At 73.9% G+C, this 57,311-nt stretch carries 54 protein-coding genes (2 of these 54 running past the window's edge); 29 read left to right on the forward strand and 25 right to left on the reverse strand.

All coding sequences use genetic code 11. The features are described from left to right. From DEI91_RS09350 to DEI91_RS09375, 6 genes are all read right to left on the reverse strand, one after another. Positions 1 to 66 carry the 5' portion of a hypothetical protein gene (locus DEI91_RS09350; protein WP_111052036.1) on the reverse strand. The gene continues 1,047 nt to the left of window position 1, outside the view, so the window shows 66 of its 1,113 coding nt (coding positions 1–66); it begins with the start codon at positions 64 to 66; its stop codon lies off the left edge, out of view. Positions 67 to 207: 141 nt separating this feature from the next. Next, positions 208 to 1,167, reverse strand: a complete 960-nt coding sequence (locus DEI91_RS09355) for a helix-turn-helix domain-containing protein (protein WP_181439545.1) — start codon at positions 1,165 to 1,167, stop codon at positions 208 to 210. 66 nt (positions 1,168 to 1,233) lie between these two features. Then, complete coding sequence (locus DEI91_RS09360; RefSeq protein ID WP_111052038.1) at positions 1,234 to 1,662, reverse strand: ATP-binding protein; 429 nt, start codon at positions 1,660 to 1,662, stop codon at positions 1,234 to 1,236. Further along, complete coding sequence (locus DEI91_RS09365; RefSeq protein ID WP_111052039.1) at positions 1,653 to 1,991, reverse strand: STAS domain-containing protein; 339 nt, start codon at positions 1,989 to 1,991, stop codon at positions 1,653 to 1,655. The genes DEI91_RS09360 and DEI91_RS09365 overlap by 10 nt, the downstream gene beginning before the upstream one ends. 110 nt (positions 1,992 to 2,101) lie before the next feature. Continuing rightward, complete coding sequence (locus DEI91_RS09370) at positions 2,102 to 4,759, reverse strand: phosphoenolpyruvate carboxylase (protein ID WP_111052040.1); 2,658 nt, start codon at positions 4,757 to 4,759, stop codon at positions 2,102 to 2,104. Between the two features lie 139 nt (positions 4,760 to 4,898). Next, positions 4,899 to 5,567 (reverse strand): heme oxygenase (biliverdin-producing), encoded by a 669-nt coding sequence (locus DEI91_RS09375; protein WP_111052041.1) that lies wholly within the window; start codon positions 5,565 to 5,567, stop codon positions 4,899 to 4,901. Between the two features lie 76 nt (positions 5,568 to 5,643). Here DEI91_RS09375 and DEI91_RS09380 point away from each other — a divergent pair, with 76 nt between their 5' ends. Continuing rightward, complete coding sequence (locus tag DEI91_RS09380; RefSeq protein WP_111052042.1) at positions 5,644 to 6,594, forward strand: siderophore-interacting protein; 951 nt, start codon at positions 5,644 to 5,646, stop codon at positions 6,592 to 6,594. Between the two features lie 84 nt (positions 6,595 to 6,678). Further along, entirely contained in the window at positions 6,679 to 7,254 is a 576-nt protein-coding gene (locus DEI91_RS09385; RefSeq protein ID WP_111052043.1) for a GIY-YIG nuclease family protein, read from the forward strand. Between the two features lie 71 nt (positions 7,255 to 7,325). Here the strand turns inward: DEI91_RS09385 and DEI91_RS09390 are convergent, their stop codons facing one another. From DEI91_RS09390 to DEI91_RS09405, 4 genes are all read right to left on the reverse strand, one after another. Further along, positions 7,326 to 8,327, reverse strand: coding sequence for a hypothetical protein (locus DEI91_RS09390; protein ID WP_111052134.1), 1,002 nt, complete (start codon positions 8,325 to 8,327; stop codon positions 7,326 to 7,328). A 120-nt stretch (positions 8,328 to 8,447) separates the two neighbouring features. After that, positions 8,448 to 9,125, reverse strand: coding sequence for an RES family NAD+ phosphorylase (locus DEI91_RS09395; protein WP_111052044.1), 678 nt, complete (start codon positions 9,123 to 9,125; stop codon positions 8,448 to 8,450). Positions 9,126 to 9,135: 10 nt separating this feature from the next. Further along, a complete protein-coding gene (locus DEI91_RS09400) occupies positions 9,136 to 9,735 on the reverse strand; it encodes a hypothetical protein (protein ID WP_111052045.1) in 600 nt (199 codons plus the stop codon). A gap of 159 nt (positions 9,736 to 9,894) precedes the next feature. Beyond that, positions 9,895 to 10,089 carry a zinc transporter permease gene (locus DEI91_RS09405; protein ID WP_110825412.1) on the reverse strand — a complete coding sequence of 65 codons (195 nt, stop codon included), beginning with the start codon at positions 10,087 to 10,089 and terminating at the stop codon, positions 9,895 to 9,897. Positions 10,090 to 10,215: 126 nt separating this feature from the next. Between DEI91_RS09405 and DEI91_RS09410 the strand changes: the two genes are divergently transcribed. From DEI91_RS09410 to DEI91_RS09425, 4 genes are all read left to right on the forward strand, one after another. After that, on the forward strand, positions 10,216 to 11,184 hold the full coding sequence (locus tag DEI91_RS09410; protein WP_258374369.1) for an acetylxylan esterase: 969 nt from the start codon (positions 10,216 to 10,218) through the stop codon (positions 11,182 to 11,184). A 210-nt stretch (positions 11,185 to 11,394) separates the two neighbouring features. Continuing rightward, positions 11,395 to 12,930: a GNAT family N-acetyltransferase gene (locus DEI91_RS09415; protein ID WP_111052047.1), complete on the forward strand. Its 1,536-nt coding sequence runs from the start codon at positions 11,395 to 11,397 to the stop codon at positions 12,928 to 12,930. Beyond that, positions 12,927 to 13,700, forward strand: a complete 774-nt coding sequence (locus DEI91_RS09420; protein WP_111052048.1) for an amino acid ABC transporter ATP-binding protein — start codon at positions 12,927 to 12,929, stop codon at positions 13,698 to 13,700. Before DEI91_RS09415 ends, DEI91_RS09420 begins: the two co-directional genes overlap by 4 nt. Before the next feature lie 53 nt (positions 13,701 to 13,753). Beyond that, positions 13,754 to 14,773, forward strand: coding sequence for a transporter substrate-binding domain-containing protein (locus tag DEI91_RS09425; RefSeq protein WP_111052049.1), 1,020 nt, complete (start codon positions 13,754 to 13,756; stop codon positions 14,771 to 14,773). Between the two features lie 263 nt (positions 14,774 to 15,036). Here the strand turns inward: DEI91_RS09425 and DEI91_RS09430 are convergent, their stop codons facing one another. The 4 genes from DEI91_RS09430 to DEI91_RS09445 all read right to left on the reverse strand — a co-directional run bounded on the left by DEI91_RS09430 (position 15,037) and on the right by DEI91_RS09445 (position 20,254). Next, positions 15,037 to 16,188 carry an LLM class flavin-dependent oxidoreductase gene (locus DEI91_RS09430; RefSeq protein WP_111052050.1) on the reverse strand — a complete coding sequence of 384 codons (1,152 nt, stop codon included), beginning with the start codon at positions 16,186 to 16,188 and terminating at the stop codon, positions 15,037 to 15,039. Continuing rightward, on the reverse strand, positions 16,185 to 17,546 hold the full coding sequence (locus tag DEI91_RS09435; RefSeq protein WP_111052051.1) for an NtaA/DmoA family FMN-dependent monooxygenase: 1,362 nt from the start codon (positions 17,544 to 17,546) through the stop codon (positions 16,185 to 16,187). Before DEI91_RS09435 ends, DEI91_RS09430 begins: the two co-directional genes overlap by 4 nt. Further along, the gene (locus DEI91_RS09440) at positions 17,543 to 18,796 is read right to left on the reverse strand and encodes an LLM class flavin-dependent oxidoreductase (RefSeq protein ID WP_258374370.1); all 1,254 of its coding nucleotides are present in this window, start codon (positions 18,794 to 18,796) and stop codon (positions 17,543 to 17,545) included. Before DEI91_RS09440 ends, DEI91_RS09435 begins: the two co-directional genes overlap by 4 nt. A 144-nt stretch (positions 18,797 to 18,940) precedes the next feature. Next, on the reverse strand, positions 18,941 to 20,254 hold the full coding sequence (locus DEI91_RS09445) for a reverse transcriptase family protein (RefSeq protein WP_220038064.1): 1,314 nt from the start codon (positions 20,252 to 20,254) through the stop codon (positions 18,941 to 18,943). 236 nt (positions 20,255 to 20,490) lie between these two features. On the opposite strand from DEI91_RS09445, the gene DEI91_RS09455 reads away from it, so the two are divergent. The 4 genes from DEI91_RS09455 (at position 20,491) to DEI91_RS09470 (ending at position 22,631) form a co-directional block, all read left to right on the forward strand. Continuing rightward, positions 20,491 to 21,024, forward strand: coding sequence for a heme-degrading domain-containing protein (locus tag DEI91_RS09455; RefSeq protein WP_111052136.1), 534 nt, complete (start codon positions 20,491 to 20,493; stop codon positions 21,022 to 21,024). A 5-nt stretch (positions 21,025 to 21,029) separates the two neighbouring features. Next, positions 21,030 to 21,455, forward strand: a complete 426-nt coding sequence (locus DEI91_RS09460) for an HIT family protein (protein ID WP_220038065.1) — start codon at positions 21,030 to 21,032, stop codon at positions 21,453 to 21,455. Then, the gene (locus tag DEI91_RS09465; RefSeq protein ID WP_111052054.1) at positions 21,452 to 21,877 is read left to right on the forward strand and encodes a RidA family protein; all 426 of its coding nucleotides are present in this window, start codon (positions 21,452 to 21,454) and stop codon (positions 21,875 to 21,877) included. The genes DEI91_RS09460 and DEI91_RS09465 overlap by 4 nt, the downstream gene beginning before the upstream one ends. A 97-nt stretch (positions 21,878 to 21,974) precedes the next feature. Then, entirely contained in the window at positions 21,975 to 22,631 is a 657-nt protein-coding gene (locus DEI91_RS09470; RefSeq protein WP_111052055.1) for a hypothetical protein, read from the forward strand. Positions 22,632 to 22,653: 22 nt separating this feature from the next. Here DEI91_RS09470 and DEI91_RS09475 read toward each other — a convergent pair whose 3' ends face one another. The 5 genes from DEI91_RS09475 to DEI91_RS09490 all read right to left on the reverse strand — a co-directional run bounded on the left by DEI91_RS09475 (position 22,654) and on the right by DEI91_RS09490 (position 27,838). Continuing rightward, the gene (locus tag DEI91_RS09475; protein ID WP_111052056.1) at positions 22,654 to 23,193 is read right to left on the reverse strand and encodes a phosphoribosyltransferase family protein; all 540 of its coding nucleotides are present in this window, start codon (positions 23,191 to 23,193) and stop codon (positions 22,654 to 22,656) included. A gap of 49 nt (positions 23,194 to 23,242) precedes the next feature. Then, entirely contained in the window at positions 23,243 to 23,893 is a 651-nt protein-coding gene (locus DEI91_RS09480; protein ID WP_111052057.1) for a copper resistance CopC family protein, read from the reverse strand. Positions 23,894 to 23,988: 95 nt separating this feature from the next. Next, entirely contained in the window at positions 23,989 to 24,951 is a 963-nt protein-coding gene (locus tag DEI91_RS09485; RefSeq protein ID WP_181439546.1) for an SDR family NAD(P)-dependent oxidoreductase, read from the reverse strand. Between the two features lie 10 nt (positions 24,952 to 24,961). Continuing rightward, the gene (locus DEI91_RS16260; protein ID WP_181439547.1) at positions 24,962 to 25,684 is read right to left on the reverse strand and encodes a hypothetical protein; all 723 of its coding nucleotides are present in this window, start codon (positions 25,682 to 25,684) and stop codon (positions 24,962 to 24,964) included. Between the two features lie 24 nt (positions 25,685 to 25,708). Continuing rightward, complete coding sequence (locus tag DEI91_RS09490) at positions 25,709 to 27,838, reverse strand: acyltransferase family protein (protein WP_111052059.1); 2,130 nt, start codon at positions 27,836 to 27,838, stop codon at positions 25,709 to 25,711. Positions 27,839 to 27,954: 116 nt separating this feature from the next. Between DEI91_RS09490 and DEI91_RS09495 the strand changes: the two genes are divergently transcribed. Next, positions 27,955 to 28,416: a BLUF domain-containing protein gene (locus DEI91_RS09495; protein WP_146244257.1), complete on the forward strand. Its 462-nt coding sequence runs from the start codon at positions 27,955 to 27,957 to the stop codon at positions 28,414 to 28,416. 133 nt (positions 28,417 to 28,549) lie between these two features. Next, positions 28,550 to 29,734: an APC family permease gene (locus DEI91_RS09500; protein WP_375537679.1), complete on the forward strand. Its 1,185-nt coding sequence runs from the start codon at positions 28,550 to 28,552 to the stop codon at positions 29,732 to 29,734. Positions 29,735 to 29,805: 71 nt separating this feature from the next. Here DEI91_RS09500 and DEI91_RS09505 read toward each other — a convergent pair whose 3' ends face one another. The 3 genes from DEI91_RS09505 to DEI91_RS09515 are packed head-to-tail and all read right to left on the reverse strand — an operon-like array spanning position 29,806 to position 33,025. Next, on the reverse strand, positions 29,806 to 30,987 hold the full coding sequence (locus tag DEI91_RS09505; RefSeq protein ID WP_258374371.1) for a low temperature requirement protein A: 1,182 nt from the start codon (positions 30,985 to 30,987) through the stop codon (positions 29,806 to 29,808). Positions 30,988 to 31,013: 26 nt separating this feature from the next. Next, positions 31,014 to 31,685: a response regulator transcription factor gene (locus DEI91_RS09510; protein WP_111052061.1), complete on the reverse strand. Its 672-nt coding sequence runs from the start codon at positions 31,683 to 31,685 to the stop codon at positions 31,014 to 31,016. After that, positions 31,673 to 33,025 (reverse strand): sensor histidine kinase, encoded by a 1,353-nt coding sequence (locus DEI91_RS09515; RefSeq protein ID WP_181439548.1) that lies wholly within the window; start codon positions 33,023 to 33,025, stop codon positions 31,673 to 31,675. The genes DEI91_RS09510 and DEI91_RS09515 overlap by 13 nt, the downstream gene beginning before the upstream one ends. Positions 33,026 to 33,285: 260 nt before the next feature. Here DEI91_RS09515 and DEI91_RS09520 point away from each other — a divergent pair, with 260 nt between their 5' ends. From DEI91_RS09520 to DEI91_RS09575, 12 genes are all read left to right on the forward strand, one after another. Further along, positions 33,286 to 38,778 carry a discoidin domain-containing protein gene (locus DEI91_RS09520; protein WP_146244258.1) on the forward strand — a complete coding sequence of 1,831 codons (5,493 nt, stop codon included), beginning with the start codon at positions 33,286 to 33,288 and terminating at the stop codon, positions 38,776 to 38,778. 157 nt (positions 38,779 to 38,935) lie between these two features. Further along, positions 38,936 to 39,595 carry an NADPH-dependent F420 reductase gene (locus DEI91_RS09525; RefSeq protein WP_111052064.1) on the forward strand — a complete coding sequence of 220 codons (660 nt, stop codon included), beginning with the start codon at positions 38,936 to 38,938 and terminating at the stop codon, positions 39,593 to 39,595. An 18-nt stretch (positions 39,596 to 39,613) separates the two neighbouring features. Further along, positions 39,614 to 40,573 (forward strand): SDR family NAD(P)-dependent oxidoreductase, encoded by a 960-nt coding sequence (locus DEI91_RS09530; RefSeq protein ID WP_181439549.1) that lies wholly within the window; start codon positions 39,614 to 39,616, stop codon positions 40,571 to 40,573. A 98-nt stretch (positions 40,574 to 40,671) separates the two neighbouring features. Beyond that, positions 40,672 to 41,631 carry an alpha/beta hydrolase gene (locus DEI91_RS09535; RefSeq protein WP_111052066.1) on the forward strand — a complete coding sequence of 320 codons (960 nt, stop codon included), beginning with the start codon at positions 40,672 to 40,674 and terminating at the stop codon, positions 41,629 to 41,631. 110 nt (positions 41,632 to 41,741) lie between these two features. After that, positions 41,742 to 42,203, forward strand: a complete 462-nt coding sequence (locus DEI91_RS16265) for a nuclear transport factor 2 family protein (RefSeq protein ID WP_181439550.1) — start codon at positions 41,742 to 41,744, stop codon at positions 42,201 to 42,203. Between the two features lie 39 nt (positions 42,204 to 42,242). Next, complete coding sequence (locus DEI91_RS09545) at positions 42,243 to 42,611, forward strand: nuclear transport factor 2 family protein (protein WP_258374372.1); 369 nt, start codon at positions 42,243 to 42,245, stop codon at positions 42,609 to 42,611. Positions 42,612 to 42,688: 77 nt separating this feature from the next. Then, positions 42,689 to 43,204: a MarR family winged helix-turn-helix transcriptional regulator gene (locus DEI91_RS09550; RefSeq protein ID WP_111052069.1), complete on the forward strand. Its 516-nt coding sequence runs from the start codon at positions 42,689 to 42,691 to the stop codon at positions 43,202 to 43,204. A 79-nt stretch (positions 43,205 to 43,283) separates the two neighbouring features. Next, a complete protein-coding gene (locus DEI91_RS09555) occupies positions 43,284 to 46,082 on the forward strand; it encodes a LuxR family transcriptional regulator (RefSeq protein WP_111052070.1) in 2,799 nt (932 codons plus the stop codon). A gap of 224 nt (positions 46,083 to 46,306) precedes the next feature. Further along, complete coding sequence (locus DEI91_RS09560; protein ID WP_111052071.1) at positions 46,307 to 46,828, forward strand: hypothetical protein; 522 nt, start codon at positions 46,307 to 46,309, stop codon at positions 46,826 to 46,828. Between the two features lie 31 nt (positions 46,829 to 46,859). Next, positions 46,860 to 47,594: an ABC transporter ATP-binding protein gene (locus DEI91_RS09565; protein WP_111052072.1), complete on the forward strand. Its 735-nt coding sequence runs from the start codon at positions 46,860 to 46,862 to the stop codon at positions 47,592 to 47,594. Beyond that, on the forward strand, positions 47,591 to 48,964 hold the full coding sequence (locus DEI91_RS09570) for an FtsX-like permease family protein (protein WP_111052073.1): 1,374 nt from the start codon (positions 47,591 to 47,593) through the stop codon (positions 48,962 to 48,964). The genes DEI91_RS09565 and DEI91_RS09570 overlap by 4 nt, the downstream gene beginning before the upstream one ends. Before the next feature lie 116 nt (positions 48,965 to 49,080). Beyond that, positions 49,081 to 50,226 (forward strand): glycosyltransferase, encoded by a 1,146-nt coding sequence (locus DEI91_RS09575; protein ID WP_111052074.1) that lies wholly within the window; start codon positions 49,081 to 49,083, stop codon positions 50,224 to 50,226. Positions 50,227 to 50,258: 32 nt separating this feature from the next. Here the strand turns inward: DEI91_RS09575 and DEI91_RS09580 are convergent, their stop codons facing one another. Next, a complete protein-coding gene (locus DEI91_RS09580) occupies positions 50,259 to 50,816 on the reverse strand; it encodes a TetR/AcrR family transcriptional regulator (protein WP_111052075.1) in 558 nt (185 codons plus the stop codon). 66 nt (positions 50,817 to 50,882) lie between these two features. On the opposite strand from DEI91_RS09580, the gene DEI91_RS09585 reads away from it, so the two are divergent. Then, positions 50,883 to 52,007 (forward strand): hypothetical protein, encoded by a 1,125-nt coding sequence (locus DEI91_RS09585; protein WP_146244259.1) that lies wholly within the window; start codon positions 50,883 to 50,885, stop codon positions 52,005 to 52,007. Here DEI91_RS09585 and DEI91_RS09590 read toward each other — a convergent pair. Then, a complete protein-coding gene (locus tag DEI91_RS09590; protein ID WP_111052077.1) occupies positions 51,989 to 52,450 on the reverse strand; it encodes a hypothetical protein in 462 nt (153 codons plus the stop codon). The two genes, DEI91_RS09585 and DEI91_RS09590, sit on opposite strands and share 19 nt — an antisense overlap. 130 nt (positions 52,451 to 52,580) lie before the next feature. On the opposite strand from DEI91_RS09590, the gene DEI91_RS09595 reads away from it, so the two are divergent. From DEI91_RS09595 to DEI91_RS09610, 4 genes are all read left to right on the forward strand, one after another. Then, positions 52,581 to 53,222: a hypothetical protein gene (locus tag DEI91_RS09595; RefSeq protein WP_111052078.1), complete on the forward strand. Its 642-nt coding sequence runs from the start codon at positions 52,581 to 52,583 to the stop codon at positions 53,220 to 53,222. Between the two features lie 132 nt (positions 53,223 to 53,354). Further along, complete coding sequence (locus DEI91_RS09600) at positions 53,355 to 54,464, forward strand: acyl-CoA desaturase (RefSeq protein ID WP_111052079.1); 1,110 nt, start codon at positions 53,355 to 53,357, stop codon at positions 54,462 to 54,464. A gap of 75 nt (positions 54,465 to 54,539) precedes the next feature. Then, positions 54,540 to 56,195, forward strand: coding sequence for a long-chain fatty acid--CoA ligase (locus DEI91_RS09605; protein ID WP_111052080.1), 1,656 nt, complete (start codon positions 54,540 to 54,542; stop codon positions 56,193 to 56,195). Positions 56,196 to 56,218: 23 nt separating this feature from the next. Further along, entirely contained in the window at positions 56,219 to 57,079 is an 861-nt protein-coding gene (locus DEI91_RS09610) for a hypothetical protein (protein WP_111052081.1), read from the forward strand. Here DEI91_RS09610 and DEI91_RS09615 read toward each other — a convergent pair. Then, a protein-coding gene (locus DEI91_RS09615) for an ABC transporter ATP-binding protein (RefSeq protein ID WP_111052082.1) crosses the window boundary here: on the reverse strand, positions 57,024 to 57,311 show its 3' portion. The gene runs 570 nt beyond the window's last position; the window shows 288 of its 858 coding nt (coding positions 571–858); its start codon lies beyond the right edge, outside the window; it ends in the stop codon at positions 57,024 to 57,026. The two genes, DEI91_RS09610 and DEI91_RS09615, sit on opposite strands and share 56 nt — an antisense overlap.

A 57,311-nucleotide genomic window follows, 5' to 3' on the forward strand; every position in this document is an offset into this window, starting at 1 on the left:
CCACTCCTCGAGTTCCCGACCGAAGGGGTCGACGAGGGGGGTGCGTGCACCGGACTGCGTCTCCATGTGAGGAGTATGAATATCGCGCGGCGGGGAACCGCGGACATCCGCGGAGTGTCGCGGGATCGGCTGGCATGTCGCGCGCGACGTGAGCGGCGTGTCGAGCATGTCGGGCGTGCCGCCGAGCATCGGCGGGCCTGGACGGACTCAGCCGTGCAGCGTGTCGCGGGGGTACTCGCCGAAACGACGGGCGTAGGCCGCCGAGAACCGGCCGAGGTGCGCGAACCCCCACTGCACGGCGACGGTCGCGACGGTGGTGTCGAGGGGTGACGCCGCTCGGAGCTCGTCACGGACCCGGTCGAGGCGGATGCCGCGCAACATGGCGTTCGGAGCGACCCCGATCTGGCGCTGGAAGGCCTGCTGGAGCCCACGGACGCTGAGCCCGACGTGCTCGGCGACGTCCGTCGTGGTGATCGGGGTGTTCGCGACCGCGTGCATGTACTCCACCGCCGCGCGCACCCGGCCCGTGGCACCGACGGGGACCGGGACCTCGCGGGTGACGACGTGGTGCGGGAAGGTGCTGAGCAGGGCGAAGGCGGTCCGGCGGGCGAGCTCGGTGAGGGCGAGCACGGACACCGGTGCGGCGCCGAGGACGATCCGCGCAGCCTCCTGCACGTGGTGGTTCCATGCGCGGACCGCCTGCACGCCGGGTGCGACCGCGTGGTCGAGCACGACGGTTCCGGGCTCGGCGCCGCGGACCTCGGCGGCGACCCGCTCCAGGACGGTGCGGTCCAGCTGCACGAGGTTCTGCCGGACGTCCCTCAGGTCGAAGCGGAACGGACGGTCCGACGGGAACACCACCGGGCGTCCGGGGACGAGTGGGACCTCGTCACGCCCGAGGTCGATCAGACCGCCCCCGTCGCTCACCCACGTCACCACGAACTCGTCGGGTGATGCGACCTCGCCGAGCATGCGGGCGTCGAACCGGGTGGAACGGAAGGACATCGTCGCGTCGCCGACCGTCCGGAAGCGGTACCCGAAGGACCGTCCCGACCGCTCGGGGAGGAAACCCGATGCGCCGTACGCGTCCTCGAACACCGCCCGCGCAGCGTCCAGGTCGGTCCCGGTCGTCTCGACGACGGTCCGGGGGTCGGAGGGCACGCTCATCACCGGAATGCTGGCACGTGCTGGACGGAGTCCATCAATCCGCATCGACCCGGTGCGGGAAGCGGCTCACGCGGCGCGGGTGGCCTTCCGGACCGTCCACCGGTTCTCGTCGCCGAGACGGTCGTAGCGGAGCTCGTCCACGACCATCTGCACGAGGGCCAACCCCCGGCCGCTCTCGGCGAACTCGTCGGGCAGGGTCGCACCGGCCACGTCGACGGCGGCGGGACGGCCGTCGTCGGTGATCCGGGCCTCCAGCGCGTCCGACGCGACCGCCAGCGTCAGGGAGCAGGTCAGCGGGACCCCGGCGGTCGCGTGCTCGATGACGTTCGACGCGAGTTCGATGATCGCCAGCTCGAGTGCCATGCGGTCCTCGGCACTGATCGCCGGTTCGCAGGTCCAGACGTCGGCGAGGAAGTCGTGAACGGAGGAGACGTCGTCGGGCGGCGAGGCGAAGTCGAGTCGGTGTTCGCCCACGACGGCCCCGGTCAGACCCATTCGCTGACGGCTTCGTCGCCGTCAGCGTAGCTGCGGAGGATCTTGTCGATGTTCGACAGCTTCAGCACCATCGCGACCTGCTCGGAGGGCGCCGCGATCCGGAGGTCACCGCCGGCCTGCCGCGCGGTCTTCAACGCCCCGACGAGTGCGCCGAGCCCCGAGGAGTCGAGGAACTCGACCTTCGACAGCTCGACGGCGACGCGGGGGCGACCACCCTCGATCACGGACGCGACCGTCTCGCGGAACGTGGGCGCCGACACCATGTTGAGGCGGCCCGAGCACTCGAGCACCGCCGCTTCCGTGCCGGCTTCGTGTACGACGATGTCCATTGTCTCCGGGGCCTCCTCGAGAACGTGCGCGTGCCTTCCAGGGAGGCTACCGATTGTCGACGACCGGGGGAACAGGACGCGCTGACTCCGGCGACCCCGGTCCGGGGGGATCAGCCGGTGTTCTGCAGCCCGGCGGCGATCCCGTTCACCGTCAACAGCAGCAGACGGTGGTCCGCGTCGGTCGTGTCGGTGCTGCCGGAGGTGCGGATCGACCGGAGCGCCCGGAGCTGCAGGTGCGACAGGGCGTCGACGTACGGGGAACGCAGCCGGACGGCCCGTGCGAGCACGGGACGGTCCTGCAGGACGTCATCGGCGCCGCTGATCCGCAGGACCCACGAGCGCGTGCGGTCCATCTCGTCGAGGACCTTCTGGCCGAGGTCACCACGGTCCGCGAGCTCGAGGTACCGGCGGGCGATCTGCACGTCGGTCTTCGCGAGGGACATCTCGACGTTCTTGACCAGGGCGGCGAAGAGCGGCCACTCGGCGGCGGCGGTGCGCAGCAGCTCGAGGTCCCCGACCGCCTCGAGCGCAGACCCGAGGCCGTACCAGCCGGCGAGGTTGATGCGGGCCTGCGTCCACGAGAACACCCACGGGATGGCCCGGAGGTCCTCGAGGGACTCGACGCTGAGACCGCGGCGGGCCGGACGGGACCCGAGTGGCAGGAGCCCGAGCTCCTCCATCGGGGTGACCCGCGCGAACCACGGTGCGAACCCGTCTGCCTTGACGAGGTCGTAGAACGCGGCGCGCGAGACGTCGTCGAGCTGCTGCGCCAGGTCGGCGAAGCGCTCGGCGGCAGCGGCGGTGCGGGCCTCGTTGGACGGTGAGGACGCGAACAGCGTCGCGGACGCCATCTGCTCGAGGTGCCGAGCGGCGATGTCCTGGTCCCCGTACTGGGCGAAGATCACCTCGCCCTGCTCCGTCAGCTTCAGGCGGCCGTCGATCGACCCCGGCGGCTGCGCGAGCACGGCCTCGTTGGCCGGGCCACCGCCACGGCCGAGCGACCCGCCGCGGCCGTGGAACAACGTCAGTTCGACGTCGTTCGCCGCGGCCCACGTCGCGATGCGCGCCTGGGCGTCGTAGAGGGCGAGGTTCGCCGAGACCGGCCCGACGTCCTTCGACGAGTCGGAGTAGCCGAGCATGACCTCGAGTCGCCGACCGGTCGCCGCGAGGCGTCGCTGGAACGGCTCGGTCCGGACGGCCTCGTCCAGGATGTCGACGCTGGCGTGCAGGTCGGCGAAGGTCTCGAAGAGCGGGATGACGTCGAGCACCGGGGCGGCCTCGACCGAACCGAGCGCGGCGACCGCGAGCTCGTGCACGTTCGCGAGGTCCGCGGCGGACTGCGTGAACGAGACGATGTACCGGCTCGCCGAGCGGACACCGTAGCGGCGCTGCAGGTCGGCGATGGTCCGGAAGACGGCGAGGACCTCCTCCGTCATCTCGCTGCGCGGTCCCCCGGCGCGGATCTCGGCGAGGGCGGTGCGGTGGACCTGCGAGTGCTGCCGGACCTCGAGCTCGGCGAGGTGGAAGCCGAAGGTCTCGACCTGCCACACGAGGTTCTGCAGCTCGCCGTTCGCGGCACGGACGGCACCGGCTGCGGTCAGCGACGCCTGCACCACGCGGAGGTCGGTGAGGAGCTCCTCCGGCCCGCCGTACGCGAGCGGGCGGTCGTCGCGGCGGGTCGCGTCGATGCGGGCGGCGATGAACAGCAGCGCCCGGCGGTGGGTCTCGTTCGGCGCACGGATGCCGATGCGCTCGGCGACCTCCGGGTCGAGCGTCTCCTGGGCGGCGACGAGGGCGGTGAGGCCGGCGTCCGCGGGGGTGTGGTCGGCGTCGAGCGTCAGCGCGCTGCCGATGCGGGTGGCGGCACGGGTCAGGCCGAGCAGGATGTGCTCGGCCGCGATCTCGGCGGCCTGGCGGGTGACGTCGGCGGTGACGTGCGGGTTGCCGTCGCGGTCGCCACCGATCCACGTGCCGAACCGGACGAATGCGGGCGCCTGCACCGGGGCGCGGCCGGCGTCGTCCCCCTGCAGGCGGTCGTCGAGCAGGCGGTAGACCTGCGGGACGATCTCGAACAGGGTCTGGTCGAACACGCTCATCGCGGTCCGGACCTCGTCCAGTGGGGTCGGGCGGGTGGTGCGCAGCGGCGAGGTGCGCAGCAGCGTGGCGATCTCCTCGAGCAGGCGTCGCTCGTTCTCGGCGCGGGCGGTGGCGTTCTTCGTGCGGTCGCGCTCGTCGATGAGGTCCGTGATCCGACGGACGCCCGTGGTCACCGCGCGACGACGGGCCTCGGTCGGGTGCGCGGTGAGGACCGGGTGGAAGCGCAGGCCCTCGAGCCGCGCGGCGGCCTCGTCGGCGCCGACCTGGTCGACGAGCTCGACGAAGGTCGCCGGGAAGGAGTCCCCCGGCAGCCCGCCGTCGTCACCGCGGGACCGGAGCACGCGGACCCGGTGGTGTTCCTCGGCGAGGTTGACGAGGTGGAAGTACGACGTGAAGGCGCGGGCGACCTCTTCGGCGCGTTCCGCGGAGAACCCGGCGACGACCGCCTCGGCCCGTGCGGCTCCGTCGGCGTCGGTGCCCTCGTACGCGGAGATGACCGCCTGGCGCAGCGACTCGACGTCCCGCAGCAGGTCGTCCCCGCCGGTCTCGCTGAGCACCCGGCCGAGCAGGGCGCCGAGGTAGCGGACGTCCGCACGCAGGTCGCTGTCGACCGCTCCGCTGACGTCGTCACGCGCCCGTCCGTGGCGCGTCGAGCCGTCGATCGTCGTCATGGAGGTCCTTCCCGGGTCGGTCCGGGCTGTCCCGCCCGGGTCGGTCCGGGCTGTCCCGGCGTGGCAGCAGCGTACCGGGCACAGCGGCTCCGTGACGACGACCGTCCGGACGGGCGGCGCACCGGGCGGCGGTCGGGGGTCAGGCCGGGTCGGCGAGGACGGACGGCAGCCGGGTGCCGTCGACCGCCGCGAGCAACCCGGCGTCGAGCCGGTACGCGAGGTCGACCTCCGCGATGACGCGCTCCCGCTCGTCCTCGGTCCACGGTGCCGCGTCGAGCTCCGCGCGGTACGTCTCCGTGAACGCCGCCGGGTCGGCCACCTGGTCGAAGATCCACAGCAGGACGCCGTTCGTCTCGAACCCGAACTGGTCGGCGAGCAACCGTCCGATGGCATGGCCGCCGGTCAGGTCGCCGAGGTACCGCGTGTAGTGGTGGGCGACGAGCCCGCCCGGCCACGTCGCCGCGACCTCGTTGAGCCGGCGCACGTAGGCCGTGGTCGCCGGCAGCGGCGTGAGCAGCTCGTCCCAGTCCGGCCCGACCAGGTACTCGAGGTCGGCCCGGATGCCGGGCATGCGCGTCAACCGGCTCGTCACGAACGGAGCCGCGACCGGGTGGTCCGCCATCCGGTCCGCCGCGCGCTCGAGCGCGTCGTACACGAAGGCGTACTGCCCGAGCAGCGCCGCGTAGTCGGCGACGTCGCACCGCCCCTCGACGAGGTCGTGCATGAAGCCGTGTCCGGCCGAGACGCCGTGCGAGCGCCGGGTCCGGACGCGCAGCGCCTCGGAGAACGGGACGACGTTCGTGCTCATGAGGTGAGGCTAACCTCACCTGGTGTCCGTCGTCACGTCCCGACGGGAAGACCTGAGGAAAGGACCCTCGTCGCCGATGAGCCCGAAGCCGAACCGCCCGCAGCACGTCCTGGTCGTCGACCGCACCGAACGACTCACCCCGCACATGGTCCGTGTGCACCTCGGCGGGCCCGGGTACGAGGCGTTCGTCGCCGGAGCGGACCCCGACCGCCTGGCGATGACGGACAAGTACGTGAAGCTGCTGCTGCCGGCGCCGGGCACCGGTCTGCAGCCGCCGTACGACCTGGAGGCCCTGCGTGCGACCATGCCGAAGGCGGACCTGCCCGCCCGCCGCACGTACACGGTGCGCGCGGTCGACCCGGTTGCGCGCACGATCGCGATCGACTTCGTCGTGCACTCCGGAGCCGGGCACTCCGGAGCCGGGCACACCGGAGCCGGGCAGGTCGGAGCCGGGCACACCGGAGCCGGCCACACCTCGGAGAGCAGCACGGCGGTCGGCCACGGCGACGACGGGATCGCCGGCCCCTGGGCCGTCGCCGCGCGGCCCGGGGACCGCATCGCCCTGTCCGGCCCCGGCGGCGGGTACGCGCCTCCGACCGACCCGACCGTCACGCACGTGCTGCTCGGCGACGACAGCGCCCTGCCCGCGATCGGCGCCGCCCTGGAGGCGATGCACCCCGCCGCCTCGGGCGTCGCCCTGGTCGAGGTGGCCGGCCCCGCCGACGAACAGCCGCTCGTGCACCCGACGGGCGTCACGCTGCGCTGGCTGCACCGCGACGCGGTCGGGGCCGCGCCGGGCACGCTGCTGCTCGCCGCGACCCGGGAGCTGCCCCGGCCCTCCCGGCCGGTCCGCGTCTTCGCGCACGGCGAGCGTGCCGCGATCAAGGCGATCCGTCGTGTGCTGCAGGACGACTGGGGACTGGAGAAGGCGGACATGTCGCTGTCGGCCTACTGGGCGCTCGGGCGCGCCGAGGACCGGTTCCAGGAGGAGAAGCGCGAGCCCGTCGGCGTGGTCTTCGAGGACTGAGCGTCGTCGGCGCGACCACTGGACGGACGACCGGACGGACGGGAACCCCGGCCCGCGTCGGTGGCCGCCGGTAGCGTCCCGCGCATGGCCCGTTCCCGAGACGTCCCGCGCTGCTGCGTGCCCGGGTGCGACACCCCGCCGGCGGTCGGCGCTCCCGTGCCGCTGTGCGCCGGCCACGTCACCCTGGTGAGCGACTTCGCCGCGGAACACGTCGGCGTCGAGGACCTGCTGCCGGGCCCGTGCATCGTCTGTGGCGGGCGCACCGGCGTGCGGTTCCCGTCCGGGGCCGTGTGTGCCGTCTGTGAGTGGCGGTTCGGCGACGTCCCGGACGGGGAGCTCGGCGCTCCGCGGGTCGACGTCGTCTACTACCTGCGGATGCGCGACGACACGGGGGACCGGGTGAAGATCGGCACGACGGCGAACCCGCGGCAGCGGCTCGGGCGGATCGCACACCAGGACCTGCTCGGGTTCGAGCGGGGCGACCGGAGCCTCGAACGGCGACGACACGCGGAGTTCGCGGCTTCGCGCTACCCGGGCACGGAGTGGTTCCGGGTGACGCCGGAGCTCCTGGCCCATGTCGCCACGGTCGCGGCGGGCGTGCCGGACCCGTGGGCGCTGCACACGCGATGGGTGAGCGAGGCGCTCGCGCTCCGGGCCTGAACGAGGCGCTCATGCTCCGGGCCAGAACGAGGCACCGGCGCTCCGGCGCCGGCGTTCCGGCGCGAGCGCGGTCAGCGGGCGTAGGCGTCGACGAAGAGCGGGCCGCGGATCTCCCGCAGGACGTCGACGAGCCGGTCGACCGTCCGGCCGGACACACCGGACACCTGCAGGTCCCACGGCCCGAGAGCCGGCAGCCGACCGGTGCGGATGCGCACGACCTCCCAGCCGACCGCACGGGTGGCGCGGTCCTTCCGGCGGTCGGAGTCCTCGCGGGAGCCCACGTGCTCGAGCCCGTGCCGACCGGTCGAGTCGTACTCGATCGCCACGCGGAGCTCCGGCAGCACGATGTCCGGCCAGACCTCGACGTGCTCGTGGAACGGTCGGTCGAGGCGGATCGCGGTGTGGTCGAAGGTCAGGTCGAGTCGGTCGCGCAGGGCCGCGCGGAGCTCCGCCTCGACCGCCGAGGCCGGCGCCGGGGCACACCGACTGATGAAGGACTCCCCCGACGGCAGGCGCGGGGTCTTCGGGCAGATGGTCCGGGGTGCGGCTGAGCGGGCATCGCCGATCCGTCCGGTGCGGCGGCTCCCCCGACGCGTCGACGCCACCGCGCCACTCGGCACCGCGGACGAGGAGGCCCCGGTGGCGACGGCGCGGGCACCACCGCGCGCGGGCGCCGCCGGCAGCGTCTGCCGACCGGTCGTGCGCACGGCGCGCTGCGGGACGGGGACCCCGCTCGGCCAGTCCTCCGGCAGGACGGGCCAGCGCTGCGGCTGCGCGAGCACCGCGCACTCCGGGCACCAGACGGACCGTCGGCGCTCCCGCCCCGGCCGGGACCGCTGCTCCGACGGCGTCGCGACGAAGACGTGACCGACGTCGCACTCCCAGGTCAGCAGGACGTCGGCGGCCGGCGGCACCTGGGTGAGGACGACGCCGGCGTTCCACTCGGGGTGGTACTGCCGGACGAGGACCGGCCACGACGCCCACTCGGCTCGGAACTCCCCCACCGCGTAGGGCACCGGGACGCCGCGCGACCACTGTCGGCGGCGCCACCACGCATCGACTGGTTCGGCCACGAGCGGCACGGTAGGACGAGCCACCGACACCGACCGGTTCGGCCCTTGCCGACACCGACCGGACCGGCTCGGCCGACACCGAGCGGCCGGCGCCGCGGACGCCGACGCGGACCGCTGCGATCAGGTCGGCGGGGTGACGAACGTGAACCGCTCGGGACCGGCGTCGGACCCGTCGTCGAGCACGCGGATCCCGGACTCGCGGCAGGCGGTGATGCCGTCGCGGTGCACGCGCTCCGGCCGAGGCCGCTTCGGTACGCCGGCGCTGCCGAAGACGGCCCACGCGTTCGCCGCCGCAGCGCTGGTGAAGCGGGTGCTGTAGCGGATGCCCGCGAACCCGGCCGCGTCGAACGCCCGGGCCCACGCCTGCGGCACCCGGTAGTCCCCCATCGTCTGCAGCTCGGCACCGACCCCGGACCGGACCGCGGTCGGGTCGGTGACGTCGGCGAAGCGGCGTCCGCGGGAGGCCCGTGCGGCGACGACGACCATCTCGCGGGCGCGAGCGGCGAAGACGGTGTTCGTGGTCAGGGTGTGGTGCGCGAGGCGCTCCCGGACGGCGACCTCGACCGAGTCCGCCCAGTAGCAGGTGCCGCGTGGTGCGGCGAGGTCGAACCGCCCGCCGGCGATCCCGTCCGCGTCCGCCGGGGTCGAGGCGAACCACCAGGCACCGCGGTCGTGCCGCTTCGCCCGGTAGAAGGTGGTGCCGCGCGACTCCGCCGCGGGGAAGGCCGACAGGTCGACGTCCGCGTCCGGGGGCTGCTGGGCGACGTCGCTGCGCCGGGGCTCGTGTGCCGGGGTCATCGCGCGCGGCTCAGGCGTCCGCGTGCCAGGCGTTCGCCGCGCGACGGGCGGCAGTGAGCACGGGCTGCACACGCCCGTCCCGGAGCGCCTGGGCGGCGGACGTCCCGCCGAACTCGTCGGCGACGGTGTTCAACCAGAGCGCGCTGCCCCACGGGTCGATGCCGTCGCGGTCGAGCAGGTCGAGGACCTCCCGCAGGTGCGGGAGCGGGGCGCCGGAGGCACCGAACTGGAACGACGGGAAGATGCGGGTGCCGTCCCCGATCTTCAGGCCGAGCAGGTCGCGCTTCTGGCTCGCCTTGTGGATCGCCTGCCGGCTCACACCACGCCAGGTCGCCAGCGAGGTCGTGTCGTAGAACGGCCCGATGAGGGCGTCCGCCTCGTGCTTCACCGCGGGCAGGGCGGCGAGCATGCGTTCGGCCAGCGCGTCGACGTCCGCGGCGTCGGAGAGCGCGCCGTCCGCCCGGCCCTGCCGGACGAGGTCGGTGACCGCCTCGACCAGTGCGGTCTCGGTGGCGGAGAGCCCCCGGCCCGCGCGGCGGTCCGCGTCGGCCGTGGCGCCGGAGCGAGCGCTCGCACCGCGGGTGGCCGAGCGGTGCAGTGTCGATTCCAAACCGGACTCCTGTCGTCAACCGTGTCAACCACACGCTACGCGCGTGGCGACAACCGTGTCAACCCGTCCTGCCGGTTCCGCTCCCCCGACCGCCGGACGGGAGGCGCGGTGCGCGTCCGGCACCGCGCCTCCCGTCCGGGGACCCCGCGCCAGCGGGTGTCAGTGCTCGTCGTAGTGGTCCTCGTGACGGGCGTGACGGTGCCCGTCGTGGACGAAGTCGACGTGGTCGTCGTGCTCGACGGTCTCGTGCTCGCCGCCGTCGCGCTCGTGGTCGTGCTCCTCGACGCCGTGTTCGGCGACGCGGTGCTCGCCCTCCGCGGGTCCGTCGACGGTGGGGTCGGTCGTGTCGGTCATGGTGCCGTCCTTTCGTGAGATCGGTTCTCATGGCCACCGTACGGGCTCGTCCCCCCGATGTCCGCCGGCGGACCGGCAGACCCGTCGGACCTTCCCCGGGACGCCGTGCCGTGCCAGGGTCGGACCGTGTACACCGACATCACCGGACCGGACCTCACCTCGTACCGCGGCAGCGTCGCCGAACCGGACGACTTCGACGACTTCTGGCGACGTACCCTCGCGGCAGCGCGGGAACACCCCGTCGCCGTACGGACCGAGCGCGTCGACACCGGCCTCACGACCGTCGACACCTACGACGTGTCGTTCGCCGGCTGGGACGGGCAGCGGGTCGCCGCGTGGCTGACGGTCCCCGCGGGCAGCAGCGCCGACGCTCCGCTCCCCGCCGTCGTGGAGTACCTCGGCTACGGCGGTGGACGCGGCCTGCCGACCGAACGCCTGCTCTGGGCGTCGTCGGGCGTCGCGCACCTGCTCATGGACACCCGCGGCCAGGGCTCCGGTTGGGCGACCGGCGACACCCCGGACCCGGACGGCAGCGGACCGGCGATCCCCGGCGTGATGACCCGCGGCATCGAGTCGCCCGACACCTACTACTACCGGCGCCTGACCACCGACGCGGTCCGCGCCGTCGACGCCGTCCGCGACATCGACCTCGTCGACGGCGGGCGGGTCGCGGTGCTCGGCGGCAGCCAGGGCGGCGGGATGGCGATCGCCGTCGCCGGCCTGGTGGAGGGACTGGCCGGGGTGTTCCCCCGCGTGCCGTTCCTCTGCGACCACCGGCACGCCACGCAGATCACCGACGCGTACCCGTACCACGAGGTCGTCGACTACCTGGCGACGCACCGCACCGCCACGGAGCAGGTGTTCGGCACGCTCGCGTACTTCGACGGCGTCCTGCACGCGGCCCGCGCGACCGCACCCGCGTGGTTCTCGGTCGCGCTGATGGACCCGATCTGCCCGCCCTCGACCGTCTACGCGGCCTACAACGCCTGGGCTGGCCCGAAGGAGATCACCGTCTGGGAGTACAACGGCCACGAGGGCGGCGGGGCGCACGAGGACGCCGACACACTGCCGCGACTCCGGGAGCTGTTCGGCTGACACCGATGCGACCACGGCGACCGGCCAGCGGGCGAGCACCGGCTCGGTCACCGGGGAGGGCCACGATGTGACGCTGCGTTGCGCCGTGTAGCGCCGTGTTGCGGAGTGTGCCGCCGTGTTTCGTCCTCCGTTGTGAGCGGGGCGGAGCCCTCGTACCGTCGGGCCACCGACCGGCACCCGCCGGCCGGGTCACCGACGTGAGGGACACCGATGACCGACACGGCCCCGGCGCACACCGCCTCTTCCCGCGCGCTCGTGTTCCGCACGGTGCACCCCGACGACCCTGCCGTCGCCCCGCTGCTCGCCGACCTGGAACACGAGTACGACACCCGGTACGGCGACTCCTCCGACGAGCCGGCGTCGGTCGAGCTCCGGCGTTGGCCGGCGGAGGACTTCGTCGCCCCCCGCGGTGCCTTCGTCCTGCTGTTCGAGGACGACCAGCTCGTCGCCGGCGGCGCGTTCAAGCCGTACGACGCGGAGACCGTCGAGCTCAAGCGCATCTGGACCGCGCCGGCCGCACGTGGACGGGGGCTCGCCGGGCTCGTCGTCGCCGAACTCGAGGCAGAAGCCCGCCGCCGTGGGTTCCGCCGCGTCCACCTGACCACCGGGCCGCGGCAGCCCGAGGCGGTCCGGCTCTACCTCCGCTCCGGGTACACCCCCCGGTTCGACCGCGGACGGCCGCCGGAGGCGATCGGGATCCACCCCTTCGAGAAGGTGCTCGACGAGGCGGAGGCGGAGCGGGCCTCCCGTCCCGGGACCGACCCGGACGTCGTCCTGGCGGGGCGCGCCGCGCTCGACCGGCCCGTCGTGCCGCTCCGGCACCCGCTGCGGTGGCTCGCCGCCGCGGTCGTCCTCGTGCTCGTGCTGAACCTGGTGCAGACGCTGTTCACCAACCCGTCCTGGGGGTGGCCCCGTGTCGGGACGTGGCTGTTCAGCCCGGCGATCCTCACCGGACTGCAGCTGACCCTCGTCGCGACCGCGTTGAGTGCGGTGATCAGCTTCGCCGGTGGAGTCCTCGTCGCGGTCGCCCGGATGTCGCCGAACCCGGTGTTGTCCGGGCTCGCCTGGGGCTACGTCTGGCTGTTCCGGTCGGTGCCGCTCATCCTCGTGCTCGTCTTCCTCTACAACCTCGGCTCGCTGTACCCGTCGATCGGCGTCGGGATCCCTTTCGGGCCGCAGTTCACCGTGCCGACGACCGACCTGCTCGGCGACCTGGCGATCGGGGTGCTCGCGCTGAGCCTCAGCGAGATCGCCTACGCGTCGGAGATCGTCCGCGCCGGGGTCCTCGCCGTCGACACCGGGCAGCGTGAGGCGGCGCAGGCGCTCGGACTCCCCCGTCACCGACAGTTCCTGCGGATCGTCCTGCCCCAGGCCCTCCGCTCGATCGTGCCGGCGTTCGTCAACCAGCTGATCGGGCTGCTCAAGGCGTCCTCGCTGCTGTTCTACGTCTCGCTGCTCGACCTGTTCGGGGTGGTGCAGAACCTGTCGAGCACCTACCCGACGGACGTCATCCCGCTGCTCGTCGTCGCGACACTCTGGTACCTCGCACTCACCAGCGCCGTGTCGGTCGTGCAGTACCACGTCGAGCGGTGGACGGCCCGTGGCTCGGTGCGCGAGCTGCCGCCGACCCCCTGGCAGCGGGTTGGTGCCGCGCTGCGGGCTGCCCGCCGCACCGCCGCCACCCGTCCCGCGACCACGGCGTCCGACCCGTCCGCCGCAACGACCGCCGTCAGGAGCACCCGATGACCGCCGCCGTCTCCGTCCAGAGTGCCGTGAAGGCGTTCGGCGACCACGTCGTCGTCGACGGCGTCGACCTCGACCTGCCCGCCGGGAGCGTGACGGCGGTGCTCGGACCCTCCGGGTCCGGCAAGTCGACACTCCTCCGCGCGATCAACCACCTGGAGCCGCTCGACCGCGGCGTCGTCACCATCGGCGGCGAACCGGTCGGGGTCCGCGTCCGTCGCGGCCGCGACGGCCGTGAACGCCTCGAGGAGCTGCCCGAACGGATCATCCTGCGGCAGCGCTCCCGGATCGGGTTCGTGTTCCAGCACTTCAACCTGTTCCCGCACCTCACCGCGCTCGAGAACGTCGTCGAGGGGCCGGTCGCCGCCGGGGTCCCAGCCGACGCTGCCCGGGCACGCGGCAGACAGCTCCTCGACCGGGTCGGGCTCGGCGACCGCGCGGACAGCCGACCACGGCAGCTGTCCGGCGGCCAGCAGCAGCGCGTCGCCATCGCCCGGGCGCTCGCGCTCGCGCCCTCGGTGGTGCTGCTCGACGAGCCGACGTCTGCGCTCGATCCGGAGCTCGTCGGCGAGGTGCTGTCCGTCATCGCGGACCTCGCCCGGTCCGGCACCACGCTCGTCGTCGTCACGCACGAGGTCGCCTTCGCCCGCGAGGTCGCCGACCACGTCGTGTTCCTCGACCGCGGCCGCGTCGTCGAACAGGGACCGCCGTCGCAGGTCATCGATGCGCCGGCACACCCGCGCACCCGCGACTTCCTCGCCCGCGTGCGCTGACCGCGCGGCTCTCCCACACCCAGTCCCCACCCGATCCCCTCGTCTGGAGCACCATGTCCTCGAACCCCGTCTCCCTCCGCCGGCGGCACCGTGCCGGCGTCCTCGTCCTCGCGGCCGGCGTCGTCGTCGCACTCGCCGGCTGCTCAGCGAACGCCGCGGCCGACCCCGCCGGCGCGGACGACGGCTCGGTCACGATCGGCGCCGCCGCGAACGGTGCCGCGACCGAGACCACGCTCGACGTCGCGGCCGACCCCGCCCTGCACGATGCCCTCCCCGCCGACGTGAAGGCCTCGGGGAAGCTCGTCATCGGCGTCGGGGCCCTGCCCGCCGGGTTCCCGCCGCTCGCCTTCACCGGGGACGACCAGAAGACGCTCACCGGCTCGGAGCCGGACCTCGGCCGCCTCGTCGCCGCGAAGCTCGGGCTCCGGGCGGAGGTGTCGAACGCGACCTGGGACAACCTCTTCGTCGGCATCGACGGCGGCAAGTTCGACGCCGGGTTCTCGAACATCACCGTGACCGAGCAGCGCAAGGAGAAGTACGACTTCGCGTCCTACCGGCAGGACGAGCTGGCCCTGCAGGTACCGGCCGACAGCGACCTGTCCTTCGACGGCGACCCGTCCGTCCTCGCCGGGGAGACGATCGCCGTGAGCTCGGGCACGAACCAGGAGAAGATCCTGCTCGAGTGGCAGGAGCAGCTCGCGGCCGACGGGAAGACCGTCACGGTCAAGTACTACCCGGACGGCAACGCCGTGAAGCTGGCCCTCGACTCGGGGAAGATCGACGGGTACTTCGGCCCGAACCCGACGATCGCGTACCAGAACAGGCAGAGCGCGGGTGGGGCGCACCCGACGAAGACGGCGGGCACGTACTCCGGAGCCGGGGCGGGCCTGCAGGGTCTCATCGCGGCGACGACGAAGAAGGGCAGCGGTCTCGCGGAGCCGATCGCGGACGCCCTCGACGAGCTCATCGAGGACGGGAACTACGCGGAGTGGCTGCGGGCGTACGGCCTGTCGAACGAGGCCGTCGAGCACTCGGAGGTCAACCCCGAGGGACTGCCGCTCGACAACAGCTGACGCACGGCTCCCGCGCTGGCACGACGCGCCGCTCACCTCCCCGGTGGGCGGCGCGTCGTGCGTTGCCGCGGTCGTCCGCGCAGTGGCGACGGGCCGGCGGTCCCCGCCGCGACGCACGCCGCCGGACGGGAGGCGCGGTGTGCGCCGGTACCGAGCCTCCCGTCCGGCGGCAGGACCGCGCCCCGCACGAGCGGGCGCGACCCGGGTCACGCGGCGCGGCGCGCCGGGCTCCAGGCGACGCCAGGTCTCAGCGACGCCGGGCCTCAGGCGACGACGACCGCCTCGGCGGTGCGGCGGGCCCACTCGGCGGCGAGCAGCTCGTAGGAACGCACCCGTGCGGCGTGCTCGTGCGTGATCGTCGTGACGAGGAGCTCGTCCGCCCCGGTGACCCGGCGGAGCACCTCGAGTCGGTCCGCGACGTGCCCGGCGTCCCCGACGAAGCGGGCGGCGATGCGGTCGCGGACGGACTCGGCGGCGGCTGCGTCGAGCGGGGCCGCGCGGGCCTCGTCCGGCGTCGGGTACGCGATCGCGCCGATGCCGGACCGGATCGAGTGCACCCACTGCCCGTAGCCGTGCGCGAGTTCCTCGGCCTCGGCGGTCGAGCGGCCGACGACGACGTCCGCGGACACGATGACGTACGGCTCGTCGAGCACGCCGGGGCGGAAGGCCGCGCGGTACGCCTCGACGGACGCCAGGACGGTGCCGGGTGTGGAGTGGTAGTTCGCGCCGTAGGGCAGACCGAGCGCCCCCGCGATCCGGGCGCTCTCGCCGCCGGTCGAACCGTGGACCCAGAGCTCGACGTCCGCACCGGTCGCCGGTGGCGCCTCGACGACGGTGCCGTCACGCTCCCAGGTGCCGGCGAAGAGGGCACGGACCAGGGCGAGTTCGTCCTCGAACCGGTCGACGTCGCCGGGTACGCGGCCGAGGAGCTCCCCCTGCAGGGCGAACCGGCTCCCGGGGGCGATGCGGAGGTCGAAGGGCGCGGGCAGGAGCAGCCCGTCCACCTCGGTGTCGGCGCGCGGGGCGAGCGCGGGCGGCTTCGGCGTGCCCGGAGCGGGTGCGCCCGAGCGGCCGAGACCGAGGTCGAACCGCGGCCCGTACAGCCCGGTGAGGGTGCCGAAGGTCTCGGCGATCTGCAGTCCGCGGACGTTCCCGACCAGGGTCGCTGCGCTGCCGACCCGGATCGACGTGGTGGCACCGGCGACGGCACCCATGACGACGGTCGGTGCGCTGCCCGCGACGCCCGGGTTGAGGTGGTGCTCGGCGAGCCAGTACCGGGCGTAGCCGGCGCGCTCGGTGACGACGGCGAGGTCGACCGTCTCGTGCAGGGCCGCCGTGGCGGACGAACCGCTGCGTACGGGGACGAGGTCGAGCACCGAGAGCGGCACCGGCGCCCCGCGGTCGACGCCGCTCATGCGAGCACCCCCTGGCGGTCACGGACCCGCCCGGACAGCCCGAGGGTCTCGCGCAGGGTCGCCCCGTCCTCGTACTGCTCCCGGTACACACCGCGCTCCTGCAGCAGTGGGACGACGCTGTCGACGAACTCGTCCAGGCCGTACGGGTTCGTGTGCGGGACGACGACGAACCCGTCGGTCGCCCGTTCCTGCACGTACCGGTCGATCTCGGCGGCGATGCTCGACGGCGTGCCGACGAAGCCGCCCCGCGTCGACACCCGGATGACGAGCTCCCGGATGGACAGCCGGTCCGCCGCGGCCTGCTCACGCCACGTCTGCACGACCGCCCGAGGGTCCCGGACGTGCCGGACCCTGCCGCGGGTGATCGTGTCCGCGTCGACGTCGGGTTCGACCTCGGGCAGCGGTCCGTCGACGTCGTAGGACGACAGGTCCCGGTTCCAGACCTGCTCGAGGAACGCGATCGCGGTCGCCGGGCTGACCTGCGCCCGGCGGATCGCCCGGGACCGTTCCTCGGCCTCCGCCCGGGTGTCGCCGAGCGTGAAGGTCGCGCCGGGCAGGACGAGCAGCTCGTCCCGGGAGCGCCCGACCCGGGCCAGCCGGGCAGCGAGGTCGTCGGAGAACCGGCGGGCGTCCTCGAACTCGGTGTGCAGCGAGAAGACGACCTCGGCCTGCGCGGCGGCGAGGTCGCGGCCCTCGTCGGAGTCGCCGGCCTGCACGAGCACGGGGTGACGCTGCGGGCTGCGCGGCACCGGGAACGTGCCGGTGACGTCGAACTGCGGGCCGTGGTGGTCGACGTCCCGGATGCGGGAGCGCTCCGCGTACACGCCGGCTGCGTCCGCGACGACGGCGTCCGGCTGCCACGAGTCCCACAGCTCGCGGGCGAGCTCGACGAACTCGGCGGCGCGCGTGTACCGGTCCGCGTGGTCGAGGAAGCCCCCGCGTCGGAAGTTGGCACCGTGGAAGGCGTCCGAGCTCGTCACGACGTTCCACCCGGCGCGGCCCTCGGTGAGGTGGTCGAGCGTGGCGAGCTGCTTCGCGAGCTCGACCGGCTCGTTGAACGTCGCCGACAGCGTGCCGACGAGCCCGATGTGGGACGTCACCCCGGCGAGGGCGGCCAGGACGGCCAGCGTGTTCGGACGACCGACGACGTCGAGGTCGTGCACGCGGCCCTTCTGCTCGCGGAGCCGCAGCCCCTCGGCGAGGAACAGGAAGTCGAACCGGCCCCGCTCGGCGTTCCGCGCGAAGTGCTCGAACGACGAGAACGCGATCTGGCTCTCCGCGCGGTCGTCGCTCCAGACCGTGGTGTTGTTGACGCCCGGGAAGTGGGCGGCCAGGTGCACCTGTCGCTTCGTGCTCATGCGGGGACCCCCTCGGGTGTCGTGGTGGCGTACCGGCTGACCGCGGGTCCCAGCCCGAACCGCGTCCGCAGGTCGGCGACGGGGCGCGAGGCGACGTCCGCGCGGAGCCCGGCGGCGACGAGCGCGGGGACGAGCTGTCGGGCGACGGCGGTGCTGTCGAGCGGGATCCGCAGCGGGCGCAGTCGGACGCCGGCGTACCCGAGGGCACGGAGGTCGCCGATGCGGGACACGAGTTCCGGCACGGTGGTCGCGAGCACGGCGGCGTCCGACCAGGGGGGACCCGCTGCCGCAGGCCCCGCCGCCACGGTTCCCGCCGCCGCGTCGAGCGCTGCGAGCGCGTCCGCCGCCTCCGCCGAAGACGACCCGATGAGCACCGCGAGGTCCGCGAGCACCGGGCGCTCCCGGTCCGATCCGGCCGCCTGCTCGGCGTCCCGCACCACGGCCAGCGCGCCCCGGTCCTCCAGGCCGCCCGCGCCGGGCGTGACGAGCACGACGTCCGCCGCGTCGACCGCGAACCGAGCCGTGTCCTCGCGGTGCGCCAGTGCGAGGACCGGCGGCCGACCCTGCGGGGACCGCGGGACGATCGACGCGCCGTGCACCGACAGGTACGAGCCCCGGAACCGGGCGTCGTGGATGCGGTCGCGGTCGATGAAGCGGCCGGTGGCGACGTCGCGGATGACGGCGTCGTCGTCCCAGCTGTCCCAGAGACGTGCGACGACCTCGGCCACCTCGCGCGCCTCGTCGAGCAGCGGCTCGACCGAGCCCGGTCCCGGTGCCCCGTCGGGCAGGGTCCGGCGGCCGAAGAGCGCGGCCTCGCGGGCGGTGGGACTCACCTGCAGTCGCCACCCGGCCCGGCCGGTCGACACGTGGTCGAGGGTCTGGAGGGCCGTCGCGACGTGGAACGGTTCGGTGTGGGTCACCGAGACGGTCGGGACGAGGCCGATCTGGCGGGTGGCCGGTGCGACGGCGGCGGCGACGAGCAGTGCGTCGAGGCGGCCGACGACCGTGCTGGTGTCGAGGTCACCGGTCGCGTCCACGGGGCCGGCGGCGAAGGAGTCCTCGAGCGTGACGGCGTCGACGCCGAGGCGGTCCTGCTCCCCGACGACGTCGCGCCAGTGCTGCAGGGTCGGGAGGCGTCGCGCGGCGACCGGGTCGGTCCGCCAGGCTGCCGGGTGCCATCCGGCGCCCTGCAGTGCGGTGACGAGGGTGATGCGGTCGGGCACGGGTTCCTCGGCTCTGTCAGTGGTCACGGCGTGCGGGATGCGGGGCATCGGGCGTGCGTCGACGCTACGGCGACGGACGCCGAGCCGGGGCGTGGGTTGCGGTCCGTGACGGGGTGTTGCGTCGGATGACGTCCGGCGTCCGTCCGTCACGCGGGGGGTGACGGGGCTTCATCACCAGGTGATGCGGACGAACTCCCGGCGGAGACGGTCGGCTCGTCCGGGGTTGGTCTGCTCGACCCAGCCGATACGGCCGAGGAGGTGTGCCCGGAAGTCCGGATGACCTGACCGGTTCTGTGACTCCGGTCCGTGCTCGGCGCAGTTGTGGAGGACGGCGTGGAGGCGGTCGACCTCGCGGCGGCCGGGAGCGGTGCGGTCGTTGACGACGACGCCGGTGACGCTCTGGCGGACGCTCGCGGGTCGGACCCGGGTCTTGCGGGCGTTGAGCCGGAGGCCCTGGTCGGTGACCATGCGGTCGACACCCCGGAGGAAGGCGTCGGCGCGCCGCGCGAGACGGTCGTCGCCGCTGAAGGTGAGGTCGTCGGCGTACCGGGTGTAGACGGCACCGGCGGCGTCGGCCCACCCGGCGAGGCGGGCATCGAGGTGCCGCAGCACGGTGTTCGCGAGCGCCGGGGAGGTCGGCGCCCCCTGGGGCAGGTGCGCGTCGGCGAGGGCGCGGCGGAGGGCAGCCCGCTCGTCGACGTCCCCGCCGGGCGGCATCGCGGCGAGCACGTGGGTCGGGACCCGGTGGGTGCAGAGACCGGTGAGGACGTGGGCGAGGGGTTCCGCGAACCCGGCCGCCCGGAACACCCCGTACACGGACCGTGCGCGGACGCTCGCGAAGAAGCTGGTGAGGTCGGCGGTGATGACGACGCGTTGCCCGACGTGCAGCGCGGCGCCGGAGACCACGCTGCGGCCGGGGACGAAGCCGTGTGCCGCGTCGTGCACCGGCAGGACCGCCAGGAGTTCGTCGAGGACCGTCCGTTGCGTCCGGCGGAGCATGTCCAACGGTTTCTCGAGCAGGCGCGGCGTGCGCTCCGGGCGGCGGACCCACTCGTGCCGGTGGTGGTGCAGCGGGCTGGCGGAGCCGGATCGGCGGTTCCACCCGCGCGTGTCGGCGAGCCACAGGAGCCGGCCGACCGTCAGGTCCAGTTCGCGGGCGAGCTCGGGCAGGGTGTCGACGAGCAGGCGGCTCGACACCCGCGGCGCCGCGCGCACCGGGACCGCCCGCCGCAGCAGCACCCGGACCGGATGGCGGGTGGACCGTGTGCGGTGCAGTCGCACCAGCTGCGGTGACGCCGCGATCACCGCCGCGAGCTGCCGGGGCGCGTCGACGGGAGGCCGTGGGTACGTCTCGAGCGCGGTGCGGACGGCGTGGCCCACGTACGCGCGCTCCGGTCCGACGACGTCGAAGCCCGCGGCCGTGAGCGGACCGGTGTCCCAGGCGTCGGCGGCGAGGAAGGCGTCCGCGAGGGCGGTCGCGACCACCTCGACGGGCGTGGGGTTCCCGGGGGACCTGTCGGTGCCTCCGTGAGGTCGCGCGCGCGGAGCGCGCCGAGCCTCTCGGGGCGTGTGGTGCTGCTGGTCCTGCGTACCCCGGGGTGACCCCGGAGAGGCCGACGCGTCGCGCGCGCCGTCCGCCTCCCCCGGGAACTCCACGTGCTCACCATACGGAGGATCGCGCTACCGTGACGAGCGACACCGCCGTCCCCGTGAGGAGCACCATGCCCGACACCACCGGAACCACCGACACCACCGGAACCACCACCGGTGCCCGGTACCGCGAACTCGGGACCGAGCAGAAGCTCGCCGTCCTGCTCGCGGAGGAACGCGAACTCGACCACGACTCGTTCGACCTCGACGACGCCTGGGCGGTGGGCTCCTGGTTGCGGGCGACCGCCCTGGAGCGCGGGCTCGGCGTCGGGTTCGCGGTGTCGTTCGGTGAACAGCGGGTGTTCCACGCGGCGACCCCGGGCTCCGGCGCGGTGAACGACGCCTGGTTGGAACGGAAGTTCCGGGTGGTGCGGCACTTCGCCCACTCCACGCTCGCGGTGCGGACGCAGTACGAGGTCGGCGGCTCGACGTTCGACGAGGCCGCGGCGCTGGACCCCCGGCAGTACCAGGCCGCGGGCGGGGGCTTCCCGCTCGTCGTGCGCGGGTCGCTCATCGGCGCCGTCGGCGTCAGCGGCCTCGAGATGCACGACGACCACGCGCTCGTCGTCGAGGCGCTCCGGGCACACCGGGCGTCGCGCCCGTGAGGACGGTGGACCCCGACGACTGCGTCTTCTGCCGGATCATCGCGACGGACGACCCGGACACCGTCTGGATCGAGCGGGAGCCGGACGCGGTCGCGTTCCGGCCGCTCCCGGAGTCGGAACTCGCGCCGGGACACACGCTGGTCGTCCCGCGGGAGCACGCCACGGGCCTCCTCGACGTCCCTCCGGACGCGCTGCGGGCGACGACGTTGCTCGCACAACGGGTCGGCCGCGCGATGCGGGCCGCCCTCGGTGCCACGGGCGTCATCGTGCTCAGCGCGACCGGGGCGGACGCCGGGCAGAGCGTGCCGCACCTGCACCTGCACGTCGTGCCGTGCTGGCCGGACGACGGTGTGCTCCGCTGGCCGGAGCAGCGGTCCGCGCACGTGGTGGACGGGGACCCGTCGGCGCTGCTCGCGGAGATGTTCGAGTGACGGCCACCGGACGACCCACCGCGGTCGAACTGATCCAGTCCAGCGTGCTCAGCCCGGCTGAGTACGCGCACGCCGCCACAGCGCCGGCTGATGCCCGGCTCGTCTTCCTCGCCGGGTCGTGCCCGCTCGACGCGGACGGAGCGACCGTCGCCCCGGGCGACCACGCGGCACAGGCTGCGCAGTGCGTCGCGAACTTGCAGCAGGCGCTGACCGACGCCGGGGCGCGCATGACGGACGTCATCAGCACCCGCGTGCTCGTGGCGTCGGCTCGCCGAGCGGACCTGGTCACCGCGTGGCGTGTCGTCCGCGACGCGTTCGGCGACCACGACGTGCCGAGCACCCTGCTCGGCGTCACCGTCCTCGGCTACGACGACCAGCTGGTCGAGGTGGAGGCGGTGGCCGTGGTCCTCGACGCACACTGACCGGCCTGCGACACTGGTCGCGCCGGTCGGTTCGCAGTCGCGTGGCCGACACCGGTGGCGGCGCCGCGGAGAGCGCCACGGGCGGAGGCGGGGGCCGATGGGGACCGAGGGGTGGCGCGACCGCCGACGCGAACGGCGCGTCCGGAAGGGCAACGGGGAGCCGCTCCCGCCGCTGCGGTGGTGGCAGGTGGCGACCCGGTCGTTGTTCCAGATCGACCTGAGCGACCCCGGCACCACGACCACGGCGACCTACACGGTCGATGTGGACCACCTGGGCGACCGTGACGACGGCGCCGTCCGTGCCCGGCTGTACCGGGACGGCCGGCTGCTGTCCCTCGCATCGCTCCCGGCGCGGTTCCCGGTCCCCGGCGGCCACATCGAGGTCGCCGTCGGCACCTTCGGACTGCGCCGGTGTCACTTCGTCGCCGCCACGGGTGCCGTGCACCAGTTGACGCCGCTGGCCGGGAGCGCCGAGGGCCGCCGAGCCCGCTTGGCGGCCGAGCGCCCCGGACTGAGCCGGGCGATCGGGACGACGTCGACCCTGGTCGTGCTGGCGGGTGTCGGCCTCGCCGTGCCGCAGCTGCTCGAGGGGATCACGGCGATCCCGCCCGTCCAGCAGGCGGTCGGGGCATTCGAACTGGCGATCGAGATCCCCCTCGCGGTCAACATCGCCGCCGGTGTCGCGACGGTTGCGGGGAGCATCGAGCGGGCGCTCCGGCTGCGGTCGAACTGGCTGGACGACCTGGCGAACTGACCCGGCGCGTGCCAGCAGTTCCTCAGAGGTCGGCGGCCCGGACCAGGTGCCGGATCGGCGGTAGCGCGTCCCGCGCAGCCGCTGACGCCTCGTCGACGACGACCGCGACGCTGACGAGTGTCCCGCCGCACGCGTCGACGAGCGCCGCAGCGGCCGTCGCCTGCCCGCCCGTCTCGATCCAGTCGTCGACGAGCACCACCCGCTGTCCCGGGCGGACGAGGTCCCGTCTGGTGGCGAGCGTCCAGCGGCGTCCGCGGTAGTCGGGGTCGGTGACGTGACGCACGAGCGGACCCGGGAACAGGGCACCGTCCTTCCGGACCGGGACGAACCCGACGCCGAGCGCCAGGGCCACGGCCGGCCCGAGCACGAAGCCGCGCGCCTCGATGCCGAGGACGAGGTCCGCGCGGTCCTCCGCGACGAGTGCCGCGAGCCCCGCGACGACCGCTGCGAGAGCGTCCGGATCAGCGAGCACCGACCAGGTGTCCGCGTCACCGTCGAGCCAGCGGAAGCGGCGCAGCACCGCCCGCCGAGCGCGCTCGACGGCGTCCTCGTCCCTCGTCACGACACGACCTTCCGGGCGAGCCCGCGGCGGACCCTGCCCACGCCGCGACTCACCCGCCGGCCTGTCCGGAGCGGCGCCGGACGACGAGGACGACAGCGGCGACGACGAGCAGCACACCGCCGAGCGCCCACGGGAGTGCGGGTGCTCCCGGGCCGGTCGCGCGCGGATCCGTGGCGGCAGCAGGGCTCGGCGTCGCGGTGACGGACGCCTCCGACCGGAGTTCGGTCTCCCGGCTCGCGGTCGCGCTCGGCGGGGCGACGGGAGCGGGCGTGCTCGACGTGACCGGCACGGCCTCGACCGTGAACGTGAGCTGCCCGTCGATCGGGTGGCCGTCCGGCGAGACGTACCGCCACAGCACGGTGTGCGGGCCGGCCGACAGGGCGACGCGCTTCGACATCGTCGTCCCGTCGACGCGGACCTCGCCCGTTGACTCGTCCTGGCCGCTCTGGTCGCGCACCTCGATGCGGAGGCCCGCATCGAGTCCCGCGAGCGGCGCCTCACTGAAGGTCAGGTCGACCTGCCGCAGTGCCGTCGTGACGGTGGCGCCGTCCGCGGGGGTGCTGCCGGTGAGCGCCGAGTGCGCCGCGGCGGGCGCGGCACCGAGCAGACCGCCGACCGCCGCCGCGACGGCGAGCGTCAGCGCGAGGGCGGTGCCTCCGACGCGACGGGAGGATGAGCTGCTGCGTCCGGTCCGTGGCACATGAGGACTCTACGGGGCCGAGGTGTCCGCCCGACGGACGGACGGGAGGCCCGGTACCAGCTGGCACCGGGCCTCCCGTCCGTCATCGGGACGCGTCAGCGACGCGAGCCGCCCCGCAGGAAGAGCACGGCGACACCGGCGACGCCGAGCCAGACCAGCGGCCGCGTCACGCGACGCCGCTTCGCGACCCAGCCGCCGTCGGTGGCGTTGCCGGCGTCGGTCGGCGCGTAGAGGTTCCCGTCGGTGGGCGCCTGCTCCCCGCGGAGGGCGAAGACCTCGACGGCCGGACGGGTGATGCGGTGGAACAGCCACGGCACGATGAACTCGGCCGGCACGAGTGCGGCCTGGATGCGCCCGACGTAGCGGTTGCGCTTCGGGTGCAGGGCCTCGGCGACGACGGCCTTCGCGGCGCGCTGCACGGAGACGGTCGGCGGCAGCGGGTGCGACGCCTTCTCGGTGTAGTTCGCGCCGTTCTGGTAGATCGGGGTGTCGATCGTCGACGGCAGGACGGCGCCGAAGCGGATGCGCGTGCCCAGGTGCTCGTCGGCGAGCACGTCCATGAGCCCGAGGGCCGCGTGCTTGCTCGTCACGTAGGCCGACTGGTACGGCGCGGACAGCAGCGACTGGATCGAGCCGACGAGGACGTACGTGCCCTCACCACGCTGCTTCCAGTGCGGCAGGAGCGCCTTCACGGCGTGGACGTGACCGTGCAGGTTCGTGTCGACGACGCGCTTGAACGCCTCGGTCGGGGTCTGCTCGAACAGGCCGTAGACGAACAGCGCGGCGTTGCCGACGAAGACGTCGATGCGGCCGAAGCGGCTGGTGACGGTGCCGACGAGGTCGTTCACCTGACGCTCGTCGGCGACGTCGGTGGGGATGGCGATCGCTTCGGCGCCCAGCTTCCGGCACTCGGCGGCGGCTTCCTCCAGGCTCTGCTCGCCGCGCGCCGCGAGGACGAGCGTGGCGCCCTGCTTCGCGAACTCGTGCGCAGCAGCCCGGCCGATGCCGCTCGATGCTCCGGTGATGACGACGACCTTGCCGCGGAATCGTGAACCCATGGGCTCCTCCCTACCCGGTCGGCGCTGCCGGGGCGCCCAGCGGCGTGTCCCCCGTCGCTCCCCCGGCACCGGGGAGCGGAGCCGCGCGGTCCCGGAGTGCGCGGAGCACGCGCGTGAGCACGGCCAGCCCGTCCTGGCCGGCCCGGGAGGGGCGGCAGAGCCCGCTCCGCGGTTCCAGGACCACGTGCCCGTGATCGGTGTCGATGCGGATGCCGTAGTCCGCGTCCTGACCCCGCCACCTGCGCGTCGCGACATCGATGCGCCGGGTCTTCGCCCAGGGCAGCTCGTGCACCGGGCCGCGGTGGTCCGGACCCCAGCCGTGCAGCCCGACGTCGTCCACCGTCCAGATCACCGGCTCCGGCTCGGCGAACTGCTCGGCGGCCATCGTCGACGTCGTCGCGACCGGGAGGTGGAAGGCGACGTCGACGCCGGCTTCCCGGATGCGCTGCAGCGTCCTCCGGTCCTGCCGGGACACCAGCCAGGCGACGACCGCTCCCACCATCCCGCAGAGCAGGAGGACGAGCGGCACGAAGACGATGCTGCTGCCTCGTCCACCGTCGCCGTGGGTACGCCGCACCCACTCCGGGTGCAGCGCCTCGAGCCAGAGCGTCAGTGCCCCCGTCGCGGACAGCACGAGGAGGGCGGTGACGATCCGCAGGACAGGAGGCGCCTGCCCGTCGCGGAGTCGTCGGACCCAGGGTTCGCGTTCGTCCGCGGTCGGCTTCGTCTCCACAGGTCGAGCGTGGCACGGACGCCGTCATCCGTCCGGTGGCCCTGCACGGTCCGGCGCGACCCGGTCGAGCGCCCGGTCCACGGTCCGGCCGAGCGGCCCGACGAGGGTCGACACGTACGTGCGCGTCAGGTGCTGCGAGTCCCGGTAGACGAGCACGTTGCCGATCACCGCCGGGCAGGACCCGTCCGTGCAGAACCACGGCGTCATGTCGGTGACGACCACGCCCGGTGTCGCCCGCGCGGCGTCGACGAGTCGGTCCCCGGCGGCGAAGGCCCGACCCGTGCTGATCCGGCACGCCCGCCGCGCGTCGGGGTGCGCGTCGACACAGCGCTGGACACCGCTGCCCGCGGCCGGGGTGTCCGGGATCGCGACGACGGTGGTCCCTCGCGCGACGAGGGGCTGCCAGGAGGCCCGGTACCCCTCGAGCGCGCGCCGCGCCGGGTCGGGACCTCCGGGGGTGCCCCGCAGGTCGGCCCGGGACGAGGTGAACACGAGGTCGTAGGGGGCTCCCGCCGCCAACGACCGGTCGACGGCGTCGTTCCACGCCCGACACCGGTCGCGCTCGGCATCGGAGACGTCGGACCACACGACGTGGGAGAACTCGCACCCGCCCTTGACCACGAGGTGCAGTTCCCACCCCCGTCGCTCCGCGAGGGCGACGAGGGCCGAGGACCACTGGTGCGCGTGCGAGTCACCCACGAGCGCGACCCGGGTGCCCCCGCGGACCCCGACGACGCAGCTCCGGGCCGCGGTCGCCTCCGCCTGGCAGTCGTCCCACGTGGGGTCGATGTCGTACGCGCCGGTCATGGTCGACGGGGTGGTCCCCCGGTCGGGGTCTCCGCCGACGAGGCACCCGCTCCCCGGGGCGATGGCGGCCGATCCCCAGCAGGAGCCCGGCACCGGACCGGAGGTCGCCCCGGGAGAAGACCTGGCGCCACCGCCGAGCTCGGCGGCGAGTGCACGGTCCTCGCGGAGCTGACCGGTCAGCACCGTCCACCCGGCGGCCGGCGCGAGCAGCACCAGGGCCGTGCCCGCCGCCACGACGGCGAAGGTGACCCGTGGGCGGAGGCGGGCGAGCCTCCCGGCCGTCACCGGACGTTCCACGAGGACGGCGGTGCCGTGCGCGAGTCCCGCGGACAGGAGGACCACCGCGGCCGCGGGGACGGGCGTCGGCACGTCCGCCACCCCCGCCCGTTCGAGGGCGCGCGGCAGGAGGAGGACGACGGGCCAGTGCCAGAGGTACAGCGGGTAGGAGACCCGGCCGAGCCAGCGGACGGGCGGCAGCACGGCGAGGCGGGCGAGGACGCCGGTGTCGACGCGGGTCGCGATGACGAGCGCGGTGGCGGCGACGGGCAGGACGGCTGCGGTGCCGGGGTACGGCACGTCGGGGTGGAGCACCACCGCGCAGGCGACCAGACCGAGCCACCCGGTGGCGGCGAGACCGGTCCGGACCCACACCCTCCCGGACGCCGGACCGGGTGCCGGCGCGAGCGCGAGCAGCGCCCCGACGCCGAACTCCCACGCGCGGGTGTGCGGCCACGAGTAGGCGGGGGCCGGGTCGGTCGCGGTGAGCACCACCGAGCACACGAGGGAGGCCGCGACCACCGTGACGACGACCGCCGCGACGGTCCTCGACGACCGCAGCCGGTGCCGTCCGCCGGCCGACCACCCGGCGAGCAGCAGCAGCGGCCAGAGCAGGTAGAACTGCTCCTCGACCCCGAGCGACCAGAAGTGCTCGAACGGCGTCGACGGGCTGCCCGCGGCCAGGTAGTCCGTGCGCGACGCGGCGAGGGCCCAGTTCTCGACGGAGACCGCGCTCGCGGCGAGGTGCAGGCCGAGGGTGGGCCAGTCCTCCCGCGGGGAGAGCAGGACGGCGGCGACCCCGGTGACCGTGAGGACGACGAGCGCCGAGGGGACGAGCCGCCGAGCCCGTCGCGCCCAGAACGCGGGCAGGTCGACGCCGCCGCGGTGCCGGAGCTCGCGGACGAGTTGCCCGGTGATCAGGAACCCCGACACCACGAAGAAGGCGTCGACCCCGACGAACCCGCCGCGGAGCACCCCGGCGTCGAGGTGGTACACGACCACGAGCACGACGGCCAGGGCGCGGATCGCGTGGACGTCGGTGCGGAAGGGTCCGGACTGCGGCGAGGGCATCACCGGCGACGGTAGGCAGCGCGGGTGAACGGCAGGCGACGCGGTCCGGTGCGGGATCCGGCGATCCGGCAGACGCCCGGTTGACCTCTCCGGAGGTCGTGCACGAGGGTGAAGCGATGCTCTCCCTCGTCTACATGTCCGTCGCCGTCGACGACCTCACCGACGCGCAGCTCGTCGACCTGCTGCGGGACGCCCGCCTGAAGAACGACGCACTCGGCGTCTCCGGGCTCCTCGTCGCCAAGGAGGGCCGCTTCATGCAGGTCCTCGAGGGCCCGGCGTGGAGCGTCGAGGACCGCTTCGGTGCCATCCAGCGCGACCCGCGGCACACGGACGTCCGTTCGCTCAGCCGCGAGGAGGTCGACACCCGCCGCTTCGACGGGTGGTCGATGGCCTTCGGCAACCCCTCCGACGCCGAGGTCCGGGACGAGCCGGGCTTCAGCGACTTCCTGCAGCGCCGCGGTGGGCTGCCGGCGGGGCTGGCCGGGTCCCCGGCGGACTGGCTGCTCCGCTGGTTCCGCGGCCGGCAGCTGCAGGACACGCCGCTCGAGGCCGTCTCACTGGGACGTCACGCCGCCTGACCGTCCGACGCGTCCGGTCGCCCCGAGTTCACCTCGGTGTGCCACGGTGACGGACGTGCACCCCGCTCCCGCGACCGGACCCCTGGCCCGTCGTCTCCGGCTGTCCGACGCCGTCACGATCGGCCTCGGCTCGATGATCGGCGCCGGCGTGTTCGCGGCGTTCGCCCCCGCGGCCGCCGCTGCCGGGACGGGCCTGTTCCTCGCCCTCGTCCTCGCTGGTGTCGTCGCCTTCTGCAACGCCACCTCGTCCGCGCAACTCGCCGCCCGGTACCCCACCTCCGGCGGCGCGTACGTGTCCGGGCGGGAACGCCTCGGGGCCTGGGCCGGCTTCACAGCCGGGTGGGGGTTCGTCATCGGCAAGACCGCCAGCTCGGCAGCGATGGCGACCACCTTCGCCGCCTACGTCGTGCCGGAACCGTGGCAGCGGCCGGTCGCGATCGCCGCGGTCGTCGTGCTCACGGTGGTGAACGCGTTCGGCATCACGCGCACGGCGCTGCTCACGCGGGTGCTCGTGGTCGTGTCCCTCGTCGCGCTGACCGTGGTGGTGGTCATCGGCACGACCACCACCGGACCGACGGCGGCCGCACCGGGAACACCGGCGGCGCCGCTCGGCGTCCTGCAGGCCGCCGGCTTCCTGTTCTTCGCCTTCGCCGGCTACGCCCGCATCGCCACGCTCGGCGAAGAGGTGGTCGACCCCGCGCGCACCATCCCGCGTGCCGTGGTGACGGCGCTGTCGATCACGCTCGTCGTCTACGCGCTCGTCGCGGTCGCCGCGGTGCACGCGCTCGGGCCGGGAGGCACGGCCTCCTCCGCCGCCCCGCTCCGGTCCGTCGTCGACACGGCCGGGCTCCCCTGGCCCGGCGTCGTCGTCCAGGTCGGCGCGGCGGCCGCGTCCCTCGGTGCGCTGCTCGCGATGATCGCCGGGGTCGGCCGCACCAGCCTCGCGATGGCGCGGAACCGGGACCTGCCCGGGTGGTTCGCCGCCGTGCACCCGCGCTGGCAGGTCCCGGCGCGGGCGGAACTCGCCCTCGGGCTCGCCGTGTGCGTGCTCGTCGCGGTGACGGACCTGCGCGGCGCGATCGGCTTCTCGTCCTTCGGCGTCCTGCTGTACTACTTCGTGGCGAACGTGGCCGCGTGGACGCAGGAGCGGCAGGACCGGCGGTACCCGCGCCTCCTGGCCGTCGTCGGCGCGGTCGGGTGCGTCGTCCTCGTCGCCGCACTGCCGCCCGCCTCGATCGTCGGCGGGCTCGTCGTGACGTCGGTCGGCCTGGCGTACCGCGCCGGACGGCTCGCGCTCGCGCGGTCGCGGGCGCGCTGAGGACGACTGCCGCACCATGCCCGCGGACCTCCGGCCGACGGGCGCCGCCGGCGGGTGCGGACGTCGGTGCGTCAGTGCGCGGCGACGGGTACGCGCTGCGCCCGGGCGCCCCGCGGAGAGGCCACCTCGAGCGTCACGACGACGGCGACGACGAGCAGGGCGGTCCCCGGCAACGAGACCGCCGGGACCGCGATCGAGGCGAGCACCGCGACCGACAGGACGACGACGGCCGTGTTGGCCCCGCGCGGCAGGGACGGGCGGATGGCGAGCGCCCAGATGGCGAGCACGAACGACGCCACCGGGACGGCGACGGTCGCGGCGACCGCGGCGGAGCCGAGGTGCACCCGTCCGTCGTCGGCGAGCACCGCGACCTCGATGCCGGCCGGCAACGCCCCGGCGGCCGCGAAGACGAGGTAGTGCCCGTACCCGAACACGAGCGCGGACCGCAGGTCCCGGATGTGGTCGTGCTGTTCCCGCGAGAAGTAGATCCACCACATCCCGACGGTGATCACGAGCCCGCACGCCGCGAGGGTGAGCAGGGAGCCGAGGTGCTCGGTGTGCTCGAGGGCGTCGATCACGGCGTTCGCCGAGGCGAGCAGCCCCTCACCGAGGACGATGAGCGTGAACAGCGAGTACCGCTCGGCGAGGTGGTGGGTGTGCCACGGTGTCGTCTCCGACCGCGACTCCACCCAGACCGGCACGAGCAGCTCGCCGAGGATGAGCACCGGCGCCGCGAACGGTCGCACGTCGTGAGGCAGCGCGAGCGACGCCACCCAGAGGACCTGCACGGCGGTGACGCCCACGGCGTACCGGATCGCGCTCGGACGGAACCGCGTCGACGAGATCGCGGCCCGGGTCCACTGTGCGACCAGTGCCAGCCGCATGATCACGTAGCCGGTGATCCCGACCGTGAAGTCGCCGTCGACCATCACGGCGTGCACCCCGGCGGCGAGGACGAGCACCCCGGCCATCTGGACCACCGTCGTCACCCGGTACAACCAGTCGTCGGTGTCGAACGAGGTGGCGAACCACGTGAAGTTCATCCACGCCCACCAGATCGAGAAGAACACCAGGCCGTACGACAGGACGGCCGACGTCACCTCGCCCTCCGCCTCGATCTCGTGCAGGTTCGTCGCCGCGAGGCCGACCGCGACCACGAACACGAGGTCGAACAGCAGCTCCAGGGGGCTCGCGGCGCGGTGCCGCTGGGTCGGGTCGCGGGGGACCATCCGCCGCAGGCCGATCGTCGTCACGTCACGCCTCCTCGGTCGTGGGCACGTCAGCGCTTCTCACGCAGGTAGGTGAGCACGGCGCGGACGCGGCGGTTCGCGTCGTCCGGTGCCAGGTCGAGCTTCGTGAAGACGTTGCCGACGTGCTTCGCGACGGCGGCGTCCGACAGGTGCAGCTCGCGTGCGACGTCGGCGTTCGAGGCGCCCTCGGCCATGAGGCCGAGCACCGTGGTCTCGCGCGCGGTGAGCCGGGCCAGTGGACTGTCGGCGGTCCGGCTCCGCGTGAGGTGCCGCACCACGTCCGGGTCGACGACGACACCGCCGTCCGCCACCGTCTCGAGCGACCGGAGGAAGGCGGCGACCTTGCCGACGCGGTCCTTGAGCAGGTACCCGACCCCACCGTGTCCGTCGTCGAGCAGGTCCTGCACGTACGCGTCGGCGACCACCTGCGACAGCACGACGACGGGCAGGTCCGGGTGTGCGCGACGGAGCGCGATCGCGGCCCGCAGACCGTCGTCGGTGCCGTCCGGCGGCATCCGGACGTCGGTGAGCACCAGGTCGGGCGCCTCCCCCGCCGCGGCGAGCGCCGTCACGCCCCGGACCAGTCCGCGGGCGTCTCCCGCGGTGCCGACCACGGTGTGACCGGAGCGTTCCAGCAGGCTGACGAGGCCCTCCCGGAGGAGCACGGCGTCCTCGGCCACGAAGATCTTCACGGGCGCCATCGAACCACGTCGGGACGGTCCCGCGCGTCGTCCCGGTGCACCGGCACGTCGAACCGCAGGACGGTCGGGCCGCCGGGGGGACTGTCGACGTGGAACGTCCCGCCGAGCACGGCCGCACGTTCCCGGAGGCCGTCCAGTCCACTGCCGGGTACGGCCACCGCTCCCCCGACGCCGTCGTCCGTGACCTCGAGCCGGAACCGGTCGTCGGCCGTCCGGGCGGTCACCCGCACCGTGGTGGCCCCGCTGTGTCGGCCGGCGTTCGTGAGCGCCTCGCTGACGACGAAGTACGCGGCGGTCTCGACCCGTGCGGGCGGCCGGTCGGGCAGGTCGACGGCGACGTGGACGGACAGCGGCGAGCGCGCGGCGAGCTCGTCGACGGCCGCCCCGAGTCCGTGGTCGACGAGGACGCGGGGGTGGATGCCGCGGATGGTGGCGCGCAGGGCGCCGACGGCGTCGTCGACGTTGCCGCTGATGCGGTCGAGGGCTGCCCGCAGTGCGTCGAGGTCGGGGCCGTCCCGCTCGGCGGCGTCGAGGTCGACCGAGAGCAGGCCGATGTTCATCGACAGGACCGTGAGCTGCTGCTGGGCACCGTCGTGCAGGTCGCGTTCGATGCGGCGCCGCTCGGCGTCGAACCCGTCGAGGAGCGCCCGTCGCGAGTCGGTGAGCTCCTCGACACGGTGTTCGAGTTCGCCGGTCCGGTCGGCGAGGAGTGCCCGTGCGGCCAGGTCGTGGGCCGTCGCGAGGGCGGTGACCGCGTACAGCAGCACGACGGCCGCGACGACGGCACCCGCCAGTTCTGCGGTCGGGTCGAGCCGGAGGCCGTCGAGCCAGGTGCGGATGACGTCGTCAGCGGGTGGGCGGGCCCCGGTGGCGGCCGCCACGGCGACGCTGCCGGCGACGAGCAGCAGGACGACCAGCGCGAAGCCGATCGCGGCGACCAGGAGGAACAGGGGCAGGTAGCCGAGTTCGCTCCATGCGAGCGGGTCCCGCAACCGTCCGCGGACGGTGGTGGGGCGGTCCCGTCCGGACGACCGCGGGTCGGGGATGCGGGGCAGTCCGAGGACGACCGGCAGGCGGCGGCCCACCCGCGCGATCGCGACGGCCCAGACCGGTGCGAGGAACCAGGTCGCGGTGACGGGAGCGACGACGACGAGGCCGAGCACCGCGGTGAGGGTCACGTCGACCAGCGCTCGCCACGGGGTGGCCGACAGGAGGAACGTCCACGGTGGGACGGCCCAGGTGGGCTTCGTCGAGCGGTCGGTCCCGGTCGACGACGCCGCGGTCGGGCGGACCGCGGTGCCCGTGCTGGTCGGGCGGTCGGTCCGGTCCGTGCTCGTCACCCGCCCACGGTAGGGCGCGGAGTCGGAGCACCGCCAGGGTCTCCGTGTCCGGCGACGGTGGAGCTGGGTCCACCACGGGTGTCCTGCCCGCACCCGTGCGGGTCGTCCCGGAGGCGGTCAGGATCCAGGACCGGGACCCGGATCGCTGACGGATCGTCATGCCCTGCCGATCAGTCCGGGTGCAGGTCCCGCACCACCAGCCCCAGCCGAGCACCGCGGAGTCCGCCGCGTCCGGCCCGCCCCTCCGACAGGAGTCCCCGGTGAGCTCACCGCGTTCCGCCGTCCGCACGAGGTCCGTCCTCGCCGTCACCGCCTCGGCCCTGACCGCGGCCACCCTGCTCGCGCTCGTCGGTCCGCCCGCTGCGTCCGCCACCACCGCCGGCGTCCCGCGGTCGCCGACCGACGCGACGACCGCGGCCGTCGGTCACCAGGACGCCGCGACCCGTGCTGCCGGACCGGCCGCCGACGGCGTGCGGGTCGGTGACGGCTCCTACGCCCCGACCCCGCCGACGACCATCACGGACAGCGCCGACGTGCAGGAGACGCTCGACCAGCGGCTGTACATCGACCCGTCCCAGGCCGGGGAGCCCGTGCCGACGAACCAGTGGTGGACCGACCTGCTCGTCAGCGAGTACTCCGGCGACATGTGGGCCTACCCGTTCGTGTCGTCGAACAGCGCCGCGGGCACGAAGGTCACCATCCCGACCCGCTGGAACAGCGACGGCACGGCGATGCGCCTCGAGGCACCCGTCACCGTCGGCGGGACCGTCGAGCCGACCCCGGACGCGTCCGACCGCGTGCTCGCCGACTTCGAGGACGGCGTGCCGACGGGCTGGGTCGCCACCGGTGACGCGTTCGACCGGACCGCGTCCGGCACCGCGGCGGGGCAGAGCGAGGTCGCCGGATGGCTCGGGTCCCGCTTCCTCGACTCCTTCACCGACGCCGACGGCGACGGCGCGACGGGGACGCTCACCTCCCCGTCCTTCACGATCGACCGGTCGACGCTCGCCTTCCTCGTCGGCGGGGGCGACCACCCCGACCACGAAGCCGTGCAGCTGCTCGTCGACGGCGACGTCGTCGCGAGCAGCACCGGGACCGACAGCGAGCGCCTGCGGTGGGACAGCTGGGACGTCTCGCGCTTCCAGGGGCAGACCGCCCGGTTGCGGATCGTCGACGACCTCCGCGCCGGGTGGGCACACGTCCTCGTCGACCAGGTGATGCTCACCGACGCCCCGGACGGCCTCGCCGAGCGGTTCTCCACGTCGTTCTCCGCGAAGCAGGCCGACGCACTCCGCTGGGGCGACTGGAACGTCAGTTGGCGGATGCCGCAGGACGGCCCCGGCGGCCAGTACATGGACGTCACGAGCATGCAGGGCTCGCCCTACGAGTGGTTCGAGTTCCACGGCATGACGCCCCGGATCACCCTGCAGGAGGGTGCCGAGGTCACCGACGGCGACGGCCAGCCGCTCGACCTGCCGGTGACGACGGACCGCTTCGAGATCCGCCAGGACGGGCACGTCTTCGGCGTGCACGCTCCGGACCGCACGACCTTCACCCGGACGGGGAACGTGCTCGAGGCCTCCTCCGGCACGCCGTACCTGGTCCTCAGCGCGGTCCCCGAGACCGGGCTCACGCTGGACGACCTGCACCGGACCGCGTTCGCCGTCCCGCGCGACACGACGATGGCGTACTCCTACGACGCCGCCGCCGCGAACGTCCGGCAGCAGTGGTCGATCGACACCGACACCCTCCAGGGCGACGACCACGACACCGTGCAGGGCTGGCTGCAGCACCAGTACGCCGACGCCACCACGAACCTGCGCTTCACCGGCGCCACCTACGCGACCCCGCGCGGCACCATGAAGACCACGGTCGGACACGACGGGTGGACGCTCGACTACCGGTTCACGGGCATCACGCCGATCGGCGCCTCCCCCGAGGCCGTCGGGGACGACCCGTACTCCGAGGACGTCATGCGGCGGTACCTGCACGACTACGCCGCGAAGACCACGTACGGCGGCGACACGTACTGGGGTGGCAAGGACGTCCTGCAACTCGCCGAGTACATGACCATCGCCCGGCAGATCGGTGCCACCGAGGACGCCCGGAAGCTGCAGGACACGCTCGAGACGGCCCTGACCGACTGGTACACGTACACGGACGGCGAGAAGGAGCACTTCTTCGCCATGTACCCGACGTGGAAGGCCCTCATCGGGTTCGCCGACTCGTACGGCTCCGCGCAGTTCAACGACAACCACTTCCACTACGGCTACTTCGCCGTCGCGACGGCGCTCCTCGGCCGGGTGGACCCCGCCTGGGCGGACCGGTACGAGGGCATGGCGACCCTCGTGGTCAAGCAGTACGCGAACTGGGACCGTGACGACGCCCGTTTCCCGCACCTGCGGACCTTCGGCGTCTGGGAAGGCCGGTCGAACGCGGGCGGTGTGTCCTCCCCCGGGGGCAACAACCAGGAATCGTCGTCCGAGGCGATCCAGTCGGAAGCCGGCCTGTTCCTGCTCGGCTCCGTCCTCGGCGACGCCGACATGCAGGCCACCGGCGCGATGCAGTACGTCACCGAGCGCGCCGCCGTCCGCGACTACTGGCAGAACGTCCGCGGCAACCCCGCCTCGGCGTCGTACGACGGCAACGGGGCGTTCCCCGAGGCCTACCAGCACGGGCAGGCCGGGATCCTCTTCGACTCCGGACAGGCCCACGCCACGTACTTCTCCGGTGACCCCGCCTGGATCTCCGGCATCCAGTGGATGCCGACCGCACCCTGGTTCGACTACTTCGGATGGGACCCCGGGTTCTCGAAGGCGCTCATGCGGGAGATGATGGCGGCCCGACCACGGGCCCTCGGCCAGGCCGGGGTCACCGACGGCAACGCCGGCCGGATCCAGATGCTCACGAAGAAGTGGTGGGGCGTCGGGACCTACGGTGACGCGACGATCAGCCGCGACCGCCCGGCCGCCATCGGTGAGCTGCAGGAGGCGATCCGCAGCGTCGAGGCGAACCACCCCGGGTACGTGACGCAGCGCACCGCCGCGAACCGCCTGTACGACCAGGCCACCGACACGCTGCTCGTGTCGGTCGACGACGACGGACGGGTGGTGTTCCCGGACCGGTACTGGACCCCGGACAGGCTGCCGGCATCGCTCGTCCCCGCCGAGCTCGACGGACCGACGGCGGACAAGCTGCCGAAGGACTGGCCGGTGCCGTCGCCGCTCCTGCCGTTCCTCGTCGACGACTTCCGCGCCGACACGGCCACCATCGACGGGCTGTACGGCGTCGACCTGACCGACCACACGCCCGGCGAGGACACCGCGCACGCCGCGCGGGTCTTCAGCGGCATGGGTGACGCGCTCGGCAACGTCGTCCTCGGCTTCCTCGGCCAGTACGACCCGGACACCTACGCCGACGTCCACGCCGCACTGTGGGACGCCGAGGACCCGGCCGTGACCGGACAGTCGATGGCCGGACTCGTCTACCACCAGGCCATGTCGAACCGCACCGTCGGCACCGAGGTCACCGACCGGCACACCTCCGACCCGCTCAGCCAGGTGTTCCGCGCGGCCGACGGGACGATCAGCTACGTGCTCGACAACCCCGACACCGTGCAGCACACCTACGACGTGTACGAGGGCACGGAGGTCATCGGGCAGATCGCGGTCCCGGCGCAGACGCAGATCACGTCGCACCTCGACGCGCACCTGGATGAGATCGAGGTGCACGCCGACGGCGACCCGAAGACGATCGTCCCGGGGTCGACGACCACCTTCACGGCGACCGGTCGCGACCAGTACGGCGCGACCGTCGACCTCGGCGACGTCACCTGGTCGACCGACGCCGGCACGATCAGCGACACCGGCGTCCTCCGTGCCGCCGGTCGGTCGGACCGGGCGACGGTGACCGCGACCGTCGGTGACGTGCACGGCTCGGTCGCGTTCCGCGTCGCCCCGGCACCGGTCCTCACCGGCATCGACGTCACCCCCGGTGTCGACCGTCTCGTCGTCGGCACCCCGCAACGGTTCCGGGCCGCGGGCCACGACCAGTACGGCGACCCCGCAGCACTGCCGGGGGACGTCACCTGGACCTACACCGGGCCCGGCACGGCCGCTCCCGACGGCACCGTGACGACCACCGGCGCCGGATCCGGGTACGTCGTCGCCACCGGTGCCGGCGTGGCAGGCACCGGTGTCGAGGGCACCGCCGTCGTGGCGTCCGTCACGGCGATCCCCGACGCCGCGGCCGGTGCCGATGTCGTCGCGAGTTCGACCGACGGTGGCAACACCGCCGGCAAGGCCGTCGACGGCGACCGCGGCACCCGGTGGGAGAGCGCGCACGGGGCCGACGACGTCGACTACACGATCGACCTCGGTCGGCGCACCGACGTCACCACCGTGCAGGTCGACTGGGAGGCCGCCGCCGCCGAGCAGTACGTCGTCCAGGTCAAGGACAGCGCGGACGACGACTGGCGGGACGTCCGCACGGTCGAGAAGACCACCGCGGACGCCGACACCGTCCAGGTCGGCACGAGCGCCCGGTTCGTCCGCCTGCACATGACGCAGCGTCTGACCGGCTACGGCTACTCGATCTGGGAGGTGCACGTGTCCGGCACCCCGGCCGCGTCCGCCGTCCAGGTCGACGACGTGCTGCTCGCTCCGCGGTCGGCGACCGTCCGCCCCGCCGCCACCGTCGGGCTCCGGGCGTACGGCTTCGACCGCGACGGGTACGGCGGCCTCCTCGCCGCGGACCGACCGGCGTGGTCCGTCGCGGGCGGCGACGACGTCGGCACGGGCAGCGTCGACGGCGACGGCGTCGTCACCGCCGGACGTGACGGCGGTGTCACCGCGACCGTCACCGCCACCGTCGGCCGGGCCTCCGCGCAGGCGACCGTCACGACACTCGTCGAGCACGCCGAGGACGGCACGGGCGCGGACGGACCCGGCCCGGACGGACCCGGCCCGTCGCGGGACGTCGCGGTCGGCAAGCCGGTGACCACGTCCTCCGACGAGCGCGGTGACCTCGCCGGCCGCAACGCGGTCGACGGAGACGGGTCCACCCGCTGGTCCAGCGCCGCCCGTGACGACCAGTGGATCGCCGTCGACCTCGGCGCCGTCGTGCCCGTCGACCAGGTCCAGGTCGACTGGGAGGCCGCCTCGGCCGAGGCCTACCGCATCCAGGTCCGGGACGACCCGCACGGCGACTGGCGGACGGTCGCCGATGAGCAGCACGGCGCGGGCGGCGCTGCGGTCCACGCGCTCCAGGACGTCTCCGCCCGGTACGTCCGCCTGATCGCGGACCGCCGGCACACGGCGTACGGCGTCTCCCTGTGGGCCCTCCGGGTGTTCTCGACCGAGGGTGCCCCGACCCCCGACCTCGCCCACGGCGCGGCCGTCTCGTCCTCGGCCGACGAGGGTGACGGGGTCCCGGCACGCAACGCCGTCGACGGCGACCCCGGCTCCCGCTGGGCGAGCGGGCACACCGACGACCAGTGGCTCGCGGTCGACCTCGGCGCCGAGCACGAGCTGCACGGAGCCGTCGTGCGGTGGGAGGACGCGTTCGGCCGCGCCTACCGCGTCGAGGCGCGGAACGCGACGGACGACGGGTGGACCACGCTCGCGACCGAGACGGACGGCGACGGCGGGACCGACCGCCTCACCCTCGCCGGCTCGTGGCGGTACGTCCGCCTGCACGGGGTCGAGCGCGCGACGCCGTACGGGTACTCGGTGTACGACCTCGAGATCCGGTAGGCCCGGAGAGCAGCCATGCCGCTGTCGGGCGGTCGGATCGGGACCGCCCGACCGCCCGCCCGACCGCGACGCGGTTACGTCGTCCGACGGATGCCCGGGCGGGGACGGACCGCAGAACCTGGAGGGACCACGGCACCCACCACGTCAGGAGCACCGCATGGCCAGCCCCACCCCCGTCCAGACCCTCGGCGTCATCGGCGCCGGCAACGTCGGCTCGCAGATCGCCCGACGCGCCACGCAGGTCGGCCTGGACGTCGTCGTCGCGAACTCGCGCGGACCGGAGACGCTCGAGGAACTCATCACCGAGCTCGCCCCGCTCGCCGGTGCCGCGTCGGTGGCCGACGCCGCGAAGGCCGCCGACGTGGTCGTCGTCGCGATCCCCGTCACCGGGTACGCGGCACTGCCGGCGGAGGCGTTCACGGGCACGGTCGTGGTCGACACCGGCAACTACTACCCGGAGTACTCCGGCCCCGTCGAGGAGCTCGAGCAGGACCAGCACCCCACGACGTCGGAGCTGCTGCAGCGGGCGCTCCCGGGGGCGTCGGTCGTCAAGGCGTTCAACAACCTCGGAGCCGCCGACGTCACCACGGACGGCTCCCCGGCCGGCACCCCCGGCCGCCGGGCCCTGCCGGTCGCCGGCGACGACGCGGACGCGAAGGCGGTCGTGAGCGGCCTGCTCGACCGGTTCGGGTTCGACGTCGTCGACGTCGGGCCGCTCAGCGAGGGGTGGCGGTACGAGCGCGACCAGCCCGCGTACGGCGTCCGACTCGACCGCGACGGCATGACCGCGGCACTCGCCGCGGCACGTCGGTCCTGACCGGGAGGCACGGCGATCGTGACCGACCTGATCCGCACCCCCTTCCCGGCGTCGGCCACCGCGGCCGACGTGCTCGCCGACGTCGACCTGCACGGCCGGCGGTACCTCGTCACGGGCGGCGGTTCCGGCATCGGAGCCGAGACCGCCCTGGCCCTCGCAGGTGCCGGTGCCGAGGTCGTCGTGGGCGTCCGCGACCCCGCCCGGGCCACCGCGACGCTCGGACAGACCGGCCGGACGGCGGGCCGCGTGCACGTCCGCCCGCTCGACCTCGCCGACCTCGCCTCGGTCCGCCGGTTCACCGATTCCTGGACCGACGATCGTGTCGGTCCCCTGCACGGGGTGGTGGCGAACGCCGGCGTGATGGCGCTGCCCGACCGGCAGCTCTCCGCCGCCGGGTGGGAGATGCAGCTCGCGACGAACCACCTCGGACACCTCGCGCTCCTGCTCGAGCTCCGCGACGCCGTCGCCGAGTCCGGCGACGGACGGGTGGTGACGGTGAGCTCCACCGCCCACCTGCGCTCACCGTTCCACTTCGAGGACCCGCAGTTCGCGGAGCGCCCCTACGACCGCTGGGCGGCGTACGCGCAGTCGAAGACGGCCGACGTCCTGCTCGCCGTGGGCGTCGCCGAACGGTGGGCGGCGGACGGCGTCACCGCGAACAGCCTCATGCCCGGGTGGATCACCACGGGCCTCCAGCGGCACCTCGACGACGACACCCTGCGCGCGATGGGTGCGATGGACGAGGCGGGCAACCGCATCGAGCAACCGTTCTACAAGACGCCTGCGCAGGGTGCCGCCACCTCGACGCTGCTCGTCGCCTCACCGCTCCTGTCCGGCGTGACCGCACGGTACTTCGAGGACAACCAGGAGGCCCCGGTGCTCGACGACGGCACGGGTCACGACCGCGGTGTCGCCCGGTACGCCCTCGACCGGGGGAACGCCGACCGCCTCTGGGAGCTCGGCACGAGCGCGCTCTGAGCGGATACGTCAGCTGACGGATGCCGCATCGTCGGCCCCGCTGCGAACGTGGGGACCGCCCCACCCATCCCACCGACATCCCGACAAGGAGCAACACCATGGCCGGAAACCCGAAGGGCATCGCCCTCGAACCCGCCGCGCAGGAGTTCGTCGACGCGACGTCCACCCCGCCCTTCCTCAACGAGCTGCCGCCGGCGGAGGGCCGGAAGGCCGTCGACGCGGTCCAGGACACCCCGATCTTCAAGCCCGACGTCGACGAGGAGTGGCTCGAGATCGCGGGCGGCCCCACCGGCACCGTGAAGATCCGCCTCGTCAAGCCGGCCGGCACGACGGCGAACCTGCCCGTCATCCTGTACGTGCACGGCGCCGGCTGGGTCTTCGGCGACGCCCACACCCACGACCGACTCGTGCGGGACCTGGCGATCGGGTCGAACGCCGCCGTCGTCTTCCCCGAGTACGACCGCTCGCCGGAGGCCGGCCACCCGGTCGCCCTCGAGCAGTCGTACGCGGCGGCGCAGTGGGTCGTCCGCGAGGGCCGTGACAAGGGCCTCGACGCGTCCCGCTTCGCGGTGTCGGGCGACTCGGTCGGCGGCAACATGGCGATCGCGCTGTCGCTGCTCGCCGCCGAGCGCGGGGACGTCGAGTTCGTCAAGCTCGTGGCGTTCTACCCGGTGACGGACGCCGCGTTCGACACCGGGTCGTACCAGGAGTTCGCCGAGGGCTACTTCCTCACCCGCGCCGGCATGCAGTGGTACTGGGACCAGTACACGACCGACGAGGCGGTCCGTGCGCTCCCGACGGTGTCGCCGCTCCGCGCGCCGCTCGAGACGCTCGCGACCCTGCCCGAGACGCTGGTCATCACCGCCGAGGCGGACGTGCTCCGCGACGAGGGCGAGGCCTTCGCCGCACGGCTGCGCGAGGCCGGCGTCAAGGCCACGAACGCCCGCTTCGGCGGCATCACGCACGACTTCGTGATGGTGAACTCGCTGCACGACACCGAGGCCGCGAAGCACGCGCTCCTGCTGGCCACCGCCTCGCTGCGCACGGCCCTGGCCTGACGGCGACGGGCGCGGTGGTGACCCGACCCACCGCGCCCTCCCGTCCGTCCGTCGGTGCGTCCGTCCGACCGTCCACCAGAGAGCACGACCACGACCACCGAGGAGCAGCCGTGACCGAGACACTCGAGACCCTCGTCGCCCGCGAGGAGATCCGCACCCTGCTGGCGACCTACGCCCGGGGCGCCGACCGCCGCGACGCCCGCCTCGAGGCGTCGGTGTTCACCGAGGACGGCGTCGTCGTCCTCTTCCAGGGCGATCCGTCGACCACCGAGCCGGTCGACACGATCCGCGGGCGTGAACGCCTCGAGGAGACGTTCGCCGGCCTCGTCGAGCAGTACGACGTGACGACGTACCTCAACGGCCAGTCGACCATCCGGTTCACCGGAGCCGACGAAGCCGAGGGCGAGACGTACTGCGTCGCGTTCCACGTCCTGCACGAGGGCTCCGAGCGGACCCTCCTCACGATGTCGATCCGCTACCTCGACCGCTTCGTCCGGGTGGACGGCGCGTGGGCGATCGCGGTCCGACACCTGGTGTTCGACTGGACCGACCGCGCACCGTCCCACCCCTGACCCCGACCACACCCACCTCCCGACCGTCCGGAGCCCACCGTGTCCCAACCCCTCGAGTCCCTCATGCACGCCAACCTGTTCGACGTGTTCGGCGAACGCGACCCCGACCGTCGACGGGCGGCGATCGAGCGCACCTACGCTCCCGACGTCGCCTTCCTCGACCCCGACGAGGTCGTCGTCGGGCACGATGCCCTGCACGCCAAGGCCCAACGCCTGCTCGACGAGGCGCCCGGCTTCGTCTTCTCCCCCGCCGGACCGGTGTACGAGAACCACGGCATGGGGTACCTCGCCTGGCACTTCGGCCCGGAGGGACAGCCGCCGGTGGTGTCCGGGATGGACATCTGCTTCATCGAGGGCGACGTGATCGCGAAGGTCTACACGCTCCTGACGAGCGCTCCGCCCGCCTGACGGTCGGCCAGCCCGCGCCGGACGCCCTGCCATGATGGTCGGGCGTCCGGTGGTCGGGCGACGGGAGGTGACGGTCGATGGCAGGACAGGACGAGGTCCCTCCGGAGTCGCCGTACGCGTTCCTCACCGACGAGCAGATCCGGGTCTGGTACGCCTGGATGAAGCTGCAGCTGCGCCTCCGGTACGAGATGAACCGGCAGCTCCGCGCGGACAGCGACATCTCGCTCGCCGACTACGACGTCCTGGTCGCCCTGACGAGCGAGCCGGACGGCGTGATGACGATGACCGCCTTGGCCACGCGCATCGGCTGGGAGCGCAGCCGCGCCTCCCACCACACGAAGCGCCTGGCCGAGCGCGGCCTCGTCGAGCTGCGTCGCTGGGACCAGGACCGTCGGAGCACCGCGGTCGCGCTCACGGAGGACGGCTGGCGGACCCTGCGTGACGCGACTCCCGACCACACCGACCTGGTCAAGCGGATGTTCTTCAGCGGACTCGACAGCGCCGAGCTGCCGGGCTTCGCCGAGGTCCTCGAGCGCGTGTACGAGACCGTCATCGACCACGGCACCCTGCCGCGCCCCGCCGACCACCCGTAGGGGTCGCCGGCTTGCCGACCACGACGCCACCACGTAGATTTGGGTGAAAGATCACGCAAATGGTGGGGGGGGATCGGCGATGGGCGCAGACGGACCCGGGGCGGGCCTCCAGGCCGGAGCCGACGGACGCGTCCTCCGCCTCAGCACGGACGAACAGCGCCCGCTCCTCGGTCGCGACGAGGAACTCGCTGCCCTGACGGCCCTGCTCGACCGGGCGGGCGAGGGCGGGACGGCGGTGCTCGTCGAGGGCGAGGCCGGGATGGGCAAGACCGCCCTCGTCGCCGCGGTCGAGGCACACGCCCGCCGCGCCGGGCACCGCGTCCTCCGGTGCACGGGCGTCCAGGGGTCGAACGCGGTCGGGTTCGACGGCCTCCACGAACTGCTGCACCCCCTGCTCCCCTACGCCGACGCCCTGCCGGAACGACAGCGCGGTGCACTGCTCACCGCGCTCGCCCTCCACGACGGCCCCGTGCCGGACCGGCTCCTCGTGAGCACCGCGGCCCTCGGCCTGCTCGAGGAGGCCGCCGCGCACCGCCCGGTCCTCGTGCGCGTCGAGGACCTGCACTGGGTCGACCGTTCGAGCGCCGAGGTCCTCGACTTCATCGGGTTGCGGCTCTCGAACGCGCCGATCGTGGTCGTCGCGACCGCCCGGACCGGGCACGATCCCGTCAGCGCGTTCCCCTGCTCCGCCGCTCGCCTCGAACTCGGTCCGCTGCGGGAGGACGCCGCGGAGGCCCTGCTCGCCGAGCGTGCCGGGGGGCTGTCGGAGACGGCTCGTCGGCGCATCCTCGCCGAGGCCGGCGGCAACCCGCTCGCCCTCCGCGAGCTCCCGGCCGCGCTCGCCGCCACCGGCGCCGCCGGGACCTCCCTCGCCACCCGGCTCCCGACCACCCGCCGGCTCGAGCAGGCGTTCCTCGACCAACTCTCGGCCGTCCCGGCCGGCAGCCGGGCACTCCTGGTCCTCGCGGCCGCCGCCGACGACGCCGTGCTCCAGGACGTCATGGCGGCCGCGCGCACGATGGACCTCGGACTGGCCGACCTCGGGCCGCTCGAGGTCCGCGGGCTCCTCCGCACCGACCTCGCCACCCTGCACTTCCGGCACCCGCTCCTCCGGTCCGCCGTCCTCGGCAGCGCGACCGCCGCGGAACTCGCCGCCGCGCACCGCGCGCTCGCGTCCGTCGCCCGCGACGAGACCCGTGCTGCCTGGCACCGGGCCTCCGCCACGTTCGAGCGCGACGAGACGATCGCCACCGACCTCGAGACCGTCGCGCGTCGCGCCGAGCAGCGCGGCGCACGACCGGAGGCGGTCCGCGCCTACGAACGCGCGGCCACGCTGTCCCAGGGGGACGCCGGGCGGGCCCGTCGGCTCGGACGGGCGGCGGAGACCGCGCGCGCCGCCGGCATGACGAGCGAGGCGCTCGAGCTCCTCGAGCAGGTGGACGCCCTGGCCGGCGACCCGGACACGGTGACCGCCACCGCCGTGACCCGCACCGTCCTCAGCCTGACCACGGGATCCCCCGGCGCGGGCCGCATCGAGACGGACCACGTCCGGTCCGTGCTGGGCGGCGCCGAGCACACCGACCGGCTCGTGGAGGTCCTCTGGGTCTGGGCCCTGAGCGTCCGCGGGCGGAACCTGCCCCGCGCCGAGTGGCACGCGATCGAGACGCAGCTCCGTGGCCTGTCCTCCGCGAGCCCGCTGAAGCCGGTCGCCCTCGCCCTGCTCAACCCGTTCGGCACGGCTCCCGCGGCCCGGGCGGACCTCCCGCACCTCGTCCCCCAGCTCACCGACTCCCCCCTCGGCATCGCCTCGCTCGCGATCGCCGCCGAGTCCCTCCAGGACCTCGAGACGGCGCTGACGTGCTGGGAGCTCGCCTACGAGCGCGCACACGAACTCGGCGCCGTGGCGGACGAGGCCCAGGCCCTCCGCGGGCGTTCCACGATCCTCCTGCTCCGCGGGCGGATCCGGGACGCCGTCGCCGACGCCGAGTACGCCGTCCGGATGGCCACCGAGAGCCAGCTCCCCCTCGTCGCCGGCATGGCGTACGGCACGCTCGCCCGGGCACACGCACTGCTCGGCGACGCCACGGCTGCCGAACAGGCGCTCCGCGACGGCTCAGCGCGGTCGCTGGGCGGACGGCTCGCACTCGCCAGTGCCGACGCACGCTGGGCGGCGGGCCTCGTCGCGCTCGGACAGCACCGCCACCGGGACGCCCAGGTCGAGTTCACCCGCATGACGGTGCACCCGACTCGCTCGCTCTGGGCCATCGCCGACCGGACGGAAGCCGCCGTACACGGCGGCCGACCGGAGTCCGTCGCCGAGGCCCTCACCGAGGCCGAGGCCGTCGCCAGCACCTTCCGGTCCGCGCACCTCACCGCGCTCGTGCTCCGGAGCCGGGCGTTGCTCGCACCGCCGGAGCACGCCGAGTCCTACTACCTCCGGGCCGTGGAGGCGGGTCAGCTCAGTGAGTCCCCCGTCGAGCTCGCGCGCACGCGCCTGCTGTTCGGCGAGTGGCTCCGCCGGGAACGCCGGGTCGTGGAGGCGCGGACGCACCTCCGCGAGGCGCTCAGCGAATTCGTCGCCGCGGGCGCCGCCGGGTTCGCCGCCCGGGCCGCGGCGGAACTCCGCGCCGCCGGCGAAGCCCCGCCGAACGGCCGCTCCGGGCCGCCGGCGGCGAGCGCGCCGCTGACCCCGCAGGAACTGCAGATCGCCCGGCTGGCGGCAGCGGGGATGTCGAACCGCGAGATCGCGGACCGGATCTACCTGTCGCACCGCACGGTGAGCACCCACCTGTACAAGGTCTTCCCGAAGCTCGGGGTCAGCAGCCGCGCCGGACTCGCGGAGGCGCTCGCCGCGTCCGGACACGCCGACCAGGACTGAGCGGCCCGGGAGTACGTCAGTCGACGGATGCCGGGTGCAGGGCACGCCTGCCACGCTCGTCGGACGGCCCCTCGGGCCGTGGGTGGGCAGCCGTCGATCGCCCACTCCTGGTGCCGGGGACCGCCTCCGGCAGACACGGCCTGGAGGCACGGTGCCGCACCCGACGCAGGACCCCGCAGACGACGCGGCAGCGCGCCTGCCGGACGCGCCGTCCGCCTTCTCCAGTGCGCTCGTCACCGAGCACTTCGTGCTCCCTCGCGGACACCGACTACGCACGGGGCTACCTGGCGGTGGTCGTGCCCGTCGTCGTCCTGCTCGGGGTGTTCACGTACGAACGACTCGTCCAGACCTCGCTCGAGGACGTCGTCGCGCTCGCCGCGATGCAGCGGATCCGCCGGTGGTACGGCACGATCCTGCCGGGCGCCGGGCGGTACTTCCCCCTCCCGGGCACACGGGCCGCGCCGAACGAACTCATCGACATCGGCCTGCGACTGTCGTGGCGCGGGGTCTTCTCCACGCTGTCGAGCGCGATCGCGGGCGTGAACTGCATCGTCGCCGGCGCGGGGGCAGCGCTCGCGGCGTCGTCGGTGACGGGGCCGGGCGGCACGGTGGTCACGGGCGTGGTGACCGCCGCCGTGCTCGCGGTCCTGCACGGCCTGTACCAGGAGCGCCGGTACGCGCGGGTGCTGGCACTGCTCCGGCAGGTGGAGTCCGCTCCACCACACGACGCCGCCCAGCACCCGTGACCCGCCGACCAGATCGAGATGGACTGACACCATGACCGAACCACTCCTCTCCGCAGCGGGTCTCACCAAGTCGTTCCCCGGCCCGGACCAGGTGCGGGTCCCGGTGCTCCGCGGGATCTCGCTCGCCGTGCAGCCGGGCGAGTTCGTCGCGATCGTCGGGCCGAGCGGGTCCGGCAAGTCGACGCTGCTCTACTGCCTGTCCGCCCTCGAGCCGTACGACAGCGGGTCCGTGTCGATCGCAGGTCAGCGGCTCGAGACCCTCCGGCCGAAGCAGCTCCAGGCCCTGCGCCGCTCCACCGTCGGGTTCGTCTTCCAGTCGTTCAACCTGATCCCGTCCCTGACGGCGCGTCAGAACATCGCCCTCCCTGCCAGCCTCGCGCACCGACCGGTGTCGGCGACGGAGGTCGACGCCGCCCTGGCCGCGGTCGGGCTCTCCGACCGCGGTGACCACCGACCGGGCAGCCTCTCCGGTGGGCAGCAGCAGCGGGTCGCGATCGCACGGGTCCTGGCGTCCCGGCCCGAGGTCGTCTTCGCGGACGAACCCACCGGCGCGCTCGACACCACGGCCGGCGACGCGGTGCTCGGGCTCCTGCGACAGGTGGCCACCGGCACGCGAGCGGTCGTGATGGTCACCCACGACCTGGAGGCCGCCGCCCGCGCCGACCGGGTGCTCGTGCTGCGCGACGGCACGGTCCACCGGGAGCTCGTCCGTCCGAGCGCCGGTCAGGTCCTCGACGCGCTCACCGCTGCCGGACAGGAGGCGTGACGGTGTTCCGACTCGTCCTCAGCGACCTCCGGTCGAACACCGGCATCTGGGTCGGCGCCCTCGTCGTCACCATCGCGACGGCGGCTGCCGCCGCGGTCGCGGCGGCGATGCTCGAGACGGGGCTCGCGCTCGTCGCCGCCGGGTCCGAGCGCGATCTGTTGCGCGCTGCCGGCCTCGCCACGGTCGCGACCCTCGTCGTCGTCCTGACGGTCGTCGCGGTCGCGGCCGTCCTCGGCAGCGTGACGCGCCTCACGATCGACCTCCAGCGCCGCGGGTACGCCCTCTGGCAACTCGTCGGGGTCCCGTCCCGCAGTGTCACGGTCATCGTGCGGCTGCAGCTCGCCGTCGTCGCCCTCGTCGGCAGCAGCGTCGGGTGCCTGGTCGTCGCGCCGGTCGTGCCGGCCGTCCTGCACGTCGGTCTCTCGGCCTCCGACGGACTCCGGGACCTCCACGAGCGCTTCGGTGTGGTCAGCGGCGTCGCGGTCGTCGTGAGCGTCACGGCGGTGGTCGTGCTCAGCAGCCTCCGGTCGTCCCGGCGGGCGGGGCGGGTCCGCCCCGTCGAGGTCCTCCGAGACCCGGAGGACGCGCAGCGCGGGACCGGATGGGGTCGATGGGCGGGGGCCGGTGTCGCCGTCGCGCTCGCGGCCCTCATGACGTCCACGCTGGCGGCGGCAGGCGTCCGCGCCGGGGCCCAGGTGGTGCTCATCGGTCCCCTCGTCACGGCCGCCCTGGTCGCCGTCGGTCCGACCCTGTTCCCGGCCGTCGTCCGCACCTGGACGAGGATCGTGCCGGCGCACCGCTCGGCCTCCTGGTTCCTCGCGCGCAACGCGGCGGCCTCCGCCGTCGGCCGGAGCACCGCCACCGTCAGCGCGCTGGTCATCACCATCGCCCTCCCGGGCAGCATCACGGCCGGGTTCGCCACGCTCGGTGACGCGATCGGACGGTCCACCGGTGCGACGCTGACCGGTCTGGCTCCGCAGAGCTTCCTCCTCATGCTCGGCGGACCACTCCTCGTGTCCCTGTCCGGCGCTGCGGCGACGGTCCTCATGGCCGGGCGCACGCGAGAGCAGGAGGCCGCGCTCGTCGAGGCCGCCGGCGGGTCCCGCGGTGTCGTCGTCGCCCGGGCCGCGTGGGAGTCCGTCATCCTCGTCGGGACGGCCGTGCTCGTCTCCGCCGTCGTCCTCGTCGTGACGAGCTGCGGGCAGGCGATCGCCCTCGGCGTGTCCGTCCCCGGGACCGTCCCGCACCTCGGCCTGGCGGCGGCCGGCCCGGCGGCCCTCGTCAGCCTCGTCCTCATGGTGGCCGCCGGCACGCTCCCGCTCGTCGTCGGGCGGCGCCGCAGCATCCCGCTCGTCCTCGCCGCGGACTGAACCCCACCCACCCCGACCGTGTCGGGCCTCCCGACCGGACCGCCCTGCTCCGCCGTCCCCGCCGTCCCCGCCGGGCCGGCGCACCCTCCCGCTCCCCGAACCAGGAAGGCCGCACCATGCGCATCCTCTTCTCCGGCGTGCCCGCGCTCGGACACCTGCTCCCCCTCGTCCCGCTCGTCCGTGCCGCCCGGTCGGCGGGGCACGAGGTCGCCCTCCTCACCAGCGGCGGCATGCGTGACGCCCTCGCCGCGGAACTGCCCGGCGTGCCGGTCCTGGCAGCCGGCCCCATGCCTCCCGAGCTGTTCGCGGAGGTGGCGCGCCGCATCCCCGGCAGTGACCCGGCGAACCGGCCGGAGCCGGAAGCCGTCGCCGAGTTCTTCGCCGGGACCCGCGTCGACCTCACCGTCGACGACGCCGTCCACGGTGCACGGGCGTGGGGTCCCGACGTGGTCGTCGCGGACGCGGTCGACCTGGTGGGACCGCTCGTCGCGGCGACGCTCGGCGTGCCGTACGCCGTCGTCGCCTTCGGCCCGGAGGTCCCCGAGGAGTTCCGGCGCCCGATGACCGAGCTCGTGCTCCCCCGCTACGGTCGCCGGGGACTCGTGCCGTCCCCGCCGGTCGCGCTGCTCGACCCGACGCCGGCGTCCCTCCAGGCCCGGGGGTGGACGCAGCACCCCCTGACCATCCCGTTCCGGGCGGAACCGCACACCCGTCCGGACGACGCCGCTCCGCTGCCCCCGCTCCCGACCACCGACCGACCGCGCGTGCTCGTCACGCTCGGGACCGTGTTCGGCGACGCCGCACTCCTCACCGCGGTCATCGACGCCGTGGACCCGGACGAGGCGGACGTCGTCGCCACGGTCGGAGTGGTCCGGGAGCACCTCGAGGACACCGACCACGTCCACCACGTGCCGTTCCGGCCGATGCGGGACCTGCTGGACGGCGTCGACGTCGTCGTGAGCGCCGCAGGTGCGGGCACGGTGCTCGCGGCGGCGAGCGCCGGCATCCCGATGGTGCTGCTCCCGCAGGGCGCCGACCAGTTCATCAACGCCGCACGTGCCGCCGAGGCGGGCGTGGCCGTGGTCGTGGACGCGCCCACGGCCGTCCGGCCCGCGGTGCACCGGGTGCTCACCGAGGACGTGTTCGCCGCGGCAGCGCGCCGGGTCCGGCAGGAGAACGCGTTCCGTCCGAGCGCCGCGGACGCGATCGCGGCGCTCGTCGACCGTGTGTCGCCGGCTCCGGCCGACACCACTCGGCCCTGACCCGCGTCGGGCCCGGGGAGGACCCGGACCGGTCAGTCGTCGACCGGCCCGGGTCCTCCGCGGCCCGGGCCGAGGACCGTCTCCGTGAACCGCCGCGCGTCCTCGTCGTCGTGGTCGACCAGTCGCATGCCGAGCAGCGTGTTGACGAGCATCCCCTTCGCGAGGAACGCCTCGGCGGCCGACGGCGTCAGGTGGGCTTCCTCGCTGAGGAACCGGAGGATGCGCGTGAAGCCGTCGCGGGCGACCGGTCCGATGACGGGGTCCGCGCCGAGCATGTACGACTGCATGACGATGAGGTGGACGCCGTCCTCGGTCGCGAGCGTCCGGTAGGCCTCGCCGAGACGCGACTCGACCGTCCCCGGCTGCCCGTCGTCGAGCGCGGCACGGAAGGTGTCCAGGACCGCTTCGAGGCAGCCGTCGATGACCGCGAGGAACAGGTTCTCCTTCGAGCCGAACATCCGGACGACGTAGGGCTGGCTGATCCCGGCGGCCTTCGCGATCCGCTCGGTCGTGGCCCCGTGGTACCCCTCCCGGGCGAACACCGCGGCCGCAGCGGCCAGGGTCGCCTCCCGTCGCTGGCTGCCCGCCATGCGCTCCGCCGTCCTCGGAACCGGACCCCTTGCCGTCGTCATGACCCGAGGGTATCATCCGATTCCATGAGTAATGAATCGATTACTAATCGGCCGCTCCGCCCGTCGGGTCGTCCCCCGCTCCGGCGCGCCCTCCCCGTCCTCGTCGTCCAGGTGCTCGTCGCCATGGCCGTGGCCGGTGCGTTCGCCGGTCTCTACATCGGGCTGCAGCAAGCCCCCACGCCACACCACCTGCCGGTGGCCGTCGTGGGCAGCGAGCTCGCCGACGCAGCGTCCGCGGCCCTCGGCGGGTCCGCCGACGTGCACGCCGTCGACTCCGCGGCGGCCGCTCGCGCCCTGGTCCGCTCCCACGACGTCGTCGCCGCGCTCGTCCCCGGAGCAGACGGGTCGACGCTCGCGGTCGCCGGCGCGGACGGGCGCAGCGCGACCGGTGCGGCGACCGCCATGCTGACCCGGGTGGCGGACGCCGGCGGTGTGCCGGTGACGCGCACGCAGGACATCGTGCCGCTCGTGGCCGCGGACGGCCAGGGCATCGCCGGCTTCTACCTCGTGTTCGGCACCACGCTCGCCGCCTTCGTCCTCGCACAGATCATGAACTCGCTCGGCGCCCTGGCCGGTCTGCGGGTCCGCGTCGTCGTCACCGTCATCGGCAGCATCGCCGCGGCCGTCGTCGTGGCCGTCATCGCAGGTCCGGTCGACGGTGCCGTGCCGGCCGCCACGGGTGTCGTCATCGGCGTCCTGGCGCTGCTCGCGGTGGCCGTGTCACTGTCCACCCTCGCCGTCACCGCACTCCTCGGACCGATCGGCGTCGTGGTGTCCACGCTCGTGTTCACCACGCTCGGCAACGCGACCAGCGGCGCGACGGTGAGCACACACCTCCTGCCGCCGCTCCTGTCGGCCGTCGGCGGGGCCCTGCCGCCCGGAGCGGCCTTCGGTGCCGTGACGGCAGCCAGCTACTTCGACGGCGCCGGGACCGCCCGCGCGCTCCTGACCCTGGGCCTCTGGATCGTCGGGGCGACGATCGTCGTGTCCGCCACGGCCGCGCGTCGCCGCCGGCGCGAGCTGACCCTGACGACACCGGCCCGGACCGCTGACGGACGGAGCAGGTCCACACGGAGCACGGCCGCGCGGGCAGAGGCGTCCGATCGGGCTGCCGTCGCGGTCGGCGACCCTCAGGACAGCCGCTCGTAGTGCTCGATCGTCGGGCGGATCCGGAGCACCGCGAGGACGGAGCGGAAGCGGTAGGTGCCACCGCCGACCGTGACCCGGTACCGGTGCCCCTGCTCGAGCTCGGCCGCGAGGTCACCCTGGTTGTCGGCGGTCACGTCGTCGAACAGCACCAGGGTGCCGCAGTCGGAGGTCGAGAACCGGATGTACGGCCGGTGTCCGCTCTTCCCGCTCGTGGTCCCGACCGCCACGGCGTCGAGCGTGCAGTCGACCGTCACCGGGTGCGCACGGTCGTACGACGGCAACCCGAGCAGGGTGGCCATCGCGAGCACCATGCCGACCAGCACCAGCAACGCCGTGACGAAGCGGAGCCGCGCGCGCACCGGGTGGCGCCGGGCGGACTCCCGCCCCCGCGCCCGCCTGGTCTCCTCCAACGCGGTCTTCGAGTACCCGTGCCGTCCGCCCACCCACTCCCCCTCGTGATCGTCGCCATACTGGCAGAACCGATGACGTCCCGCCGGAGGCGACACGAGCGGGAGGGGACACGAGTGGGAGGGGACACGGGTGACACACGCGGGACCGAGTGACCGGGGGCGGGTGGCCGATCGGGCGCGCCGCGCCTGGGACACGATCCGACGGACGACCCCGGCGGACCGGCGGGGCTGTCTCGTCCTGCTCGCGGGCGTCCTGGCGGGACTGCTCCTGCTGTCGAGCGCCCTCGCGCTGCTGTGCGCCGTGGTCGCCCTGCCGCAGCACCTCACCGCCCTGCACGACGACACGCACCGACGGGAGGACGGGCACACGTCGACCGGCGTCGTCACGGACATCCGGGAGACGCGCCACGTCGGGGACCCCGACTGGACGGAGTACGTGCCCTTCGTCCGGACCGACGTCGACGGCGCGACCGTGACGATCCTGATGCGCGACGACTCCGCCGATGAGCAGGGCGTCTACCACGTCGGGCAACGCCTCCGCCTGGTGTCCGACCCGGACCACCCGGGCGTGCGCCGGGTCCTGAGCGACCACATCCGGGACGGGCTCACCGGCGCGGTCAGGACGTGGACGATCGTCCTCGTCGTGAGCGCCGTCGTGTTCGTCCCGCTCATGACGGTGACCGTGGTGTGGATCCGGCGCGAGGACCGCCGGAACCGGGAGCGACGGATCGAGCGAGCGGCGGAACGGATCCGCGAACGCGAGGTGGAGGAGGCCCGCGACCGTCGACGTCCATCGTCCGCCTGAGTCGGCGCCATCCTCCGTGCTTCCTGGACGCGGACCCGGGTTCGCATCTCGATCGCCTATCGTGACGAACAGCGCGATCGCGCGAACACCCCACGCCGGTGCGGACCGGCGGCGACGGAAGGTCGGTCTGCGTTGACCACCACCCCGATCCAGCCCGGATACACCCGCACCCGGCCCGCCTCCGGCCCGAGGGGCTCGAGCACGTCCACGTACTCGGCCGTCCTCGCGCAGGTCAAGGAGCACGACCTGCTCCGGCGCCGCACCGGGTTCTACTGGTCGCTGTTCGGGTCGCTCGTCGGCACGCTCGCGCTCGCGTGGGTGGCCTTCGCGGTCCTCGGCGAGTCGTGGTTCCAGCTCATCGTGGCGGGCGCACTCGGCGTCGTGTTCACCCAGTTCGCCTTCCTGTCGCACGAGGCCGCGCACCGCCAGGTGTTCGCCTCCCAGCGCTGGAACGACCGGGCCGGCCGGTACGTCGGCACGTTCCTGGTCGGCCTGAGCTACTCGTGGTGGATGACGAAGCACACGCGTCACCACGGCAACCCGAACACCATCGGCAAGGACCCCGACATCGCCGCCGGTGTGATCCGGTTCACGCCGGAGGACGCCGCCGACACGCGCGGCGCGCGGAGCGTCTTCACCCGGTTCCAGGGGTGGCTGTTCTTCCCGCTGCTGACGCTCGAGGGCATCAACCTGCACTGGTCCGCCGTGCACACCGTGCTGACCGGTGGCGACACCAAGGCCGACCGCAGGGCCCGCGTCCTCGAGGCCACGCTGCTCGTGCTCCGCTTCGGGATCTACCTCACCGTGGTGTTCTGGTTCCTGCCGTTCGGCATGGCGTGCGCGTTCCTCGGCGTCCAGCTGGCCGTGTTCGGCGTGATGATGGGGGCCTCGTTCGCCCCGAACCACAAGGGCATGCCGACCATCGCCCACGACGCCAAGGTCGACTTCTTCTCGCGGCAGGTCCGGACGTCGCGGAACATCCGCGGCGGCTGGTGGGTGTCCTTCCTCATGGGCGGCCTCAACTACCAGGTCGAGCACCACCTGTTCCCGTCGATGCCGCGTCCGGCGCTCAAGAAGGCCCGTCTGCTCGTCCGCCAGCACTGCGAGACGCTCGACGTCCCGTACACCGAGACGACCCTGCTCCGCTCGTACGGCATCGTCGTCCGCTACCTCAACCGGGTCGGCCTGGCCGCCCGCGACCCGTTCACCTGCCCGATGGTCTCGGAGCTCCGGATCCACTGACCGACCGGCGGACCACGCCGCGCTCCCACCCGTACGATCGACGGACACCCATCGTCGACGGAGACGGAGCCCGGCATGACCACCACTGACCTCGCCCACCCGACGGACGCAGCGGACGCCGGCCGGTCACCCGCGGACGGCCCGCGCCACCACGCGACCGCCTCGGTCGCCGCGGTCCTCGCCGAGTCGGCCGCCCGGTACCCGGACGACGTCGCGGTGATCGTCGGCGAGCAGCGGACCACCTACGCCGAGCTCTGGGAGCAGACCCTCGCGTACGCCGGGGCGCTCCGAGCCCGTGGCGTCACCGAGGGCAGTCGGGTCGCGATGCTCATCCCGAACGTGCCGGACTTCCCTCGCGTCTACTACGCCACCCTCGCGCTCGGCGCCGTCGTCGTGCCCGTGCACGCACTCCTCAAGCGGCACGAGATCGAGTACGTGCTCCGCGACAGCGGCGCCGCCCTGCTCGTCTGCGCCGCCCCGCTGCTCGCGGAGGGCGCGGCCGGCGCCGCGCTGGCCGGCGTGGACGTCGTGACCGTGCTCGCGCCTCCCGGCCAGGAGGACGCCGACGACGCCATCCCACCCCGCCTGGAGGCCCTCGCCGCGTCGAGCGCGCCCCTCACCACGCTGACGCCCCGCGACCCGTTCGACACCGCGACGATCCTGTACACGAGCGGCACCACGGGGCAGCCGAAGGGGGCCGAGGGATCGCACTTCGCCCTGCTCGAGCAGGTGAACACGCTCCTCATGAGCACGTTCGACATGCGACGGGGGGACGTGTTGCTCGGCGCGCTGCCCCTGTTCCACACGTTCGGGCAGACCTGCACGATGAACACCGGCTTCCGCGCGGGCGCGACCATCGTCATGCTGCCGAAGTTCGACGGCGACGCCGCCCTCGCCGCGATGGTCGAACACGGCTGCGGCATCTTCATGGGCGTCCCGACGATGTACATGGGGCTGCTCGACGCCGCCACACGCACCGACGCCCGACCCGAGCTGCGGTACGCGATCTCGGGCGGGGCCTCGTTGCCGCTCGCCGTGCTCGAACGCTTCGAGGTGGTGTACGGCGCCCCGATCCACGAGGGCTACGGCCTGACGGAGACCTCCCCCGTCGCGGCCTTCAACCACGTCGGGCGGACTCCCCGCCCAGGCACGATCGGCACACCGGTCTGGGGCGTCGAGGTCGAGATCGCCGACCCCGCGCTCCAGGACCGCGTCGAGCTGCTCCCGCACGGCACGATCGGCGAGCTCGTCATCCGCGGGCACAACCTCATGAACGGCTACCGCAACCGACCGGACGCGACCGCGGCGGCCCTGGTCGACGGGTGGTTCCGCACGGGCGACCTCGGGACGAAGGACGACGACGGCTACCTCACCATCGTCGACCGCACGAAGGACATGATCATCCGCAACGGCTACAACGTGTACCCGCGCGAGGTCGAGGAGGTGCTCGCGGCGCACGAGGACGTCACGATGGCCGCGGTGTTCGGGATCCCGCACGACGTGCACGGCCAGGAGATCGCCGCCGCGGTCGTCCTCGCCGACGGTGCCACCACCACCTCGGACGAGCTCGTCCGGTACGTCGCGGACGCCATCGCGGCGTACAAGTACCCGCGGGTCGTCCACGTCGTCGACGCGCTCCCCCTCGGTCCGAGCGGCAAGGTGCTCAAGCGCGCCCTCGTCGACCGGTTCGGGGTGCCGGCCGGACCGGAGCAGCCCGGGGGCGACGTCTGACCCATGCCGCTCCGCTCGGCCGGGTGGAGCTGATCACGGACCTGCGGCGAGCCGACTGGCTCGTGCCGCGCCTCCAGGCCTTCGGCACCGTCGCCGGCACGGTCGGCGCCGACTTCGAGGGGTACGTCCGCATCCTGCATCCGCTGTCGGCGTTCCGGGAGGACCCGTCGAGGCCCGAGCGACACGGCGAGCCCGACGACGACGCCGTCGTCGAGTCCGGCACCTGGCGATGGTCCGACGTCGCCGTCCGGACCGGACGGACCATCGAGGCCGGGACCTCGTGGCGCACGGTCAGCGGGAGCCGCGAGGACGACGTGCTGTTCGACGACGGCTGGCGCGTCGAACCGCCGGCCGAGGGATGGCTCGAGCCGGGCCTCCTGGCCGCGCTGACCCCGCACCTCGCCGCTTCGACGGCGACGCCGTCCGACCTGGTGGCCGCGATCTGGGACGGCTGGAGCGACCTGAGCGGCGGCGCCACCCTCGCCTCCGCATGGGAGGGCGGAACGCCTTCTCGGGCAGAGCGAGTCGCTGCCGAGTCGGAGTCCGCGCAGCTGCGCGCTGCGCACGAGGCGTCGCTCCGCGCGGTCCGCCATGCACTCGCCGCCCCCCGACTGCACCTGCCGTACCGCGAGCACTTCCTGGTGCGCACGACGCTCGCGGACTGGGCCGACCCGACCTGGACCGAGCGCGCGGCGATCGCGGACGGCGTCCCGCTCGCCCACACACCGCAGTTGCTGTGGCCGGAGGACCACGCCTGGGTCCTCGGGACGGAGATCGACAGCGACTCGACGCTCGTCGCCGGGCCGCGACGGCTCGTCGACGCGGTCCTCACAGACGGTCGGTTCGAGGCGTACGAGGTCGACCCGGCCAGCGGCCTGCGCTGACGCCGGCCGACGTCGTCCCGCGCAGCTCGACGCGGAGGCCGTCGGGCGTCCGGACCGTCCTGCCCCGGACGCGGAACACGTCGGCGAGCACGTCGGGTGTGAGCACGTCCTCCGGTGCGCCCGCGGCGGCGACCCCTCCCTCGTCGAGGACCACGAGGTGGTCGCAGTAGCGCGCGGCGAGGTCGAGGTCGTGCAGCACGACCACGACGGTGCGCGAGCCGGCGGCGAGCAG

Source organism: Curtobacterium sp. MCBD17_032 (assembly GCF_003234855.1).
GTDB lineage: Bacteria > Actinomycetota > Actinomycetes > Actinomycetales > Microbacteriaceae > Curtobacterium.

Coding starts and splice junctions, on each gene's coding strand:
- DEI91_RS09355 (WP_181439545.1), bottom strand. CDS start 1,167: ATGAGCGTGCCCTCCGACCCCCGGACCGTCGTCGAGACGACCGGGACC.
- DEI91_RS09360 (WP_111052038.1), bottom strand. CDS start 1,662: ATGGGTCTGACCGGGGCCGTCGTGGGCGAACACCGACTCGACTTCGCC.
- DEI91_RS09365 (WP_111052039.1), bottom strand. CDS start 1,991: ATGGACATCGTCGTACACGAAGCCGGCACGGAAGCGGCGGTGCTCGAG.
- DEI91_RS09370 (WP_111052040.1), bottom strand. CDS start 4,759: ATGACGACGATCGACGGCTCGACGCGCCACGGACGGGCGCGTGACGAC.
- DEI91_RS09375 (WP_111052041.1), bottom strand. CDS start 5,567: ATGAGCACGAACGTCGTCCCGTTCTCCGAGGCGCTGCGCGTCCGGACC.
- DEI91_RS09380 (WP_111052042.1), top strand. CDS start 5,644: ATGAGCCCGAAGCCGAACCGCCCGCAGCACGTCCTGGTCGTCGACCGC.
- DEI91_RS09385 (WP_111052043.1), top strand. CDS start 6,679: ATGGCCCGTTCCCGAGACGTCCCGCGCTGCTGCGTGCCCGGGTGCGAC.
- DEI91_RS09395 (WP_111052044.1), bottom strand. CDS start 9,125: ATGACCCCGGCACACGAGCCCCGGCGCAGCGACGTCGCCCAGCAGCCC.
- DEI91_RS09405 (WP_110825412.1), bottom strand. CDS start 10,089: ATGACCGACACGACCGACCCCACCGTCGACGGACCCGCGGAGGGCGAG.
- DEI91_RS09415 (WP_111052047.1), top strand. CDS start 11,395: ATGACCGACACGGCCCCGGCGCACACCGCCTCTTCCCGCGCGCTCGTG.
- DEI91_RS09420 (WP_111052048.1), top strand. CDS start 12,927: ATGACCGCCGCCGTCTCCGTCCAGAGTGCCGTGAAGGCGTTCGGCGAC.
- DEI91_RS09425 (WP_111052049.1), top strand. CDS start 13,754: ATGTCCTCGAACCCCGTCTCCCTCCGCCGGCGGCACCGTGCCGGCGTC.
- DEI91_RS09430 (WP_111052050.1), bottom strand. CDS start 16,188: ATGAGCGGCGTCGACCGCGGGGCGCCGGTGCCGCTCTCGGTGCTCGAC.
- DEI91_RS09435 (WP_111052051.1), bottom strand. CDS start 17,546: ATGAGCACGAAGCGACAGGTGCACCTGGCCGCCCACTTCCCGGGCGTC.
- DEI91_RS09455 (WP_111052136.1), top strand. CDS start 20,491: ATGCCCGACACCACCGGAACCACCGACACCACCGGAACCACCACCGGT.
- DEI91_RS09470 (WP_111052055.1), top strand. CDS start 21,975: ATGGGGACCGAGGGGTGGCGCGACCGCCGACGCGAACGGCGCGTCCGG.
- DEI91_RS09485 (WP_181439546.1), bottom strand. CDS start 24,951: ATGGGTTCACGATTCCGCGGCAAGGTCGTCGTCATCACCGGAGCATCG.
- DEI91_RS09490 (WP_111052059.1), bottom strand. CDS start 27,838: ATGCCCTCGCCGCAGTCCGGACCCTTCCGCACCGACGTCCACGCGATC.
- DEI91_RS09495 (WP_146244257.1), top strand. CDS start 27,955: ATGCTCTCCCTCGTCTACATGTCCGTCGCCGTCGACGACCTCACCGAC.
- DEI91_RS09500 (WP_375537679.1), top strand. CDS start 28,550: ATGATCGGCGCCGGCGTGTTCGCGGCGTTCGCCCCCGCGGCCGCCGCT.
- DEI91_RS09510 (WP_111052061.1), bottom strand. CDS start 31,685: ATGGCGCCCGTGAAGATCTTCGTGGCCGAGGACGCCGTGCTCCTCCGG.
- DEI91_RS09525 (WP_111052064.1), top strand. CDS start 38,936: ATGGCCAGCCCCACCCCCGTCCAGACCCTCGGCGTCATCGGCGCCGGC.
- DEI91_RS09535 (WP_111052066.1), top strand. CDS start 40,672: ATGGCCGGAAACCCGAAGGGCATCGCCCTCGAACCCGCCGCGCAGGAG.
- DEI91_RS09550 (WP_111052069.1), top strand. CDS start 42,689: ATGGCAGGACAGGACGAGGTCCCTCCGGAGTCGCCGTACGCGTTCCTC.
- DEI91_RS09555 (WP_111052070.1), top strand. CDS start 43,284: ATGGGCGCAGACGGACCCGGGGCGGGCCTCCAGGCCGGAGCCGACGGA.
- DEI91_RS09565 (WP_111052072.1), top strand. CDS start 46,860: ATGACCGAACCACTCCTCTCCGCAGCGGGTCTCACCAAGTCGTTCCCC.
- DEI91_RS09575 (WP_111052074.1), top strand. CDS start 49,081: ATGCGCATCCTCTTCTCCGGCGTGCCCGCGCTCGGACACCTGCTCCCC.
- DEI91_RS09580 (WP_111052075.1), bottom strand. CDS start 50,816: ATGGCGGGCAGCCAGCGACGGGAGGCGACCCTGGCCGCTGCGGCCGCG.
- DEI91_RS09585 (WP_146244259.1), top strand. CDS start 50,883: ATGAGTAATGAATCGATTACTAATCGGCCGCTCCGCCCGTCGGGTCGT.
- DEI91_RS09605 (WP_111052080.1), top strand. CDS start 54,540: ATGACCACCACTGACCTCGCCCACCCGACGGACGCAGCGGACGCCGGC.